Annotated in this window: 47 protein-coding genes and 1 pseudogene (1 of these 48 only partly in view); 5 read left to right on the forward strand and 43 right to left on the reverse strand. The window is 42.3% G+C overall.

Annotated features, from left to right (window positions below; genetic code table 11):
- From PHG87_02350 to PHG87_02360, 3 genes are all read left to right on the forward strand, one after another.
- On the forward strand, nucleotides 1–737 hold the 3' portion of the coding sequence (locus tag PHG87_02350; protein ID MDD5477037.1) for an LAGLIDADG family homing endonuclease. It extends 106 nt beyond the left edge of the window; 737 of the gene's 843 nt are visible here — the last part of the coding sequence; its start codon lies off the left edge, out of view; the stop codon is at nucleotides 735–737.
- 23 nt (nucleotides 738–760) lie between these two features.
- Entirely contained in the window at nucleotides 761–1,057 is a 297-nt protein-coding gene (locus PHG87_02355; GenBank protein MDD5477038.1) for a hypothetical protein, read from the forward strand.
- Between the two features lie 115 nt (nucleotides 1,058–1,172).
- Nucleotides 1,173–1,328 carry a hypothetical protein gene (locus PHG87_02360; GenBank protein ID MDD5477039.1) on the forward strand — a complete coding sequence of 52 codons (156 nt, stop codon included), beginning with the start codon at nucleotides 1,173–1,175 and terminating at the stop codon, nucleotides 1,326–1,328.
- A 405-nt stretch (nucleotides 1,329–1,733) separates the two neighbouring features.
- Here the strand turns inward: PHG87_02360 and lexA are convergent, their stop codons facing one another.
- From lexA to gpmA, 15 genes are all read right to left on the reverse strand, one after another.
- A complete protein-coding gene (lexA, locus tag PHG87_02365; GenBank protein MDD5477040.1) occupies nucleotides 1,734–2,336 on the reverse strand; it encodes a transcriptional repressor LexA in 603 nt (200 codons plus the stop codon).
- 120 nt (nucleotides 2,337–2,456) lie between these two features.
- Nucleotides 2,457–2,621, reverse strand: coding sequence for a DNA-directed RNA polymerase (locus PHG87_02370; GenBank protein MDD5477041.1), 165 nt, complete (start codon nucleotides 2,619–2,621; stop codon nucleotides 2,457–2,459).
- Nucleotides 2,622–2,806: 185 nt separating this feature from the next.
- A complete protein-coding gene (locus PHG87_02375; protein ID MDD5477042.1) occupies nucleotides 2,807–3,706 on the reverse strand; it encodes a bifunctional methionine sulfoxide reductase B/A protein in 900 nt (299 codons plus the stop codon).
- Nucleotides 3,707–3,833: 127 nt separating this feature from the next.
- Nucleotides 3,834–4,256: a hypothetical protein gene (locus PHG87_02380; GenBank protein MDD5477043.1), complete on the reverse strand. Its 423-nt coding sequence runs from the start codon at nucleotides 4,254–4,256 to the stop codon at nucleotides 3,834–3,836.
- On the reverse strand, nucleotides 4,253–4,885 hold the full coding sequence (locus PHG87_02385) for a bifunctional 4-hydroxy-2-oxoglutarate aldolase/2-dehydro-3-deoxy-phosphogluconate aldolase (protein MDD5477044.1): 633 nt from the start codon (nucleotides 4,883–4,885) through the stop codon (nucleotides 4,253–4,255). The genes PHG87_02380 and PHG87_02385 overlap by 4 nt, the downstream gene beginning before the upstream one ends.
- 46 nt (nucleotides 4,886–4,931) lie before the next feature.
- Nucleotides 4,932–5,882 carry an aldolase catalytic domain-containing protein gene (locus PHG87_02390; GenBank protein ID MDD5477045.1) on the reverse strand — a complete coding sequence of 317 codons (951 nt, stop codon included), beginning with the start codon at nucleotides 5,880–5,882 and terminating at the stop codon, nucleotides 4,932–4,934.
- 11 nt (nucleotides 5,883–5,893) lie between these two features.
- A complete protein-coding gene (locus tag PHG87_02395; GenBank protein MDD5477046.1) occupies nucleotides 5,894–6,931 on the reverse strand; it encodes a TIGR00730 family Rossman fold protein in 1,038 nt (345 codons plus the stop codon).
- 24 nt (nucleotides 6,932–6,955) lie between these two features.
- Entirely contained in the window at nucleotides 6,956–7,351 is a 396-nt protein-coding gene (locus tag PHG87_02400) for a PilZ domain-containing protein (GenBank protein ID MDD5477047.1), read from the reverse strand.
- Between the two features lie 14 nt (nucleotides 7,352–7,365).
- On the reverse strand, nucleotides 7,366–8,433 hold the full coding sequence (locus tag PHG87_02405) for a DUF362 domain-containing protein (GenBank protein MDD5477048.1): 1,068 nt from the start codon (nucleotides 8,431–8,433) through the stop codon (nucleotides 7,366–7,368).
- Nucleotide 8,434: 1 nt separating this feature from the next.
- Nucleotides 8,435–9,010: a flavodoxin family protein gene (locus PHG87_02410; GenBank protein ID MDD5477049.1), complete on the reverse strand. Its 576-nt coding sequence runs from the start codon at nucleotides 9,008–9,010 to the stop codon at nucleotides 8,435–8,437.
- Complete coding sequence (locus PHG87_02415; GenBank protein ID MDD5477050.1) at nucleotides 9,007–10,635, reverse strand: ATP-binding cassette domain-containing protein; 1,629 nt, start codon at nucleotides 10,633–10,635, stop codon at nucleotides 9,007–9,009. The genes PHG87_02410 and PHG87_02415 overlap by 4 nt, the downstream gene beginning before the upstream one ends.
- A 3-nt stretch (nucleotides 10,636–10,638) precedes the next feature.
- Nucleotides 10,639–11,307 carry a GIY-YIG nuclease family protein gene (locus PHG87_02420; GenBank protein MDD5477051.1) on the reverse strand — a complete coding sequence of 223 codons (669 nt, stop codon included), beginning with the start codon at nucleotides 11,305–11,307 and terminating at the stop codon, nucleotides 10,639–10,641.
- Nucleotides 11,308–11,315: 8 nt separating this feature from the next.
- Nucleotides 11,316–11,747, reverse strand: a complete 432-nt coding sequence (locus PHG87_02425) for a YbhB/YbcL family Raf kinase inhibitor-like protein (protein MDD5477052.1) — start codon at nucleotides 11,745–11,747, stop codon at nucleotides 11,316–11,318.
- 115 nt (nucleotides 11,748–11,862) lie between these two features.
- A complete protein-coding gene (locus PHG87_02430) occupies nucleotides 11,863–12,042 on the reverse strand; it encodes a rubrerythrin family protein (GenBank protein ID MDD5477053.1) in 180 nt (59 codons plus the stop codon).
- Between the two features lie 36 nt (nucleotides 12,043–12,078).
- Nucleotides 12,079–12,825 (reverse strand): 2,3-diphosphoglycerate-dependent phosphoglycerate mutase, encoded by a 747-nt coding sequence (gpmA, locus tag PHG87_02435; protein ID MDD5477054.1) that lies wholly within the window; start codon nucleotides 12,823–12,825, stop codon nucleotides 12,079–12,081.
- 126 nt (nucleotides 12,826–12,951) lie between these two features.
- Between gpmA and PHG87_02440 the strand changes: the two genes are divergently transcribed.
- Nucleotides 12,952–13,266 (forward strand): TRL-like family protein, encoded by a 315-nt coding sequence (locus PHG87_02440; protein ID MDD5477055.1) that lies wholly within the window; start codon nucleotides 12,952–12,954, stop codon nucleotides 13,264–13,266.
- Between the two features lie 73 nt (nucleotides 13,267–13,339).
- Here PHG87_02440 and PHG87_02445 read toward each other — a convergent pair whose 3' ends face one another.
- The 8 genes from PHG87_02445 to PHG87_02480 all read right to left on the reverse strand — a co-directional run bounded on the left by PHG87_02445 (nucleotide 13,340) and on the right by PHG87_02480 (nucleotide 17,293).
- A complete protein-coding gene (locus PHG87_02445; GenBank protein ID MDD5477056.1) occupies nucleotides 13,340–13,888 on the reverse strand; it encodes a histidine kinase dimerization/phospho-acceptor domain-containing protein in 549 nt (182 codons plus the stop codon).
- On the reverse strand, nucleotides 13,863–14,345 hold the full coding sequence (locus PHG87_02450) for a DUF2062 domain-containing protein (protein ID MDD5477057.1): 483 nt from the start codon (nucleotides 14,343–14,345) through the stop codon (nucleotides 13,863–13,865). Before PHG87_02450 ends, PHG87_02445 begins: the two co-directional genes overlap by 26 nt.
- A 2-nt stretch (nucleotides 14,346–14,347) precedes the next feature.
- Complete coding sequence (locus PHG87_02455; GenBank protein ID MDD5477058.1) at nucleotides 14,348–15,307, reverse strand: radical SAM protein; 960 nt, start codon at nucleotides 15,305–15,307, stop codon at nucleotides 14,348–14,350.
- A gap of 6 nt (nucleotides 15,308–15,313) precedes the next feature.
- A complete protein-coding gene (locus tag PHG87_02460) occupies nucleotides 15,314–15,826 on the reverse strand; it encodes a DUF4416 family protein (protein ID MDD5477059.1) in 513 nt (170 codons plus the stop codon).
- A gap of 7 nt (nucleotides 15,827–15,833) precedes the next feature.
- A complete protein-coding gene (locus PHG87_02465) occupies nucleotides 15,834–16,181 on the reverse strand; it encodes a PilZ domain-containing protein (protein MDD5477060.1) in 348 nt (115 codons plus the stop codon).
- The gene (locus tag PHG87_02470; protein MDD5477061.1) at nucleotides 16,181–16,369 is read right to left on the reverse strand and encodes a hypothetical protein; all 189 of its coding nucleotides are present in this window, start codon (nucleotides 16,367–16,369) and stop codon (nucleotides 16,181–16,183) included. The genes PHG87_02465 and PHG87_02470 overlap by 1 nt, the downstream gene beginning before the upstream one ends.
- A gap of 22 nt (nucleotides 16,370–16,391) precedes the next feature.
- Nucleotides 16,392–16,733, reverse strand: a complete 342-nt coding sequence (locus tag PHG87_02475) for a PilZ domain-containing protein (GenBank protein MDD5477062.1) — start codon at nucleotides 16,731–16,733, stop codon at nucleotides 16,392–16,394.
- 122 nt (nucleotides 16,734–16,855) lie between these two features.
- Nucleotides 16,856–17,293: a hypothetical protein gene (locus tag PHG87_02480; GenBank protein MDD5477063.1), complete on the reverse strand. Its 438-nt coding sequence runs from the start codon at nucleotides 17,291–17,293 to the stop codon at nucleotides 16,856–16,858.
- Between the two features lie 252 nt (nucleotides 17,294–17,545).
- On the opposite strand from PHG87_02480, the gene PHG87_02485 reads away from it, so the two are divergent.
- Nucleotides 17,546–17,866 carry a hypothetical protein gene (locus PHG87_02485; protein MDD5477064.1) on the forward strand — a complete coding sequence of 107 codons (321 nt, stop codon included), beginning with the start codon at nucleotides 17,546–17,548 and terminating at the stop codon, nucleotides 17,864–17,866.
- Here PHG87_02485 and PHG87_02490 read toward each other — a convergent pair.
- The 20 genes and pseudogenes from PHG87_02490 to PHG87_02585 form a co-directional block, all read right to left on the reverse strand.
- Nucleotides 17,863–18,339, reverse strand: a complete 477-nt coding sequence (locus PHG87_02490) for a hypothetical protein (GenBank protein ID MDD5477065.1) — start codon at nucleotides 18,337–18,339, stop codon at nucleotides 17,863–17,865. The genes PHG87_02485 and PHG87_02490 overlap by 4 nt on opposite strands.
- 40 nt (nucleotides 18,340–18,379) lie before the next feature.
- Entirely contained in the window at nucleotides 18,380–18,937 is a 558-nt protein-coding gene (locus tag PHG87_02495) for a GspMb/PilO family protein (protein ID MDD5477066.1), read from the reverse strand.
- A gap of 6 nt (nucleotides 18,938–18,943) precedes the next feature.
- Nucleotides 18,944–20,416 (reverse strand): pilus assembly protein PilM, encoded by a 1,473-nt coding sequence (gene pilM, locus PHG87_02500; GenBank protein MDD5477067.1) that lies wholly within the window; start codon nucleotides 20,414–20,416, stop codon nucleotides 18,944–18,946.
- Between the two features lie 12 nt (nucleotides 20,417–20,428).
- On the reverse strand, nucleotides 20,429–21,433 hold the full coding sequence (locus PHG87_02505; GenBank protein ID MDD5477068.1) for a type II secretion system protein GspK: 1,005 nt from the start codon (nucleotides 21,431–21,433) through the stop codon (nucleotides 20,429–20,431).
- Between the two features lie 26 nt (nucleotides 21,434–21,459).
- A complete protein-coding gene (locus PHG87_02510) occupies nucleotides 21,460–22,047 on the reverse strand; it encodes a prepilin-type N-terminal cleavage/methylation domain-containing protein (protein ID MDD5477069.1) in 588 nt (195 codons plus the stop codon).
- Complete coding sequence (locus tag PHG87_02515) at nucleotides 22,022–22,411, reverse strand: prepilin-type N-terminal cleavage/methylation domain-containing protein (GenBank protein MDD5477070.1); 390 nt, start codon at nucleotides 22,409–22,411, stop codon at nucleotides 22,022–22,024. Before PHG87_02515 ends, PHG87_02510 begins: the two co-directional genes overlap by 26 nt.
- The gene (gene gspG, locus PHG87_02520) at nucleotides 22,389–22,757 is read right to left on the reverse strand and encodes a type II secretion system major pseudopilin GspG (protein ID MDD5477071.1); all 369 of its coding nucleotides are present in this window, start codon (nucleotides 22,755–22,757) and stop codon (nucleotides 22,389–22,391) included. Before gspG ends, PHG87_02515 begins: the two co-directional genes overlap by 23 nt.
- 54 nt (nucleotides 22,758–22,811) lie before the next feature.
- Nucleotides 22,812–23,132 (reverse strand): annotated as a pseudogene (locus PHG87_02525) (response regulator).
- A gap of 14 nt (nucleotides 23,133–23,146) precedes the next feature.
- Nucleotides 23,147–25,111, reverse strand: coding sequence for an ATP-binding protein (locus PHG87_02530; protein MDD5477072.1), 1,965 nt, complete (start codon nucleotides 25,109–25,111; stop codon nucleotides 23,147–23,149).
- Entirely contained in the window at nucleotides 25,084–25,872 is a 789-nt protein-coding gene (locus PHG87_02535) for a peptidase MA family metallohydrolase (protein ID MDD5477073.1), read from the reverse strand. The genes PHG87_02530 and PHG87_02535 overlap by 28 nt, the downstream gene beginning before the upstream one ends.
- Nucleotides 25,873–25,874: 2 nt before the next feature.
- A complete protein-coding gene (locus PHG87_02540) occupies nucleotides 25,875–27,140 on the reverse strand; it encodes a type II secretion system F family protein (protein MDD5477074.1) in 1,266 nt (421 codons plus the stop codon).
- Between the two features lie 39 nt (nucleotides 27,141–27,179).
- A complete protein-coding gene (locus PHG87_02545; GenBank protein MDD5477075.1) occupies nucleotides 27,180–29,333 on the reverse strand; it encodes an ATPase, T2SS/T4P/T4SS family in 2,154 nt (717 codons plus the stop codon).
- Between the two features lie 4 nt (nucleotides 29,334–29,337).
- Complete coding sequence (locus PHG87_02550; GenBank protein ID MDD5477076.1) at nucleotides 29,338–29,796, reverse strand: hypothetical protein; 459 nt, start codon at nucleotides 29,794–29,796, stop codon at nucleotides 29,338–29,340.
- A 7-nt stretch (nucleotides 29,797–29,803) separates the two neighbouring features.
- Complete coding sequence (gene atpD / locus PHG87_02555) at nucleotides 29,804–31,195, reverse strand: F0F1 ATP synthase subunit beta (protein ID MDD5477077.1); 1,392 nt, start codon at nucleotides 31,193–31,195, stop codon at nucleotides 29,804–29,806.
- Between the two features lie 12 nt (nucleotides 31,196–31,207).
- The gene (locus PHG87_02560) at nucleotides 31,208–32,041 is read right to left on the reverse strand and encodes a F0F1 ATP synthase subunit gamma (GenBank protein ID MDD5477078.1); all 834 of its coding nucleotides are present in this window, start codon (nucleotides 32,039–32,041) and stop codon (nucleotides 31,208–31,210) included.
- Nucleotides 32,038–33,507 (reverse strand): F0F1 ATP synthase subunit alpha, encoded by a 1,470-nt coding sequence (locus PHG87_02565; GenBank protein MDD5477079.1) that lies wholly within the window; start codon nucleotides 33,505–33,507, stop codon nucleotides 32,038–32,040. Before PHG87_02565 ends, PHG87_02560 begins: the two co-directional genes overlap by 4 nt.
- Nucleotides 33,508–33,542: 35 nt before the next feature.
- Nucleotides 33,543–34,262, reverse strand: a complete 720-nt coding sequence (locus tag PHG87_02570) for a F0F1 ATP synthase subunit delta (protein ID MDD5477080.1) — start codon at nucleotides 34,260–34,262, stop codon at nucleotides 33,543–33,545.
- Nucleotides 34,263–34,276: 14 nt separating this feature from the next.
- Nucleotides 34,277–34,495: an ATP synthase F0 subunit C gene (locus PHG87_02575; GenBank protein ID MDD5477081.1), complete on the reverse strand. Its 219-nt coding sequence runs from the start codon at nucleotides 34,493–34,495 to the stop codon at nucleotides 34,277–34,279.
- On the reverse strand, nucleotides 34,492–34,725 hold the full coding sequence (locus tag PHG87_02580; GenBank protein ID MDD5477082.1) for a hypothetical protein: 234 nt from the start codon (nucleotides 34,723–34,725) through the stop codon (nucleotides 34,492–34,494). The genes PHG87_02575 and PHG87_02580 overlap by 4 nt, the downstream gene beginning before the upstream one ends.
- Nucleotides 34,726–34,733: 8 nt before the next feature.
- Nucleotides 34,734–43,946: a hypothetical protein gene (locus tag PHG87_02585; protein ID MDD5477083.1), complete on the reverse strand. Its 9,213-nt coding sequence runs from the start codon at nucleotides 43,944–43,946 to the stop codon at nucleotides 34,734–34,736.
- Nucleotides 43,947–44,146: the final 200 nt, after the last annotated feature.

A 44,146-nucleotide genomic window follows, 5' to 3' on the forward strand; every position in this document is an offset into this window, starting at 1 on the left:
CAATATATAAAAAACTTAACACTCATGGTATAAAACAACGCTCTAAATCAGAGGCAAGAATTGAAGCGCAGAAACAAAATAAGGTTCCACAGCAATTTTATGATATAGATGAGGATTTTTTCAGTACTTGGTCACCTGAAATGGCGTACGTTTTTGGCTTAATTCTTACTGATGGATGTATTTCTGATAACGGAGTGATATCGCTTTGTATAAACGACAGAGAATTACTAGAAAAGGTTAAAAAAGCATTGCAATCCGAACATAAAATAACACTGTCTAAGCATCAAGAAGGCTTGCATTATTTTCATTTTGCCAGGGAAAAACTTGTGGCGGACTTAGCAAAACTTGGTGTTTTACCCAGAAAAAGTCTTACGGTCAAATTCCCAAAGATTCCAGAAAGCTTCCTAGTTGATTTCATAAGAGGAGTTTTTGATGGCGATGGAAGTGTTTTCTTTGATAAACGCCGAATAAACTGTCCATTAAGGTCTAAATTTGTTAGTGGCTCCTGTGATTTTATAGCCGGTTTACAACAAAAGTTAGAATCTTTGAATATGCCCGAAAGAACAATCTATAAACAAAAAACCAAAAATGGATGGAGTTATATGTTTATATATGATCATAAAGATAGCTTAAAGTTATTTGAAATTTTATATAAAAATATCCAAAATAAGCTATTTTTAGAACGCAAATATAGGCGGTTTTTAGAAGGTATAAAAGGCATTAAGGCAAAAACATAGGGAAATAAGCAAGGAGGTTTTTTATGAATACCCAAATAGAATTAGAATATTTAAAACAACTAACTCAAAAATACGGTAGCCGCTATATAAAGAGTTATTTTGGTTTTACTATGAGAGATTTTGCAAGAAGAATGGGCATTGCAGATAATACTTTTAGCCAAATATTAAAAGGCGTACGTAAAATGCAGGAGAAATATGAACAAGCATTCTTACAGGCTTTTAAAGATTTGCAGGTAGAGGAAAAATCAAAGGGTTTCAAAGAAACCCCAAATCAGGTACAAATGAAACAGCTCTATCAAAAAAAGAACAGCTTATTCTGAATACAGGACATCTTTGGGAACTGGATATAATATATCTTATGTTAACTTGTCTATCTTGGCTAAGTGTACTTAACCCTATATGAGACAATAAGTTATTAAGAGATGTTTTTAACCTGTGGAAAAGGTAATTCTTGTTTACTTAAACTTACCGCTTTATTTTATTCCTAACAATTCAGGCAAAATTTATGAATCATCTTCCCTGGATTTTTTGCTTTTAATTAAAGATTTTATTTATGAACCTGGCCGGGTTAAAACAGTAATTGCGGGATAAATTGACCTCTCTCCGAAGCGGTTATTAACGCGGTCTAGAGCCTAAATAAGGCCTTCCCTGCGGATTTCTTCCTAAGTAAACTATTAAGAGATGCCCATAGCAAGTGACCCCGATTGCCCGATTTCCGGGCCGTTTAGCCAAAGATACACCACATTGCGCTGACTAAATTTTGCTGCCTGAGCCTTGTAGCCACCATTTCAGACAACAGCCTGATCCAAGCTGGATAACCTGGGGGTTTATTTGAGCTCTAGGTAAAGTATATGGATGGCTGATTGACTTGGGTTTTCACTGGACTTACCGGAACTTTCCTCAAACTTACCACAGTTACCATAACTCTCATTAAAAAAATGCAGTAATGTTAAAGTTTGCACAGATTCTCTCGTGGAATTATCATCTGATCCATATTTAATATTTCCTGATTACGGTGATGAGCTTGCCGATTACCTCAAACTCTTCAAAGATTGGCGCGTAATTTGGATTAGCCGCTTCTAAATGAAACTTACCGGCTTTACTGCGCAGCCTTTTTAAAGTCACCTCATTATTGTCTAAAAGTGCGGCAACTATATCATTATTGTCGGCATGGGGGCGTTTCTTGATAATGGCAATATCGCTATCTAGTATCCCGGCATCAATCATGCTGTCGCCTTTAACCTTTAAAGCGAAAACATCATCAAAACCCAGGCGGCCAAGAAATAAATCATCAGCATCAACATAACCCTGAATTTCTTCATAAGCTAAATCCGGCTTACCGGCCATGATCGTACCGATTATGGGAATTTTAAAAGACGCGCGCTGCGTTAACCCGATTGCCCGTGATTTATTATTCATCCGCCTCACCAAACCTTTCTGTATTAGGGCCTTTAAATAGTCCCTGACTGTCCCGGTAGATTTAAACCCCAGCTCCTCTCCTATTTCTCTAATTGTAGGAGGGAGCCTCTCCCCTATCCGTTTGCGGATAAAATTAAGCACCTTTTCCTGCTTTGGCGTCAAATACGGCTTCTTTTCCATGGCTATAGATATACCACACATTTGTGTGGTTTGTCAAGAAAAATTAAAGGGGCGCCTCTAAAATAAAGGGGACGGTTCTATTCCTTGGTTAAAAAATAGAACCGTCCCCTTTATTCTTATTTAACGGCTTTGCCCCTTGCTCTTTTGATAACACTCTCTGCATAATATCGGTTTGCCGCCCTCTCTGGGTTTAAAAGGCACTTCGCATTCTTTTTTGCACTCTGCGCAAATTGCCTTGTGCATTTCCCGGGGCCCGCCAAATCCACCACCTTGTTGATACGCCATGTTTCCTCCTTTTAGTTACTTAAATAATTATATAACTTTCTAAAATAATCTCAAGTATTTTTAGTAAGGGGCTGGATAATCAAATCCAGCCCCTTTTTTAACCTATACAAATAAACTTATTTCTTTTTCTTCTTTGCCTTTTTCTTCGGTTTCTTGCAGCTTCCGCAGCTCATACCCACCTCCTTTCATCTTTTAGGTATATGGCAAGCCGGCTTTAAACCGTGTTTTATATAATAATCCTGATGATAGCCTTCAGCTTTATAGAAATCTCCGGCTGCGATAATTTCGGTGGTAATCGGCTTTTTGTATCTGCCGGATTTCTCCAGCTTCTCCTTGGAAGCCAAGGCCGATTTTTTCTGCTCAGGCGTGTAATAAAATATCACTGAACGATACTGGCTGCCGATATCCGGGCCCTGTTGGTTTGGCGTGGTAGGATCATGGATATCCCAGAAAATATCCAGCAGCTTCTCATAAGCAACAACCTGAGGGTTAAACTCTAGCTCTACCGTTTCCGCATGCCCGGTCTTATCCGTACAGACATCTGCATAACTGGGATTTTTCAGTTTTCCACCAGCGTAACCAGCTGTAGTTTTAACCACGCCTTTTATTCCTGTAAATGCTGCCTGGACGCCCCAGAAACATCCGGCGGCAAAAGCAGCTTTTTCGAGTTCTTCTTTTTTCGGCAGATTAATTTTGGCAAATTTAAGCGCTGCCGCATTAATACAATAACGTTTGCCGGTTGGCGGCGGGCCATCGTCAAAAACATGGCCCAGATGCGCGTCGCAACGGGCGCAAAGCACTTCCACCCTGGATGCCCCCAAAGTATTATCGATTCGTGTTTTGATATTTAATTCAGAAACCGGTTCCCAGAAACTCGGCCAGCCGGTGCCGGATTCAAATTTGGTAGTAACTAAAAATAAATCCGTGCCGCAACAAATGCATTTATATACACCCTGCTCATTCTTCTTGGGCAGAACGCAGTGGCCGCTAAAAGGTACTTCCGTTACTTTAAGCCTGGTAACCCTGTATTGTTCAGGAGTAAGGATCTTCTTCCATTGGGCATCGGTTTTATAGACCCGCTCCACTTCCTCAACTTGGCCGTTGCAAGATTAAAGATTTTAACCTTTTCTGGTTCTTTTGAAGAAACTTCCATCTGCCCTCCAAGTAACAATATAAATCCAACTAACATCACAATTATACTGCTATACTTATTCATCTTTTGACTTTACGCGGCGCCACCATTTTTGCATCCTTTAAAACATCATACATAAAACTGATCATGGATATTTCCGTTTTGGGTATTTCTTCATTTATTTTATTTACGCCATAATCCAGAGCCCTGACAGTACGGAAACTATCGGTTACGGTTATAACCACCGCTTCGTTTCTTTCTAATTCCTTGATCCCTTCAAGAACAAACATAAGTTTCTGGTATTCGGTCAGCTGATTCCAGTTTTTATTAGTAAGTTTATAGCCATCCCATTTTGCCTGGGCCTTAGGAAAAAAACAAATATGCGGGGTCTGGTTATACCGGTAAATATTGCCTGAATTTTTAATACCCGGACCGGATGTTGAAGCGCAGCCGTTTAACAGGAATACTGCGGTTAAAACAGAAATCACCGATCCTATTTTCATTTTTGATCTCCTTTCCAGGAATCGATAAATCTCTTAACCTCCCGGCCAATTGCGGAGAAATTTTTGGCGGCCAACCATTCTTTTCTAAAAACACTGGCGCCAAAAGAAACCGCACTAGCCCCACTGGCAAAGTAGTCCTTCAGGTCATCCGCAGTTACTCCGGAGCAGGCCAAAAGTTCTATTTGATTAAAAGGCCCTTTGATCTCCCGAAAATACTCCGGCCCAAAAAATTTTGCCGGAAACACTTTGACCATCGTTGCCCCTGCCTCCCAGGCATAATAGATCTCCTGAGGGCTAAGGGCTCCGGGAAATACCGGAATTTTATTTTTCACGCAATATTTCACAACATCATTGACTAAAACCGGCATCACGATAAAAGTCGCTCCACTCTTGAGAGCAATTTTTAAATCTTGCAAAGTAAGCACTGTGCCTGCGCCTAAAATCAAACGGCCTCGAGATACTTGCTTTGCCTTTTTAATTAAATCCGAAACTCCAGAAGTATTCATGGTAATTTCTAAAGTTTCAAGCCCAGCCTCAATTACCGTTTCAACTAAAGGCTCAATCTGACTTACTTCGACACCCCGAAGAATCCCAAGAATAGGTTTTTCCTTAAATTTTATTATATCCATATAGAAACTTATTTAAGGGTGTCCCCTTTCAGGACGTCCCCCTTATTTATTCTTCAACCTCCCCGACTAAATTCTCGTAAAACTCACGGTAATTTTCTTTTTTATCGCTCCCCCGCAGGGCAATTGCCGTGCGCGGATGCTCATTAAGGATCCCGGTAATCGCGTAAGGGATAAAGTATCCCCATTCTATCTTTTTCTGCAAAGGGATAAACTCCTTGGAAATCACATCCAGGATCGGCCGGATATCATATTTAGGGTTCTTCAGAAATCCCAGGATCAACTCAGTGGGACAATTGCCCGCTGCCCTGCCTAAACCAAAGATGCTCGTATCCACGTAATTGGCCTCATGAATAATAGCCTCGATGGTATTGGCAAAGGCAAGCTGCTGATTATTATGCGCGTGCATCCCGACTTCCTTGCTTTTCAAAATACCTTTTGCTTTCTTGATCAGAAATTCCGTGGTTTCCTGATACAATGAGCCGAAGCTGTCCACGATATTGATTATCTTGGCCTTACATTCTTTTTCAAGCTGCTGCAGGCATTCGGTAAGTTCATTATCCAGCGCCCGGGATATGGCCATAATATTTACCGCGGTTTCATAACCTTTATCCGCAAAGTGATTTGCCAGAAGGATCGCCTTATCCACATCCTTGACATAAGTAGCCACCCTGACCATATCAACCGGGCTGTCTTGCTTAGGTAAAATATCGTCGATATCCACCCTGTCCACATCCACCATCACCGAGATCTTGGTCCGGGAAGCAATCCCCTCAACTACTTTCTTGATATCCTGATCCTCGCAAAATTTCCATTTACCAAACTCTTTGGGATTAAAAATCCGTTTGGAATTCTTATAGCCAATCTCCATATAATCTATACCCGCCTCAGAGAGCGCCTTATAAACTTCGCGCACAAAACGCAGGTCAAAATCATGATTATTCATTAATCCGCCGTCCCTGATCGTGCAGTCCAAAACCTTAATCTTTTCCCTAAACATCAGCTCCTCCTTTAATCCCTGTTAATAACACCAACCATCTGGCAAAGCCGGCCGTAATCGCGCAGATTAAAGTTCATGATCAGCCGGGGCAACTGCGGATACTCCCCCTTTTGGATCTCCTCTTCGGTGGGAGGAGAAAAACAAATTTCGCCGCTTGCCAGAATATCTTTAAATTCCCGGTTGATCAGATCCAAAGTTTTATCGGAAATTTTTTTATTCAGCCGCATTACCGTCAAACCGGCAACATACCTGATCGAGTGGTAGATCCGATAAAAATCTTCGATATATTTGATTGCTTCATCGATGCTTTTAGCCATGTAAAAAAGGTTAAAATCCTCTTTTTTCACAAAGTCATTTTTAAACAGCTGGTTATTTATGAAACGCTTCCAATCAACCCAATAGGTAGAGCCTTTAGGTTCCATTAAAACTATCGGCCGGGGCTTGGATTTTCCGGTTTGAATGAGCGTAAGCATTTCAAAGCCTTCGTCATTTGTGCCAAACCCGCCCGGAAATAAAGCGGTGGCGTCGGTTTCTTTGACAAAAACCAGCTTTCTGGTAAAAAAATATTTAAAATTAATCAACCTCTCTTTTTCATCGATATAAGGATTGGGCTTTTGCTCAAAAGGCAGGCGGATGTTTAAGGCGAAATCTTTTCCAGCCAATGCCCCCTTATTGCCGGCCTCCATAATCCCGGGGCCGCCTCCGGTTACCACCATATAGCCTTTTTCAGTTAGCTTCCTTGAAAATTCTTCAGCCATCTTATATTCAGCTGATGCTTTTTTAGATCTAGCTGAACCAAAGATAATTACTTTTTTAATATTTCTATAGGGAGAAAACACCCTAAAGGAATAGCGTAATTCTTTAAGCACGTTATTTACAAGCTTAAGGTCACCCTTATCATCAGACTCCCTGCCTAATTTAACCGCGGTGGTGATTATTTCCCTTAACAAATGCGCGCTTTCCGCAGAGCTGATTTTTTTAACCAGCTCATCGATTAAATTATCTATGGCTTTGTCGCCAATTTCATAATCTTTTGCTATCCTGGCCATAACCAACCCTTCTTTACCCGATACTTATTTTTTATCCTTCTGGACAAAATCCCTTATCGCGGCTTTATCTTCCTCTGAAATTTTATCAAAACGAATCCCGATCCTATGGCTTTCATCAGGCATAACCGAATTCGACATGACCTGCGCGATAACCTCAATACGCCTCAAACGCTTTTCGCCAACCAAACGCAAATTCATGAGATTAAATTTTACCCGAAGAAGCGTTCCTAACGGTATGTCGTACTTAGTAATAATCGCCGCGCCCAGATCGCTTAAGTCCCGCATTAAAGCGCCGGTTTCATCGGGTAACCCCAAAGTAATGCGTAATTCAAACGGCTTCTCTATGCTATAGCTAAGCGTAAAAGCAGCCTCAGTACGAGCGGACTTGCGGTGATTTTGGCCATTCTTGCCATTTTCCATACCCGCCCCCCCCTCTACAATTCGATTAACTCATAATCAAGGCTGCCCAGCCCTATTTCCTGGGCGTATTTAAGCTGCTTCATCCCGTCTTGCTCAGGATGCGTTGCTTTAAAGATATCCGTGCCGCTTGCTTTATTCACCAAATCAAAACTTGCTTTGTCGATACTTACCGGGTCAAGCGATGCCAATATCCCGACATCAGGGGCAATCCGCGGATTTTCCATTCCCCAGTAATCACATTCCTTATTAATTTTTACGGCAAAATTTATGAAACCGGATTTATTTTCTTTTCCTTTGAGCACTGCCAGGATATATTCTGCCATCTTCTCCTGCACCTTATCCCCCGCCTTAAAATCGATGAACATCGCCATAGTCGGACATACCGCCAGGCAGCTGGCGCAGCCAATGCACTTTGAACTATCTACCACGGATTTTTTATTCTCAAGGTGAATCGCCTTTACCGGACAAACTATTTGGCACTCACCGCAGCCGATACATCTTTCTGTATGGACAACCGGCGCCACATCGCAATGCTGGGCAAGTTTCCCCTGCCTGGAAGCGCACCCCATACCGATATTTTTTAGCGCTCCGCCAAAACCGGTTAGAATATGCCCCTTGAAATGGCTGACCGCGACAATTGCCTCCGCATCGATAAAAATGCGCATTAGGCTGGCGCTTTTGATAAATTTTTGATTAATCGGTATGGCAACCACATTTTCTTTTTTTGTATCATCCGGTATGATCACATCCGCGCCGGTGACCACCTTGGTAAATCCGTGCTCATAAGCTAACTTCAGATGATCGCTGGAATTCAGGCGTTTTCCCCGATACAGAGTGTTGGCATCCGCTAAGAAAGTGTTTGCCCCGCATCTTATAATTGCATCGCAGACCGGACGTAAATGCTCTGGCCTCACAAAACCCGTATTTCCTTCTTCCCCGAAATGAAGCTTGACTGCAACTTGATCATTTTTATGGATAAAATCTAAAACCTTGCTCTCTTCAATCAATCTTTTGAGCTTTTGGTTAACCGACTGAAGATCATTAGAGTCATTTACCGGGATAAAATATACCTTGCTTTTCATTTTATGCGCAAACCTTCTGCATAAGCCAAGCCATGTTCTTGCCCAATATGCTCATCGTATTCAAACCTTCTTCGTCTTTTTCTACTTCTCCGATTTGGCGGCCAATCCCGATATTCCAATATAATGAACCCACAATGATCATCTCCCCTATTGTAAAAAAATGATTGATCGTATCAAAAACATGGATTGCCCCGCCGCGCCTTACCGCAACAACTGCGGCGCCGATCTTACGCATGAACATATTATCATTGGCTCTGGCTACCATACCCGCGCGTTCAATTAAGGCTTTGGCATTGGCCGTGCAATCGGCAAAATAAGTCGGTGAGCCAATAATGATCCCGTCTGCCGCAATCATCTTGGCGATATACGCATTAACCGGATCATTATTCACGGCGCACTTTTTATTTTTTTTCGTAAAACACACCCCGCAACCGGCGCACCCCTGAATTTTCTCACCGGCCAACTGGATGAGCTCAGTTTCAATTCCTTTATTTTCCAATTCCTTAAAAACTTTCTTGATAAGAATCGCAGTATTGCCGTCTTTGCGGGCGCTGGTGTTAAAAGCAACCACTTTCATAGATTTACCCCCTTATATAACTGGTGGCGCTGCTCTTTAATTTGCTCATTGGCCAGATATTCATCAAAGGTGGTGCTGATGCGATCAATGTATCCTCTGGGAGTGATCTCAATAATACGGTTGGCTACAGTCTGGATTAATTCGTGGTCATGCGAAGAAAATAAAATTGTCCCGGGAAATTTGTTCAGGCCCCGGTTTAAAGAAGTGATTGATTCTAAGTCCAGGTGGTTAGTCGGCTCATCTAAAATAAGGACGTTTGGCTGGATAACCATCATCCGCGTAAACATACAGCGGGCCTTTTCCCCTCCGGATAAAACATTCACCGGCTTAAGCGCTTCTTCCCCTGAAAAAAGCATACGGCCTAAAAAAGATCGGATATACTCCTCTTCGGTATTGAGTGAATATGTTTTAAGCCAATCAGGAATATTTAATGGTGAATTAAAAAATTTAGAATTGTCCTTTGGAAAATAAGCCCGGCGGGTGGAAACCCCCCATTTAAAAGTTCCGCCATCAGCCGGAGTTTCATTCATCAGGATTTCAAAAAGCATGGTCTTAGCAAGGTCATCGGGCCCGACAAAAGCGACTTTATCCCCCTTGTGGATAGTAATATTAAGCCGCTCAAACATAGTCTCCCCGTCTGAGCGCTTAAACAGGTTATTTATACTTAAAAGGTCATTACCGGCTTCCCGCTCCGGCTCAAAATTAATATACGGGTATTTACGCGAGGAAGGCTGGATATCTTCAACGGTAAGTTTTTCCAGGATCTTTTTACGGCTGGTTGCCTGGCGCGATTTAGCGGCGTTATTGGCAAAACGCATGATAAAATTCTTTAAGTCTTTGCGTTTTTCTTCTATTTTTTTATTGGTTTCGCTGCGCTGGCGGGCGGCAAGCTGGCTGGCTTCTGACCAAAAAGAATAATTACCGGCGTAAAGATGGATTTTAGAAAAATCAATATCGGCAATATGCGTACAGACTTTATCCAAAAAATGCCGGTCGTGCGAAACAACGATAGCGATATTTTGGAAATCACAAAGGAATTCCTCAAGCCACATACTCGATTCCACATCTAAATGGTTAGTCGGTTCATCCAGAAGCAGGATATCCGGGGTGCCGAATAATGCCTGCGCTAATAAAACGCGAAATTTCAGCCCGGCTTCCAACTGGCTCATCTGCGCCGCGTGCAAAGATTCTTCGATACCCAAATCACTTAAAAGCTTGGCCGCGTCAGACTCGGCATTCCAGCCTCCCAATTCGTTAAACTCTTCCTCCAGCTTCGAAGCATGCATGCCATCTTCATCGGTAAACGGGGCCTTGGAATAAATAGCCTCCTTCTCAGCCATAATTTCATAGAGCCTTTTATGGCCCATAATAACCGTAGTCAAAACTGTATATTGGTCAAAAGCAAACTGGTCCTGCTTTAAGACTGAAATCCGCTTTCCCGGAGATACGTTAACTTCCCCGCTGGTCGAATCAATCTCGCCTGAGAGAATTTTTAAAAAAGTGGATTTACCCGAACCATTGGCGCCGATTAAACCATAGCAATTACCGGGGGAGAAAACGATATTTACGTTTGAGAAGAGTTTGCGCTGGCCAAATTGCAGTGATACGTTATTTACGGAAATCATGGGTTAAAAATAATATATGCCTTTCCAATAATCCATATATTCGGCTTCGGATATTTTGCCATCCTTATTCTTGTCCATTTGCTTAAAGTATTCGCTAAATTGCAAACTGGATTCATCCTTGGTAATTTTACCGTCTTTATCTTTATCGGCATTTTTAAGCATTTTTGTATTATCAACTGCCAGTTCTTTTGAGTCAATAACCCCATTTTTATCTTTGTCTAATTTCTCAAATTTTCCGGCTTGATACGCCTGCATTTCTTTTGAGCTAATGAACCCGTCTTTATTCGTATCCATTTTCTGAAACTCCGGCTTAATTACCGCAAGCATATCCGCCTGTCCGGCAAAAGCATTAACGCCGCTGAATAAAATTATACAGAAAAATAAAGTAACGGCCCTGGATGAATTCAGCATCATTTTCTCCTTTCGTTTTTTCGATCTAGACAATTCTACTTTTTTCTTTGGCGGCAGGCGCTTGATCGCAGCTTCCCGTTTTAAAGCAGCAGACCTGCTTGCGGCTTTTTCAGCGTGCACCAATTTTACCGGAGCTCTGCCCCTGGTAAACCTGCAGCCGCATCCAGCATTATGCTCTTTTATCCTGCGGGCTAAATCTGTGGTGATGCCGGTATATAACAAAGCGCCCTTACACTTGATGATATAAATATACCAGGGCATAAATTAAGCTACTTCTTTTGATATAAGCCGACTAACTGGGCCTGATCCAAAATATGGCCGGTCATAGCAAACTCTAAATTCGTTTTACTTATTCCGGCCTTTAAATTCAACAGTGTATCTAAGGCGTATATTTTAAAAAAATAACGGTGGACTCCGGCGGGCGGACAGGGGCTGACATAACCTGACTTACCCAAAGAATTAACACCCTGTTTTCCAAAAACACTGTTTTCTTCTACGCGGCTAGTAACCGGTGCGTCATAGACCACCCAGTGCACAAAATCACCGCCCGGAGCATCGGGGTCATCGACAATTAAGGCCAGGCTCTTGGTTTCTTTGGGCAACCCTTCAATAGATAGGGGCGGATTTACACCCTTACCTTGACAAGTGAATTTTACAGGAATAAAGGCATTATGTTCAAATGCCGGACTGGATATGCGCATATTAGCACCCTCCTCTGCCTTAGATTCGATATTTAAGGCTAATGATATTAATCCTAACAACAATATAATAAATGGTATTTTGATTCTCAAATTATGCACCATCTTATGGATTAAATTAATAAAGAGTCAACTCTCTAATCTTCTTTTCAATCAGTACTTTATGCTTCTCTTCTTCGGTTAGTAAAAACGAGAGCAGTTCTTTTAAGCCGGGATGGTCCACCAACATCTTTTGGTAGGTTTCAATCGAGTTGTTTTCTCTGGATAACGCAATTTTAAGCGCTTCAAGATCGATCATTTAGCCCTCCTTTAAGCGTTAAGAGATTTTAACCCTCTATTTTGCCTTACCCTGATTCGCTACTGCCTCCATAGCTTTCTTTACTTCTTCTGGATCACCTAAATAATAACTTTTGATCGGCTTTAGATTATCATTCAACTCATAGACCAAAGGCAAACCGGTGGGAATATTTAAATTTACAATTTTTTCATCAGAGATATGATCAAGGTATTTCACTAAAGCCCGCAGTGAATTTCCGTGCGCGGCAATGATCACCCGCTTTCCGGCTTTTACGCTGGGGGCGATTGTTTTATACCAATACGGCAGGAACCTGGCAACGGTGTCCTTTAAACATTCGGTAAGCGGCAGCTCTTTAGGCTTAAGTTCTTTATAACGCCGGTCGTTACCCGGATAACGCGGGTCATTTTTTTCTAATGCCATCGGAGGGACATCATAGCTTCTTCTCCAAATCAAAACCTGCTCTTCTCCATATTTTGCGGCAGTTTCTGATTTATTCAAACCCTGCAGCGCCCCGTAATGCCTTTCATTGAGCCGCCAGGAATTATATACCGGTATCCACATTAAATCCATTTCATCAAGAGTTATCCAAAGCGTGCGGATTGCCCTCTTTAATACCGAAGTATAAGCTACATCAAACACAAAACCCTCTTTTTTAAGCACCTCTCCGGCCTTCCCGGCTTCCTGCAATCCTTTTTCCGATAAATCAACATCAGTCCAGCCGGTAAAACGGTTCTCTTTATTCCAGGCGCTTTCACCGTGCCTGAGTAAAACTATTTTTTTCATCAAGCCCCCCCTCTTAATCATTAATTTAGGATATTATTTTAACTCTTAAAAAGCTTTTTAGCAAGTGCAAATAAATCTTGTATTATCGAATAATTTTGCTAAAATACAAATTGAAAGGAGGTTTCTATGAAAAAAATAAGTTTTATTGTTTTAGTATTGTTTCTGGCGGTAATGCTTAACGGTTGCGCCACACCATATCCTATGGGGGCATTCTACACCGAAATTAAAGCTCCTGTAGCTGCCGGTGACGGAACAATGTCTTACAGCAAAGTCGGAACATCTAAAGCTACCTCTATATTAGGATTAGTTGCTACAGGCGACTGCAGTATTAAAACCGCTGCGGCAAACGGCGGGATCAAAAATATTAAATATGTTGACTATGACGCCAGGAATATCTTGGGCATCTACGGCGAATACACCACTACTGTTTACGGAGATTAATAGCCGTCAGGGTAGCTGATAAAATAATAATGCCGGTATCTAAAAAAGATGCCGGCATTATTATTTTAATAAATTACGCGGATTTTTCTAAGTCAATCGTGCGGGTATCGCCGTGGATTGCCATTGATTCAACCTTGCTTAGCTTCGACATCCTCTCCATAACGTCGCGGATTTTTTGAAAATTATTATGCATAGTCTCAATCCTATTGCGGGTCTTTTCGTTTAGTTCAATATGTTTAAGTTCGAGTTCAAGCAACTCAAGGTTTCCGCTAATAGCCAAAAGCGGATTATTCACCTGGTCCCCTAAAGCAAGCGCGGTTTCGGTAATTGCCGCCAGGCGGCTCTTTTCAATCAATTCCTGCTGCATAAGCAGGATCTTACGGTTATCGTCGATTAATTTAAAAATTACCGACATCAGCATCCTTCTGCCGACGACAATCCCCATAATAAAAACGCCGATGGTCGCCAACACAATATAGCCGGCCTCTGCGGCTAAAAGATTAAAATTAGCAAACTTATCCACGATCAAATAGATAAATACCAAGAGAGGAATAATACCGACAAGGCTTAATGCGCGGTTAAAATCTTTTTTGATATTATAGGTGAATTGTCTTACTTCCATATAAATTCCTCCTGATTATTAAGAGGGTTATTAGGTAACAAAGCGCCCCTAAAACTAAACCGATAACCAGATAGCCGGTGATAACCGGCAGAAGCACCTCAAAAAATGAAAGTTTAAAAAATTTAAACCAGGTAAAATCCTGCACCAGGCCTTGCGCTTTCTGCTGCACCTGCCGCCAATCCATTTTAAGTATAACAGAACCGGCTTTTATTGCCAAGATAAAAGTTACCAGGCTTAACCAGGTATTGGTAAGTAAACTGCCGAATAATGCCGCGGCGCGGTTGGCCCGAAAAATAAAAGCCAAAAATACCGCGGCAACCGGACCGGTTCCGGGCATCAGGCCGCTAAATACGCCAAGGCCGGCGCCCAAAGCAATTTTTTGCGCGGAATCATTGATCTTAAAAAGCCTGGAAAAAATAAAATTGATGATTTTCTTAAATCCGGATTCTTCGGCCATATTTAAATAGGTTTAATATTTACTCCGGCAAATCTCTCCTGGCCGTAGGACTCCTGGATCCAACCGTTAAGCAAATGGTATTTTTCCAATATCCGCCTGGCTTCTGCATACTCCCCAGCTTTGAGGCGACGATTGACTTTAGGATTGCCGGATGCTTTATGATAAGGCAAATACTGGCTCATTAAGCTTATATAAACGTTTTCGGATAATTCTTCGGCGATAAATTCCATTACCTTCTCGGTTGCGCAAATCCGGTTGGGCAATACCAAGTGCCGGATAATTAAGCCCTTCCTGATTAGTCCGTCTTCGCTAAACCCAGCCGGCTCCACCTGCCTGTACATTTCCTTAAGCGCTGCCTGATTAAATTCCACGTAATCGTCAGCTTGTGATAATTCCTTGGCAATCAGGTTATCCCCATAGCGGCTATCGGCAAGATAAATATCAACGATGCCCTCGAGTAATTTAATAATTTCGGCTAATTCATAACCACTGGTGTTGTAAACCAGCGGAATCTTTAATCCTTGGGGGATAGCTAATTCTAAACTTTTAAGTATCTGCGGTAAAACATGGGTTGGGGTAACCAGATTAATATTATGGCAGCCTAAACCCTGTAACTCCAGCATAATTTGCGCCAATTGCTCAAAAGTATATTCTTTACCGGCCCCCAGCTGGCTAAACTCATAATTCTGACAATACAGGCAGGCCAGATTACAATGACTAAAAAATATCGTCCCGCTTCCTTTTGTGCCGGAAACCGGCGGCTCTTCGCCATAATGGGGCATAAAACTGTAAATCTTAGGAAGTTGAGCGGTTTTACAAAAACCGATTTTATTCTCTAACCGGTTGACCTTACAACGGCGCGGGCAAATCTGGCAGGATTTAAGAGAAGTAAACAACTGTTGAGATATCTTCTTTAATCTGCCGCTTTTATAAGCGCTAAGATATGCTGGATACTCTGGCAATTTATTTTACGGTGTATAGAGTTTCCTGATCTGGTTGAAAATATCGATATACTCTTTACTGCGGTAATCCGGATAAGTCCAGTCATTGCCGGAAAATGAATTGTCCCTGAAAGAAAGGGTCACCTCGGCAAAAATACCTTTACGTAAGAATATCCTGTGGGCGTAATCCTTGGTGGAAGCAAGTACCAGCTTAGCCGAATCTAGATATCCCGGATCAAGATTTAGCTGCCGCGATTTGGAAATGGATAATTTTCCCTCAAGCCTGTTGGTATAAAGTTTGATGCGGTATAAATCCTGCATCGGGATCAGCTTATGAAAGCTGATGAACCTCCTTTTTAACCCTGCGCCCATCTCTGCTTCATAATAATCGGTGTAGTTAAAATCAATCTGTCCTGATTCAAAATCGATTTTCCCGAATTTTCTTGCTAATTTATTCCTAGCTTTGATAAAAACAGCTTCATCTTTGTAGATGAAGCCGATAATTAACTTAACCGGATTATATTTTCTGATTTTTCCCAATGATTTTTTAAGGCAAGAGCTTGCTTATATAGCGGGCGATCTTTTTACGCTGTTCATCGCGCATTTCGTTAAAAAATATGGCCAGGTTAAATCCGCCGTTGGCTTCATCCTCAGTCCTTACCACCACCCCCCGGCATTCAACAATCGTGCCTTTACCGGGCTGGTCCTTATCAGGCAGGCTCAACTTTACGGAAATCTTGGTAAACGGCGGCATATATTTATCCAAGTGGCAATAAGCGCCCACGCAGCTGATATTACGCGTTGAGGTGGAAAAATGATAACCGTCTACCGCCAGATTAAGCGGTAACTTCTGGTCTAATCGCGGATGTAACCTGCGTTCCTTGATACTTTTCATTATTTTTTCTCTTCTGCCTTTGATTTTTTAATAAATTCCCGCCAGCATTTCTTGCTGCAGTAGTATTTACCGTTTCGGTAATACCTTTTCAGCTTCTTAACCACTTTATTACAAGCCAGGCAATTAACGCGTTTATCCGCCTTGGGCTTTGCTTCTGCTTCTTTTACTTTGGGTGCTTCCGGTGCCATGACTTATCTTCCTTTCATTTAGTTAAATTTGCCCAAGTTGCATATTGATAAAATCTTTAAGGTATATTTGTTCGTGCAGATTAAACTCGACAAACTCTATACCCATTTGATTGCGATTAGAATGCGACAGGGGCGTTGACCAGGCTATTTTACCAACAGGCCTGAGTACGCGGTTTAAAACATTAATTTCAAGCATTACCGCGGTAGAAGTGGGAACAAACCTGTCGTTAGTAAACCTTAAACCGCCGCAGCTTATGTCATTAGTGAGAGCGCTATTAAAATCCGGCTTGCCTCTGATCTGATACTGTATCTTTGAATGAAAATCTATCCGGGGAAAACAACGATTTTCTTTCTGTCTTGCCAAAAACACCATAAAAAAATATAACACATATTCGTAAATATGTCAATACTTTACAAAAGGTGCAATAAAAAGGCCTCCTTTTAAATCTCAAAAAGAGGCCTTTTATTAATATCTAAAAAAATAAATTAGTTCTGGTTTTCGATTGAGACTAGGCTCAGCTCATCCCCAACCTGCTTGGCAGTAACGGTTACCTGTAACTTGCTGTCAGCTACTTTAAGAAACTCTGCAACTTTGGCGTTGGAATTTTTATCGAATTTGTAAAGCTTGCCGTCTGCAAAAATAGAATAACCACTCTCAATGCATCCGGGTTTTAAAGCACACTCCTTGGTATGTGTCTTGACAAATTCAGCCAGAGTGTCTTTATTAGCGCCTGCGCACATATTGTCGATAACATCGCCCTTTAACGTCAAAACTTCAGGAGTAACGGCAACTGTAGTCGCAGTAGCGGTTGTCGCAGCTGTAGCCTCAGTAGCAGTTGTAGCAGCAGGCACAGCGGTATCCTCAGCAAAAGCTAAAGAGCTTACAAAACAAAAAGCAATAAGCACAAAAAATATCTTTTTCATTTTATTCACCTCCTTTCATTTAATTAAATTTTGAAACAAAAAATGGAAACAATTTCTATAATCATAACAAGGTGATTGCCGCCTGTCAATAAATAAAATGCCGCCATCAAAAAAGTAAAATTATTGACAGGCAATCAATTGTGGTATAATTAATTGTCACCCCGCACTATAAGGCGCCCGGCGCAATAGGTATGCGCTTAGCATGCGCTTGTGCGCTAGCGCGGGTGTGCCCTTGTGGGCTAGGAGGCCGAAATGAATAAAATCTGCATTATTCTGCTGTTTATCGCCTTAAATCTCTTAGTTACCAATACTCCTGCCAAAGCAAACAATGATAATTCAAATCAACAAAAACCTCCTAGCGGCATGGAAATTATAACTGTCGGAGATGGTCAACAGTTAATTCTCCCTAAAGGGACAAAGATGCGTAAAATAGGCGCCCAATTAATTATTGAGGACAATGCCGAATACGTATCGGAACGAATTTGGGATTTAGAGAAGCGCATAAAGAGATTGGAATCAGCCAATGAAGAACTTAAAAAACAGATACAGGAATTGAAAAATCCAGCCCCCTAAGGTGCTTTACCTGCTTTTGTCGCCTTTTTTAACACAGAAACCCTGCTTAACTCAGAATCTATATTTTTGTTCAATTCGCTAAAATCGCTCCTTAATCTTTCTTTACAAACTTTCGTCTTAGGCTCAAGCGTTTGTGTTACTGCATCCAAACTCTTAATATTCAATTCGCTTGTGCTCTTGATTATCTTGAGCCAATTAATCAGATAATTGACAGCATCTTCATTGGGGATTTTTACACTGTTAAAAATCCCTACCATATAAAAATAAGCATCCAGCTGCATCATCGTCATAACAGAAGAATCCCACATACTGCTCATCAAGACTATATCTTTTGACTGTAGGAACAAGGCTTTTATCTGTTTTGATTCCAAGGATATTTTATTACGCATTTCAAAAAGACCATTCTCCAAAGCATAGCTGCGAACACTAAAAAATATAAATAAAATCAACAAAATTGAAATTTTCTTTTTCATCACTTCCTCCTCGCCATTCTGCCCCTTTATAAAATCAAAACTAAAGAGTAATTATTTTAGAGATAACCATACTGCAGATTGCTACACTGGATTCTTTAGCCTTTGGGCTGATCTGGCATTTTTCAATGGTTAAAAGCTCCTTAGAGTTTTCTATATTATACATGAAGCGGATTAATTGCTCCATCTGTGCTTCGCAGTTTAAATTTATCAAATATTTTTTTGATGCCCCTGTTTCTTTCATACTTGCAGGCTTCATGTCAACTAAATAAACCGAAGCTTTATCAGCGTAATTTTCAATCTCTTTCATTAAAGAAGCCGCCTGGTCTTCGCCGGATTCAGGAGTATTTAAGAAAGAGCTATATCTGGCATTTTCAGCTAAAATCCTATCCTTCTGAGCTAATATGCGTAAATTCTTCTTAACCTCCGATTCTTTCAATCGAATCTCTTTATCCAGGGATTTCATCCTAGAAAATACCGGAGATATTATTAAACGGTCCAAAACCACTAAAGAGATAAAGAAAATCACAACATAAAGAATAAATTTTTCTTTTTTAGGTAAACGCGTAAAAGCTGCATAAAGGGACGGGGCCTTAAACATCCTATTTTATCTAGCCTCCTTATTCAACAAAGCAGTTATTTCAAAATCTGTCAGATCCTTATAACCATCTTTTCTTTTTGTAGTATATTTAGTTTTAACATCTTGAAAATATTTTAATTTTTTCATGCTGTCAACGAATGAAAAAACTATGGACATCGACTCTGCGGTGCCCCTGACGGAAAATTTATCCTGCTCATCAAAACGAATATCATTTAGTTCTAAATCCAAGGGGCTGATATTGTGTAATTCGGTTAATGCCTCCAAGAAGAAACCGCGGCTGGATAGATAATTCCTTACTGTTTTTACCTTTAAAGATTCCTTTTCTAATTTTTGCGACTCTTGATCTAGTGTTTGATATTTATTACTTAACTCCTTAAGATATACGCTCTTAAAATAAATCTTGCTTAGCAATATAAAGAATAATAAAATAAAAATCGTAAGCGTAAAGACCCCTATCTTTATCAGGTCATTGCCTCTTTCCTCAAGCGACCTCTTTATTTTTATCTCCTCAGGGATAAAGCTGACCCGCATCTCTTCCAAGCTAAATAAAGGGGCAATTACATTTAGGAATGACGAATATCTGGTCTTAAACGCTGCCTTCAAGGGCTCATCCGGAATTATCAAATTACTCAAATAGGCTACTATCTTGACGGATAAATGCAAGTTATTATTTAAAATAGTCTCTACGTCTTTTAATTCTTCTATGGCGCCGGTCAAAAAGAGCGTTTTAGGATAACTCTCGATCTCCTCGGCCTGATAGGCCTCTAAAGACCTCTTTATTTCTTCTATAAATTTCACCACAAACTTTTCCTTTTCATCCAAAAGGCTGCGGGCGCCGATAGGAATGCTCCTTATGAATAAAACTTTACTTTTAAAAACAATGGAAAAATCTGTGCAGCTTTCATCGATATGGAGAATGCCTACCGGTGCGTTTTCAGTTTCAATTTTTAATATTCTAGAGATAGACCGGGCAAGCCCCTCAGGGGCAAGAAACACATTTGTTAATTTAAGCCCGGCTTTTTCCAGTATTTCAAATTGCCTTTTTATGACATTGCGCGCAACAATCACCAAAAGAATCTTGGTATAAGTATGTTTATAAGTGCATATATCAATATAATCACTGATTATTTCTTCCCGGGAATACGGAGTATGCCGGGGCGCCTGTAAATCTATGATCTTCTTTATGACACCGTGGTCGATAGATGGTATCTCGATATTTTTAGTCAAGATCAAATGTGACGCAACGGTATTGACAATATTGGCATCTTTTACCGTTAAATTATTAAAACAAGCACGGATGACTTTAGAAATTTCGGCATCAGGCAGGCCGGTAATATCGCAGCTTTTGATATTAACTATCTTTCTTTTATTAGCAAGGCCTCTGGCGTGGACAAGCTTTAAAGTATTGGAACTAAAATCTATCCCGACAAAATCCCGTTTGCCGTTATCAGCCAAAAATTTTAATCTTCCGATATTCATTCCCAACATACCTTAAGACTCCCGCCAATATAGTATATTTCCGTTACGGTTAATCACGCAAATCAATTCCACGGTATCTACTCTGTTGTTTAATTTAGCAGACGCCTTGATCATAAAATTTTTAGAATTTGCAACCAAGTATTGGTCAACTACCGCACTAAGCTCTGCCAGCTCAGAAACACTCAGATGATAAGACTGGCTAAGTTTTGGGATTATATTAGCAGTTGTATCGAAAATTTTATCGTCGGCAGTAGCCATAACCCCATCTTCACCTGCCCTAAAAGACATAATATCACCTGCAATATTATCATCTAAGCCTAAAGCCAGAAGCACCGGCCTTGAAGCAGTATTGATATTAACCCTGCCGCTGCTATAAATAGTAACATAATCCTTGATTTTTTCAAAGATATCCTTGTTCATCCCTTTAACCAGAAGAATTTCATCCAGAACTTCAAAATCCTGGTTCCTTGCTTCATAAGGATATTGCATGCTTCTGTAATCAAAATTCTCGGCACTGCCCAAAGGTATTGATAATTGGCTATCGCTGTCCCTCCAGTCAATTATGCAAGCCGCCAGCTCCTGAGCGCCTGTTTCATCCAGACCAGCGACAATCTGAAAAAGATGCTTAAGCACCGGCATCCCTGCTTTATTAATATTTATTTTTCTTTCTTCATCAACCAGCCCATACCGGGTTTGGCAAATTCCTGATTTCTCGTCTATATAACCATATGAAATATCGACCTCGCCATCGCCTATAGCCATCCCTTTAAAGGCGCCAAGATTATTGCTCCAGGTATCCCCTAAAGCATCATAAGGCTTCTCTTCTTCTTTTTTCAATTCCACGATTGCTTTCATTACCGCAGCCTGGGCAATAAAATGTAATTTGCTTTTTTCATCCAGCCTTTGGGCTAAGGTTAATTTCTGCCTGACTTGATATCCTAAAACCACGCTAAAAATAGTTAACAGGCAAACCGTCCACAAAGAGATAAACAATATGCTGCCGCCTTTAGTCTGCACGCTGGCCTTTTAAATAATCCATTAAATTAATTGCTAACCGGAATACTGACCGTTTTAACAAACTCACTGCTTTGCCTGCCCTGGCCTAAACTCAACTCTACCCTTACCGCCAAAGGCAACCCATCTTTTGACCACTCATCAAGCCAAAGATACTCTTTTATCCCTTGGTCATAGAAATAATATTGGAATCTCAATGATTCCACATTCCTTACTAATTGTTGAGTTAGGCCTGCGCTGCCCTCGTAAATTTGGCTATAATCCAAAGAAGATCTGCTTATTATCCTTGACTCCGGATCATAAAGATAGATAACTTTGCCTACCGTATTCTTCTGCATTCTCTGGCTATCTACAAGAGTAATGAATTCAACCTGTTTTTCTTTCCCTGAGAAATTGTACCCGCTGAATTTAAAAGCATTTCTTAAATCTAAAACAAACTTCTCAAAGAAAATATCCAAATCCTCTTCAACTGCCTGCTCATTTATTTTCTGCCAAATTTTTATACCATTGTTAAAAGTGGCATATATTGCCAGGGATACAACGGCTAAAAGCGCCGTAACAATAAGCAATTCAACCAGGGTAAAAGCTTCTTTATTCCTTCTTCTTATACTCTGCATATGCGCTTCTTGATAGCCCCGCTTTTCTTTGGCCTTGTTGCCAATAAAGATCCAGGTCGATTTTGTATAAACCACCATCGATCAAGCTGTAATTTAGGCCCCAGCTAAAAGTCTTACCCGACTTTTGAAATTCACCTGTTGTTTGCAGCTGGGCCAAAGCGCCAAACTTATTCAAACCATCCTGCGCCTGCCAAAGCTGTTCATCCATCCACGGAATAAGGTTGAGATAATTGGTGTAACGGTTAAAGGCATCTAAGGAAGTAAAAAATGCCCCATATATCAGAACAGTCCCCAGAGACAAAACCACTGTGGTAACCATTACCTCTATAAGGGTAAACCCTTTATTCCCAATTTTTAACGTCATCCTCGGTTCCTTCTTGGCCATCCCTTCCCAATGAATACAGATCATAATCGGCCCGATGGTTACCCGGTGATTTATATTTATACTCTCTTCCCCAGGGGTCCAGGGGCTGCTTCTCTAAATAAGGGCCGTTCCATTTTCGGCTGGAAGCCGGCTTATTCAACAAAGCATTTAAACCTTCTTCGGTGGTAGGAAAAATACCATTATCTAACTCGTAAAGTTTTAAAGCAGTGGCAATATTGGCGCGGATATCGGCTTCGGCGGTAGCCACGCGTGCCTGCTCGGTCCTTCCGGTAAGCCGAGGCATTACCATTGCGACCAAGGCTCCAATGATTATAACCACCAGCATCAGTTCAATCAGAGTAAAACCCTTAGGCGCCGTTACTTTTTCAATAGCCGATATGACCGTATCTATTTCTACCGGTTTAGTGATATAATCCAGTACCCCTAACTCATAAGCCTTAAGCTTATCTGCGTCCTTACTCAAAGCAGAAAGAATTATTATGGGGGTTTTACTGCCCACAGGATCACTGTTGAGCAGCTGGCAGGCATCCATACCTCCTATATCCGGCATAAGCAAATCAAGCAATAAACAATCGGGCTTATATTTATCTACTTGCGCGACAATATCTTTAGCGTTGGATAAAGCAATCACTTCATAACCTTTACCTTCCAGGTTCAGTTGCAATATTCTCAAGAAATCTACCTCATCGTCAACCAGCATTATCTTCTTTTTCTTCATGTTGTCCTTTCCTCCCCTATCTTAAAACTAAGAACCGCCTTAGTAAACTTGCCTTCCTGGCTAACTATATCAATGACCCCTCTATGCATCAGCATAATATTACGCGTAACTGACAGGCCTAAACCCAGTCCTTTATTGGGGCCTTTGGTGGTAAAAAAGGGCAGAAAAAGCTTATCCGTATTCTCTTTAGAAATACCTGTCCCTGTATCTTCTATTTCTACAATCAGGGCCTCTTCCCCTAAGGCAAACATATCGCTTTTTCTCTTGCCCACTCCATTTTTTATTTCATCGAGTTTTTTTGAATAAACGCGGATAAAGATCTTGCCGCCACCCGGCATTGCTTCAATGGCATTTAATAAGATATTCACCAGCGCCTGTTCAATTTTTTGCCGGTCAACAAAGATTTTAGGTAAATCTGCCTGGAATTGCCTGCTGATTTCAATATTACCCAGCTTAATTTTATGCTCAACCAGGACCAAAGAACTTTCTAATATAGATTCTATACTCTCATTTTGCTTGGATAACTCTGTTTTTCGGGAAAAACTAAATATTCCATCAATAATATTGTCGCTTCTTTTGACATTATCCTTAATCATATTCAAGGTATCAGAAATATTCCGAGGGCAAGGCTTAAGCTTGCCTTCTAAAAAATTCACCCCCTGCAAAATTACAGCTAAAGGATTCCTTATTTCATGGGCCACACCGCTGGCCAAAACACCTACCGCGGCTAATTTTTCCGAATCCATCAACTCTGTCTGGACCTTATGTAATTCTACATAGGCCCTCTTTAGCTCCTCCGCCTTTTGCTGGCGTTCGGTAACATCCCGGCTAATGTGGACAAATTCATTAATCTGGTTTTTTTCATCCACAAGAGGATAAACGCTTACTTCAAAAAATCTTGGGTGGTTATTATTATCAAGATGGGTGTGAATTAAACTTACAACTTTCTTTTCTTTTAAAGCTTCCGCAACCGGACAGGCATCAAGCGGGGCTTCACAAGGAGATTCTCTTCTATGAACAACCCGGTAACATTTATCCCCCAGGATCTCACCATGGCGCCTCATTAAAGCCTTATTTGCCCAGAGGATGTTAAACTCCTTATCCACTAACATTATGCCTTCCTCTATCCCTTCGGTAATTTTTTCTCTCTGTTCGAGGAAATTTTGCAGCCCTTCGGAAGTCTCCCAATTAAAAATATTCAACGCCCCGATCACTGCCCAAGCAGAAATTATCGCGCACAAACAACGCAATACCTGCACCGGGATATGCATTAATGATAAAAAAGAATCGTTGTTAAGCCAATTTGCCGGAAAGAAATCCGCCTTAGGCACAACTAATCCGCTTAAAAAGCCGTAAACTAAAAAAACTACGCCTGCTGCTTGAAAATATTTCTTTAACTTAAGCGGCGCCTGCAGCTCTTTTTTATAATATGACAGGAATCCCAAACCAGCCAGGATTGCGCCCGGAAAACCTAAAAGATACCTTGCCCAAATCCCGCCGATTTTCCAAATATCGCTTGAACCAAAACTTAAAACAGAGATGATTATCACCAAAGCCGGCCATACCCATATACTATTTAATACCCGATTATGTTTTTTTTGCCTGCTGTTTAAATAAAAAAAACGCCTGCCAAACTCAAACAGGAAAATATAAGAAATAACCAGGATAAACCAGCGCAATATATCCACCGCAGGATGACGCCCTTTGATTATTACCCACATATCCAACAATTCATTTACGCCATGAGTAATACCAAAACCGGCCAGCGCCCATATGATATCAACAATCTTAAACCGGCTTTCACCGCGTAACTGAATTAAAACCGTAATGCCCATTATCAGAAACGCCAGGCCATAGACGAAAAACACGATATCTAAATTTAGCTGAAACCACTGAAGCATCGAATCCATACCTTCCCTCAAGCTTAAATAATTCATTGTTTCCCTAAATACTGCCTCCATTCATTATCTAAATCTTTGAGGCTGCCAATATTTGTTGGATAAGCAAAACTTAAAGCCGCCTCTAATGTTTTACCGTCGCGCAGTTGCCGGCAAAACTCAGCAAACCTCTCTGAACCGTATCTCTCGATTAAAAACCCGACCAAAGAAACCGACTGAAGATAATAGGTGCGGATATAAACTGAATTTTTATCTTTTATATTGCGGATATCTAATTTCATCATATCTTCTATGGATAATAAACTATCTTCCTTATATAATTCTTTGGCCGTTAATTTCATATCTTTTCTTTTTATCTCCTCTTCCCATTGGGCCACACCCTCATCCAGCCAAAGAGGCACCTCACCCACAAATCCGACAAAATCCCTGAAAATTAGGTGCGCCACCTCATGGGGAAGGATTGATTTCAAAAAACCCTTGCTTCCGGAAAAACTTGCTATTTTTTTATTTTTGTATTCAGCCGCTCCCTCTGACCATTCAGGCTGGCCTGTGGCCTTAACATAAGAAGCATGGTCGGGATAAATATAGATCTTTACCCGCTTATCCCACAACCAGAAATCGTTATACCTGGGATAACCTAAATCAGAGGCAATCCTCTGGTAATAGACTTCGGCGCTAGCTAATACCTCTTTGGCAAATTTTTGCTCTTGAGTAAAATACGCAATAAAGTGTTCTCCTTTTAACTCCTGCCATTCCTGGGCAAGGCTGGAAGGCAGAAACATAAAAATAAACGCAATAGCTAAGAAATATATACGTTTAGCCATTCTTATCGAGCGATCACGTTAATTTCAAATACCGGAAGAAGCATGGCGACTACAATAAAACCCACAATCAGGCCCATTCCCAAAATCATCAGGGGTTCTATAAGGCTGCTCATGACCTTTATAGCCTCATCCGTATCGTGTTCATAGGTGTCTGCTATTTCGGCTAAAGCCTCATCAAGCCTGCCTGATTCTTCGCCGATGCTAATAAGATTGCTCATAAAAGGAGGAAATACTTTTGAATTTTTCAGGCTCCTGCCGAAAAAACCGCCCTGCTCCAATTCTTTATAACTTTGCCTTAATTGTTTTTTAATAATTTCGTTTTCTAATACGGGAACAGCTACATCAATGGCCCTTAATATGGATATGCCGTTTTTAATAAGCAGCTCCAATGTGCGGCTAAAACGGGCTAACTCCGCCTTAAGGATGAGTTTGCCGAATACCGGCAGATGCAGCTTAAATAGGCTAAAAGATAACTTTCCCGCCTCTGTTTTGACCTGTCTCCTAATAAGTAAAATAATTATTGCCAAAGCTAAAATTATCCAAAACCACCAGTGGCCAAGGCCCTGGCTTATAGAAATCAAAATACGGGTAGGCAACGGTAACTTTTCCCCTAAATTAACAAATATCCCCATCAGGCGCGGCATGACAAAAGTAAGCATAAAAACTATTGTTCCCGCTCCTACGATTGCCATAAGTATAGGATAAGCTAAACTCATCCGGATACGTGAAATGATTTCTTCTTGTTTAGCCCGATAATCAGCTATCCTTAAAAGAGCCGCCGGCAAAGTACCGCTTTCTTCTCCGCTGCGCACCAAGGCAACATAAAGAGATGAAAATATCCGCGGATAATTACTTAAGGCGGAAGAAAAAGTAGAACCGTCTTTTACCGCATTACAAATACTCTTCAACGAAACTTTTAAATAAAGATTCTCGGATTGCTCAGAGATTATGTTAATCGCACTTAAGATAGGCACACCTGACTTTAAGAGGCTGGCTAACTGGCGGCTAAATACAGTGATTTGGCCTGACTTTATCTTAGCGCCTGGTTTACTAAAAAAATAAATTTTAGATTCGGCCATGCGGCTGGCTTGGCGATTTATATTAGGCGCGGCTTGATGGTCAATACGCCTGGGGTCCTCTTCTATGGAAATAGGTAAATACCCCTTCAAGCTCAACTTCTCAATCGCTTCTTCCTTAGAGACAGCATCGATCCTGCCTTCAACCGTCTCTCCGGTGTTTTTTTTCGCGTGATATATATATTTAATCATTTAAAATTACCCCTTCTTGATTACTATGGCTGGCAACCCTTAACTTAATTCCTGCTCAACAAATTTATTCAGCCTCCCCCTTTGCGCGCCGGTTATATCCAAAAAACAAACCGCGATGTTGTATTTTCTTTCCCGGTCCATCTCTTCAACTCTTGTCACCCTGGCCAGACACTCTATAGGATCTTCGCCCCCTCCGGGCAGCTCTAAAATTAACTCTAAAATTGAACCGATAGCTAATATTTCATCCGAGAAAAAAAGCAAACCTCCGGCAGAAATATTGCTGGTGACGCTAAGCTCTTCGGGAGTAAATCCCCGCCTGGCCAACTCATCTTGCGATTTAAGAACTCTATAGCGCAGGTTAACTTTACTGTTTAAACGCTGATAGGCCCTTTTCCCGTTTTCTTTTGGAGAATGGGCGCTTTCCGGCGTAAAACCCCCTAAGAAAACTTGAGTTTTGCTTTCTAAATCATTTAGCTGCTCTTGAGCAGAAGTTGTTTTCATGACCTCCTCAGGAGTAGTTAAGCCGGCAACTGTTTTTTGCCAGCCATCCTGGCGTAAAGTACGCATACCCTTTGCCAGGGCTACTTTAGTAATCTGGCTGGAAGTAGCCTTTTTTAAAATTAAATCTTTTATCCCTCCATCCATAATCAAAATCTCGTATATTGCCGTCCTGCCGAAAAAACCGGTAAAATTACAGCTGGGACACCCCTTGCCCCTGAATATTTTTACTGCATCTTTTGATTCTAATCCTAAATCTTTAGCAATCATCTCTTTCAATTGCGCAGGAGTTGCTTTATCCTCATATTTACAATCCGGACAAATTAATCTTATAAGGCGCTGGGCAATAAATGCTTCGACGCTGGAAGCCAAAAGATAGGGTTCAACACCGATATCAATTAACCGGTTAATGCCGCTAACTGCGTCATTGGTATGAAGGGTAGAAAATACCATATGCCCGGTTAAGGCGACACGAATGGCAATCTGGGCGGTCTCCAGGTCCCTTACTTCCCCTAACATTATTACATCAGGATCATGCCTTAAGATACTGCGTAACCCCCGGGCAAAATCAAGGCCAATCTCCGGCATAACCTGAATCTGGGTGATATTAGGCATCTCATATTCAATAGGATCCTCAATAGTAATGATCTTGCGTTCTTTTGTATTGATCCTGCTCAAACATGTATATAAAGTAGTTGTCTTTCCGCTTCCGGTAGGGCCGGTAATAAAAATTATACCATGGGGTTTTAAAATCAAACTCTCAAAGATCTGCAAATCTTTTTTTGGCAGGCCCAATTTTTCCAAACTAAAAAGCATCTTGGTAGGAAGAATCCTTATTACTACGCTTTCGCCAAACGGCGTGGGCATTGTAGAAATCCGCAAATCAAGCATCTGCTCCCCAACCTTAACTATCGCCCGGCCATCCTGGGGGAGACGGCGTTCCACGATATTTAAATTCGACATAATTTTGATACGTGAAATAATAGCATTCAAGAAATTCTTTATTTCAGCGGCAACTTTAGTTTCATAAAGCAAACCATCAATTCGATAGCGTAAATTTACCCCCTCCCGATGAGGCTCGATATGGATGTCCGTAGCGCGCTTTTTATACCCTTCTAAGATTACCTGGTTAACTAATCTTATTACCGAGGCATCTCCGGCCAATTTTTCGATATCTTCAACTTTTTCTTGGGCAGGCTCCTGAAAAAGGCCTTTAACCTCAGAACCTCGCGAAATCTCTTTCATTGTATCGGCGGCAAAACCATAATATTTTTTTAAGGAATCTAATATATCGCCATGGCAGGAAAGGACTGTCTCGATATCAAAACCCAAATGCGTCCTTATCTCATCCTGAATTTTTATATCTAAGGGGCTGGATACGGCAATGGTCAATAGCCTGTCTTTTAAACTCACAGGCACAAATTTATAATATGAAGCGATCTTTAGCGGGACCTTATCGAAAATAGATTTATCGATAGAAACCTCTTTTAAGTTTATTAGACAAGTAAATTTTAATTTCTCGGCAAAAACATCTAGAATATCTTTCTCTAAAGATGCTTGGCGTTTAACTAAAACTTGCTGTAGGCTTTCACCGCTTTTTTCTATCTCTTTAAAAAGAGGCTCCAGGGCTTCCCTGGAGATTAGCCCTCTTTCGATTAAGCCTTCGGATAAAATAGTATCTATTTTTTTCGGCATATTCTTAAAATAGCTTGGCAATATTTTCGTTTAAATATTGCCGGTACCCCTTAATAACCTCAAGCATATCCCCTTGAGAAACCAGGGCCAATTTTACCTCCAAGCCTCTTGCCTCTTCTTCTATCTTCTTCAATGCCCAGGCGTCTAAAGGGTTGGTTATCGCAAAAGTCACCGACCATTTATCTTTTTTCAGCGGAAAGCATTTATAATCCAAAATCGAAGATGAACCAAAACTCTTAATCAACGCCCAATCGGTATAACTATGCCTCAAGTTAACGATGGGGATATTAAATTGTTCGGATAACGTTTTTAATAGATCCAACTCTTTGATCTGATTTTTGTCCAATAAGATTTTACCGAGAAACTCCTTTGTTCTTGACTGCTCATCTAAGGCCTCCTCTAACTGTTTGAGAGTAATCAAGCCTTTTTCGATTAGAATCTGACCTAGTTTCTTATTAAGCATAGACATCTTAGGTTAAAGCGCCGATCAAATAGAATTCCCCTTCCGGCTTTGAATCGAATTTCCCCGCGATTATCCTTTCACAACCGGTAAGGGTCTGTTCGCTGGTTACATATTGGCCCTTCTTGCCTGTATAGGCTTCAGCCACAAAAAACGGCTGGGTAAGAAAATTCTGCAGCTTCCTGGCCCGTTCATAAATAATCCTATCGGCGCTTGAGAGCTCATCGACTCCTACGACCAAAACAATCCGCCTTAGTTCCTCATACCTCTGGAAGATCCTGATTACCTCCTGGGCAACCTCAAAATGTCTCCTGCCCACGATATCGATATCCAAGTTGGCGCAAGAAGATTGTAAAGGGTCGATTGCCGGATATAATCCCAGTTGTATTCGTTCGCGGGAAAGCACCAGGATCGAATCCAAAAAACTAAAGATAGCCACTACTGCCGGATCGGTCAAATCATCCGCTGGAACATACACTGCTTCAAAAGCAGTTATTGAACCTCCCGCATCCGTTGACGAACGGATCCTCTCATGGAAGTCGCTTGCCTCAGAAATTAAAGTAGGCTGGTATCCTGTCTCCGAAGGGACCCTGCCTAAAAGAGTAGAGATCTCAGCGCCGGCCTGGATAAACCTGAAGATATTGTCTACAAAGAGAAGGACATCCTGATTTTTGCGCTGGACGGATTCTGCCATGGTGATACCGGTCATGGCCACGCCAAAACGGGCTCCGGGAGGCTCATTCATCTGGCCAAAGACCATCATTGTTTTTGATAATACATCATGTTTTAAAAGTTCATAATATAATTCATTTCCTTCACGGATACGTTCCCCCACGCCTACAAACACGCAGCTGCCCTGGTATTTTTTTACGATGTGCTGAATAATCTCTAAAGTAAGGATACTTTTCCCCAAGGCCGCCCCGCCCAGGATCCCGGTCTTGCTCCCCTTAACCACGGGAAAAAGCAAATCAACGATTTTAATCCCGGTTTCCATAACCTCAAAACTTTTTTTGACCGTTGACTTGACTTTAATCAGACTGCCCATATCCTTTTTTCTTATGCCAAACTTCTCCGGCGACTGCGGCTTGTCTTTATTATCTATAGGATCGCCCAGGATATTTATAATGCGCCCAAAAAGCGCTTCACCGGAGGGGATCTGAATTGCTTTGCCTGTTGGATGAGCCTGCGCATTGCGCTGGATATTTATCGTAGAATTGATGGCAATGCAACGGGCAATGTTGCCCGGCAGATGTTCGGCGACCTCCAAAACAACCGCTTCTTTATCTATGTTCTGGGCATTGATAATGGTAAAAATGTTAGGCACCTCTAAAGCAGTAGAAAATTTTACATCCACTACCGGCCCCTGCACCGAAACTATCCTGCCTGTATTATTATCGTTCATCGCTATTTTGGTTTAAGTATATAATAACCTTGCGCTAAAAAGTTCGCGCATGCTCCTGTCAATAAACTCATGCCTTACGCGAAAATATTGAAGCTTTAAATTTTTTTCTATATCTTTTAACTTCTGCGAACTCTCTTCAAGGTGTACGAAACGCGCCGCGAATTCCGACAGGCGGCTTAAACCAAAGATATCATAAAATTTCTGCCCTATCCAGACAGATATTAGGTATTGGACGATATCGGCCAGGCTGGACTCTAAAATTAAATCGCCGGCGGGGACATTTGATTTTTGAGGCGGTACAAACGGCAAAAACGTCAGTGTTTCCACCCGTTGCACAGTAAATGAAATAGGGTGCGGATAAACCACTTTAAGAGAACCAAATACGCCTTCTGCAACCTTGGCTAAGCAATAGTCTCTTAATTGCATCGCCTGAAGATAACGCTGCTCATCATTGATGCCGTCAAAAGAAACAAAAGAAAATTTGGTCTCCCTAAGATAATTTTTGCCGCAGGCGCCAATCACGATAAGCTTACCGGGGGTCTTCTCCAATTCCAAAAGAGCCTGATTTATGACCTTTAAATTAAGCCCGCCCAAAAGGCCGCTGTCGGAAGTAACCACGACTACGCCTAAAAGGCCTTTTTGAGGGCTTAAAAATGGGCAATTAACATTATCGATATTGATAAGTTTAAAAAAATCCTCTGCGGTCAAAATAATTTTTTCGAATAATTTGAGTTTTTGTTCATGTATTTTGAATTGAGCCACCGCGATATTCTTCAGGGCTTCAATCAAAGAAGCATGCCCCTGATTAAATTCTATATCTTTTTTTATGTTTGAAAGGGTCCTCATTTAACGGTATTATCCCCCCTTACCAACGCTTTAAAATATTCCTTAAGGCAGGTATCTAACTTTTCCTTGATTTCAGCGGTTAATTCCTGTTTAGCGCGTACATCTTTACAAAAATCAGGGTAGCATTTATTGATAAACGGGAAAACTTCCTGCCTGAACTGCTTTAACTGGGTGTCGGATAGATTATCCAGGATCCCGCGGTTTAAGGCGTAAAGGTAAATTATCTGCTCTTCTATAACAGTTGGCTTATTCTTATCTTGAACGATTAATTGGTTCATCGCGCCCCCGCGCGCCAGCTTGCTTTCCGCTTCTTTAGAAAGCCCGCTGGTGCGTAACTGGGTCATCTGTAAAAGTTCTTTATACTGAAGGTAATCCAGGCGCAAAGTTTTACCTAACTCCCTCATTGCCGGCCATTGCGCTTTATTGCCGATACGCGATACCGAAAGCCCGAAATCGATCGCCGGTTTAAAACCCCTGTTAAAGAGGCTGGTAGAAAAATACAATTGCCCGTCGGTCATAGAAATAAGGTTTGTAGAAATGTAGCCGGTAACATCCCCCTGGAGTATATCTACGATAGGCAGAAAAGTCATCGAACCACCGCCCAATTCTTTTTTCAGGTAACCGGCGCGCTCCATCAGTTGGGAATGGATATAAAATATATCTCCCGGATACGCCTCTCTTCCCGGGGCGCGCTCCAGGAGCAAAGATATCTGCCTGTATATCCAGGCATGCTTGGTTAAATCATCCAAAACCACCAGCACATCACGGCCGTTCTGCATAAAATATTCCCCCAACATGCAGGCAGTGTAAGGAGCAAGATACTGTTCTCCCGGGGACAAAGAGGCTACGCCGGTAACTATACAAGTGTAGCCAAAACAATCATGCTCCTTTAAGGTATCCACTATTTTTACAAGAGCTGAAAAAGGTTTTCCTATACAGCAATAAATACAGATAACACCCTTGCCCTTTTGATTTAGTATCGCATCTATTGCCACCGTCGTCTTGCCCGTAAGCCGGTCTCCGATAAAGAGCTGGCGCTGCCCTTTGGCAATAGGAATAATCGCATCTATAACCAAAGTCCCTGTTTCCAATGATTCCTTAACCGGAGCCCGTTCCATAACTCCGGGGGCAACTTTAAATACCGGGTAAGTTTCTCCTGATGCTATCGGCCCCTGCTCATCCTGTTCCTGACAGAGCCCGTTAACCATCCGCCCGACAAAAGCCTCCCCCACCGGTAAATTTAAAGATTTACCCTTATTATAAACCTCGTCCCCGGCGCGGATCGAAGTTGCATCGCCTAAGACCAGGATCTGGACTTTATCTTCGGTAAACCCCATAACCAGGCCCCAGATGCCATTAGCAAACTCCACAATCTGGCCGTTCACGCAAGAAGGAAGCCCTGAGGCCATAATAATAAATTTACGCACCGATTTGACTTTGCCGACTTCCCTTACTTCAAACTTCAAAGCTGTCTCCCATCTTATTATTCATAAGCTGCGGATTATTTTGCAACCTTGGCCTGCTCCTCAATCTTGTTCTTCAGGCTTCCGTCCAGAACCAGGCTTCCTATACTAATGATCAAGCCGGCAACTACCCGGCTTTCAGTCTCCTCTTTTAATTGGGCATCATAACCCAACACATCGTTTATTTTCCTGGATAAACTCTTACGCTGCTCATCAGTTAAGGAGAATGCGGAAGTAATCTTGACCTCACTGATATCGCTTGGGAATTGCAGATGTTTTAACTGGCTAAACCCGTCTTCCAGCAGCTCTTTTACCCAGTAAAGATGCACCTCCTGCCTGAATTTCTCAGGCAAGGTCACCTGCATTAATTCGCAGGCTTTATTTATCGCTTCTTTTTCAATCCTGGTTTCCAGTTCGGAAATAAGCGCCTGGCGGGACTTGTCTGCCTGCTGGATGATCGTATCGCTTTGAGAGCGCGCCTGGTTTAAAATCAGATCCCTTTGGCTTTCCAGGTCTTTAATGTTTTGCGTTCTTAGCCTCTCTGCTTCCTGTTGAGCATCCCTGATAATATTCTGTGATTTTTCTTTTGCTTCCTCAAGCTGTTGATTAAGTTTTTGTTCTTTCTGGGAATAATCATGGCTTAATTCCTCAAGGTGTTTTGTGGCATCGGTAACATTTTTAGTCAATACGCGGCGCAACAAAAATATCAACCCGCCAAAAATAAGAAGCTGAAACAAGATTAAAGAAACAATAAGCATGTCTGGCCTTTCGTTTAAGAGGAACTAAAAAGTTGAAAAACGATCAACATGGCGATAATCGCCAAAGACTGGGCAAAAACCAAGGCGATGATCATCGCAGTAAAAATCTTGGGAGCGCTGGAGGGGTTTCTGCCTAAGGCGCTGATACTGGAAAAAGTACCGGCAGCAAAAACCGCGCAAGGCCCCAAAATACACAGGCAAAAAATTAAAACCAGCGACAGGTTACGGCTCATTTTTCTTCTACAATTATAGTTACTTTATTCTGATCTACTTTGGCAATCCCCCTTTTTACGGGAAAACTCTGCTCATCGATAAATAATTTTCCGGAAATTAAACGGCTAAGGATCCGTTTATGAAAAGGCAAAATTTCAAATACACCCGCTTCACCCGGCAAGATAACACTTTTAGCCTGCCCTTCAAAAATAACCTCCCTTGGGCTTAAGAGAATCACATCAAAAAACATTTATTCTTTCATTGTTGGCTGGTTTCTTTACTCTCCTGCTCTTCCTTTAAATCAGATTCCGGAAAGGCGGATTCTTTAGCGGACAAAAGCTCTTCGCGGGTCAGCCGTGCCTGGCGGTGCCAGGTAAAGAAAAGTACAGCCGTTAAGAGGCCGATAAAGATAATAATGACAAAGACCAATATCCAGGTCATTGTCTTAGTGGGTTCATCCGCCTTTATCCTGGTTTTAGACAACATTTCAGGAGAAGCGGGGCCTCCGGCAGTAACCAGGATCTTCTCCATCCGGCCGATATCTTCTTTAATCTGATCTAAGGTAAGCAGGTTCTGACGATAAACGCCTATATGTTGTTCACGATTGATTGAATCGTCTTTTTGAGAAACAGCTATCTCATTTAAGCGCGGGTAGATAGTATCGGCTATCTCTTTTCCCTTTTCATAATACGGGGTTTTCTGTAATTTATCCATAATATTGTCCACGCGCTTTCTTAGGCTATCGAGTTGTTTATCCTGAACGACCCAGATATCTTCAACCTCTACTTCATAAACTTTAACTTCTCCGGGCAAAAGTTCAAATTCCGGTTTATGCATATAGTAAATAGACTTTTCAGAGTTATATTCCAAATCCAACCCGCCGGTATCCATAATATCCTTAGGCCTTACTTCCGAGGGTAAATTATATTTAACTTCTACCCTCTGTGTCTTGATTTTAGAAGGGTTCATCGCCACAATGCGGAATTTTACGCTACCCGGTTGAAGAGAGGTGGAAATAATCGGGGCATCTACACCGCCGAATTTTGCCTCAAAGAGTTGCATTAAAATATCAATAACTGAATTAATTGCCTCGGTTTTACTGCGCATATCTTTAACAGTTGGAGATTTACTGATGGCTTGTTCCAATAATATGCTCAAGTCATAACCTTCATCGCCAGCTAATTTTTTTACCCTGTCCGAGATTTCATTCAAAGAGCTGGTTAAACGTTCGGAAGGCCCCTCTTTTGCTATAGCTTCAGGCAACTTATCTATCGATTCTTTAAGGCTCTTCAAGGTAAGAGGAATATTCGTATTATCTCCGGAAACCAAAACTGCCTCCACCGTCTTAATCGCATCCAATGCCTTCTTGGCTGCCCGTTCCGCCTCCGGAGCAGCTGCAGCTAAACCGGCTACCGTAGTAATCCCCATACTCTCCACCATTCCTGAACCGGAAACCATGCCACCGGTACTCTGCTCGGTAATCACATAAGTATAAGCCTTACCTGCAGTAAACCGGCCATCTGCTTTAAACTCATAGGTATAAAGCCCCTGGCCGTTAGTGTCCTTTAAGATTATATTATTTACGATGGTTTTATTATCCCAACTATAGATAACTAATATAGGGAATAATCCTGGCTGGCCTTGGCAAGATAAAGTAATCATATCGTCGCTTAATGCCGGATCGGGAGAAACGGAGGCCTTCCAGGAGAATTTTTTCGCAGTTGCTTCAAGGGTCTTGCCGGCGGAAACCGCCTGATCTGCGCCTGATTGCAATTTGGTAATCGCATCATTGGTTTTGGTTTCAAAGCTGCTCAAGCTCGTCTGTATCGAAGCCTTCATTTCATCGGTTTTCTGAGTAATAATATTGGTCTGCTCAGTCATCTTGGTATTGATAGTCGTTGTTTGTTGAGCCAAGGTTGCCTGTAACTCTGTATTCACCTGAGATAAAGGCTTATCCAGAACAGAATTAATCGTTGTCTGCATGTCTTCGAGCCGCTTTGCGGCGGTAATTTCAAATGAGCCGGGTGTCTTGAATTTTGCGCCTGAAGCATTAGTGATTTGGGTAATAATAGTATAAACTTTACCCGCTGCCAAACCGGAAGGCGTCCAATTCAGGTTAAAAAAACCAGCTGCACTGGGCGTAGTTGAAGTTAATGTTTTAATCAAAACACCAGCATCATAAATATCAACATTAACGGAAACAGCTCCGGGAACCACACTTCCATCTCTTTCCAGCCATGAGCTTACATCCAGCCTATCGCTTGTGGAATTATACGCAAATTCCGAATACGCGCGCCATATGTGTATAACTGTTGTTTCCATATATAAGGTAAATGTCTGGTCGGAATTAGCTACGTAATTTTGGGCTTTATCGCCGTAGCCGGAGCAGGACCAGGTGGCAGTCCATAACCCATATTTGGTTTGATGCGTCACAGGCGAAGTCTGCCCGGCTGTCTGCCAGTTCAGCGTAGTTAAACTAGCCGTATCTTTTTCAACCACGGAAAGATTGGTCAATTGCTCATTGGTGAGAAGGTCTTTTAGGATCCAGGTTATCGTATAATAATCTATTTTAAAATCGGCAGCCGATACCGCGTTGACGGTATCATCGGTTGCATCCAGGACCCTGACCCTCACCGTGGTTGAACGGTCGTCGGGAATCGTCCAGTTATATGCATTTGTGTTGGGAGTCGAAGCGACAATGGTATTTATATTTGAAACAAAATTATCCTTAGAATACTGCAGTTTTACATTGGCTACGGTTCCGGTTGTAGTCCAGGTTATCGCGTGGATCTCATTGGTAACCCAGCGTTCCGCGCCGTTAGGGCTGGTTAAAACAAAATTACCTCTTATCTTAAAATTAGCAGCGGAGATGCTGAATACTGTATTGTCATTTGGGTCTTCAATTTTTACCCGCGCTGTCTGAGAAACTGTATCGGGAACTGTCCAGGCGTAAGAATAATTACCGCCGCCGCCAACACCATTTGGCACAGAAGCACTAATAACATTAGGAAAGGTCGCTCCTGAATCCGTAGAATAACTCAATTTAACAAAAGGAATAGTCCCGCCCCAGCTCCAGTTTATGCTTTGCGCGCTTCCTACAATCCAGGCTTCTCCTCCAATAGGAGAAGTAAGGGTAAAATAACCCTGAATACGGAAATTGGCATTAGAGATACCATAAACCGTTGCATCCGCCGTGTTGGTTATACGTATACGGGCAGAAGCCGTAGGAGTATCGGGTATAAGCCAAGCGTAAGTATTGGTATTTGCAACCGAAGCAATAATCGTGTTGGGATAAGTTGCGCCGGCGTCGGTAGAGTATTCCAATTTTACGGTTGGAATTGTTCCGGTCGTACTCCAGGTTATATTATTGCTCTGGTTAATCCGCCATAACTCTCCGCCATTAGGAGAAGTTATTGCTAATGCTCCGCGGATTTTAAAATTAAGGTCGGAAGCGTCAAAGGCATCCGTATCAGTAGTGCTCATTACCCTTACTCTAACGGCCGTAGAAATAGCGTCGGGTAGTATCCAGGAATATGTACCTGTATTAAGAGTAGATGCCGTTATCACTCCGGGATAAGTTAAGCCCCCATCCGTCGAATAATCAAGTTTCACATTGGCAACGGTTCCGACAGTGCTCCAGGTTATATTTTGGGAAGTTCCCACGGTCCAGACCTCGCCGCCGTTGGGGGAGATAACCGTAAATTTAGCCCTTATTTTAGCATTGGCGTCTGAAACATCATTTGCAGTAGCATCGGCCAAATCCGAAATTCTCATTTTAAACTGGGCGCTGATTGTATCCGGCACAATCCAGGCATAAGAGCCGGTATTGGCCGTAGCTGCTATTATATTAGGATAGGTCGCTCCTCCATTGGTAGAATATTCCAACTTTACATTAGGCACTGTCCCTGCCCAGGTCCAGGTTATATTCTGCGCGCTGCCCACATCCCATTTTTCTGCGCCGTTAGGCACAGTTACCGTAAACCTGGCGGTAATCCTAAAATCGACACTAGAATCCTTATATGCGCCTATATCATTGGGGTCGGATACACGGACCCTTACAGTATTGGAAATTGCATCCGGTATGGTCCAGGCGTAACTTCCCGTAGCCGGAGCAGAAGCGGCAATTAATTGTTTATCGGTTAAGAAACCATCGCGTGAATACTCTAATTTCACTCCCGCTAATGTTCCCACCGTAGTCCAGGTGATATTCTGGACGGTCCCTACCAGCCACTGCTGGCCGCCGTTAGGAGAAGTTAAAGTAAAAGTGGTGCGGATTCTAAAATTGGCGTTGGAAGCAGCGTAGGATGTAGCATCCATCGCATTACTCACCCTCACCCTTACAGAACCGGAAACGTTATCCGGAACCGTCCAGGCATAAGTCCCTAAATTAGCGGTGGAAGTGGTAATCGTATATGGAAACGTTACTCCACCATCTCCAGAGTAATCCAACTTTACAAAACCTACGGTTCCCTGAGTGGACCAAGAAATAGTTTGACTGCTTCCTACCAGCCAAATCTCTCCGCCGTTAGGAGAAATAATACTAAAACCGGCCTGAATCTTAAAATTGGCGGCGGAAATACTGTTTACTGTGGCATCATTAACATCAGAAACACGCGCCTTCACCGTCGTAGAGATATTATCCGGTATGGTCCAGGAATAACTGCCGGTATTAGCCGTCGAGGCGATAATAGGGGCATAAAGAGTTCCACCGTCGGTAGAAAATTCTAATTTTACAAAAGGGATTGAACCCACCCTATTCCAAGTAATCGTCCTCACCGAGCCCACAGTCCATTGTTCCCCGCCGTTAGGGGCGGTAATCGTCAAAGAACCCTGAATCTTAAAGTTTGTGCTGGAAGCAGCCATGGCAGTAGCATCGTTCACATCAGAAACCCTTACTCTTGCCGCAGTAGTAATGACGTCGGGCACTGTCCAGGCATAAGTGCCGCTGTTTAACAGCGAAGCAATAATGACATTTGGATAAGTAGTGCCGGAATCGGTAGAATATTCCAATTTTACATTGGCTACTGTTCCAAAAGTGGTCCAGGTGATATTCTGCGTACTTCCCACTACCCAGGCCTGGCCGCCGCTGGGGTTAGTTAAGGTAAAACCGGCTCTTATTTTAAAGTTTCCGGCAGAAGCGCCAAAAGCATCAACATCCGAAGCATCGGAAACTTTTACCCTTACAGTAGTAGAGATGGCATCCGGAACCACCCAGGCATAGGAATTAGTATTAGGCGTAGTAGCAGTAATTATATTCGGATAAGTAGTGCCGCCGTTAGTAGAATATTCTAGCTTGGCATTAGCCACTGTTCCGGCTGTGGTCCAGGTAATATTCTGGCTGGAACCGACCACGAAAACTTCTCCTCCAACGGGAAAAGTAACGTTAAAGCCGCCCATTATCTTAAAGTTAAGATCAGAAACATCAAAACTTCCGGGATCCGCGGCATTAGAAACACGCACTTTACAAGCGGAAGAAATATTATTAGGAATTGTCCAGTTATAAGAACCAAGATTAGGGGTAGAAGCAACAATCACGTTTCCTACAGGATATGTTGCGCCACCGTCGGTGGAATACTCTAATTTGACATTAGCGATAGTACCAAAAGTAGTCCAGGTAATCGTCCGGGATGTGCCTACCGACCATTTTTCACCGCCATTAGGGCTGGTTAAGGTAAAGCCGCCGCGGATAATAAAGTTATTATTGGAATCATCGAATACCGTAGTATCCACGGTATTGGTAATTTTCACCTTTACCGTGGTGGAAATAGCATCCGGGATCGTCCAGCTATAGGTTCCTAAAGATGCAACTAAGGAAGCAGCAATCAGATTTCCTACAGGATAGGTGAGGCCGCCGTCGGTGGAATACTCTATCTTTACATTTGCTATACTTCCTACTTTGGTCCAGGTAATATTCTGCAGAGTTCCCACCACCCAGGCCTCGCCTCCGTTAGGAGCGCTAACGACAATGTTTCCTCTTATCTTAAAATTGGCAGCGGAGGCAGTTGTGGCATCGGGATCGGTAACATCGGTAATCTTTACTCTTAAAGTAGTGCCGATATTATCAGGGATAGTCCAGGAATACGAGCCTGTATTCGGCGTAGTAAGGACAATCGAGTTGGGATAGGTTGAGCCGCCATCAATGGAATATTCCAATTTTACATTAGCGATCGAACCCAGAGTAGTCCAGCTAATGTTACGCGTCTCCCCCACTATCCAGACCTCTCCGCCATTAGGGCTGCTGAGAGTAAATGCCCCGTGAATTTTAAAATTCGCATTCGAAGCTTTTGAAACAGTGGAATCGGAAACATCGGATATTTTTACCCGACAGGCTGTGCTGGGGGTATTTGGCACTGTCCAGCTATAACTAAGGCTGGCTGCCGGCGTAGTAGCTATAATCACATAAGGATAGCTGGCCCCTCCATCAATAGAATATTCCAATTTCGCGTTAAGAATAGAACCGGTCTTTGTCCAGGTGATTGGTTGGATTGCCCCAATTGCCCACGATTCGCCGCCGTTAGGAGAAGTAACGCTAAAGGATCCGGCAATCTTAAAGTTTACCAGGGATACCGCAAAAACAGAGGGATCGGAAACATCCGAAATTTTCACTCTTACAGTAGAAGACATATTGTCCGGTATTGTCCAGGTGTAACTGCCTAAACCGGCGGGGATAGAGGCAGTAATAAGATTTCCTGCAGGATAAGTAACGCCTCCATCGGTAGAATACTCTAACTTGGCATTGGCGATGGAGCCGGTCTTTGTCCAAGTGATATTCTGGGCAGCGCCGACAATCCAAATTTCACCGCCGGCAGGCGAAGTTACGGTAAATGAACCGGCAATCTTAAAGTTCGCAGTAGATGCCGTAAAAACAGTGGCATCGGAAACATTGGTAATTTTTACCCTTACTTGTGTTCCAATCGTATCGGGGACGGTCCAGGCGTAAGAACCGGCAGCCGCCGGAGTTGAAAGAGTAATCAAATTAAGATAACTTAATCCGCCGTCGGTTGAATACTCCAGTTTTACATTGGCAATGGAACCGGTGCGGCTCCAGGTGATATTCTTTACAGACGCCACTGCCCAGACCTCGCCGCCGACGGGGGAAGTAATCGCTAATGAACCCTTTATTTCAAAATTGGCAGCCGAAGAAGAACTAACAGTGCTGTCTAACACATTAGTAATCCTAACCCGTAAAGAAACTCCTATGGCATCGGCAACGGTCCAGGCGTAAGCGCCAAGCGTAGCATCGGTCGAAGCAACAATAACATTGGGATAAGTCAAGCCCCCGTCGGTTGAGTATTCTAACTTTGCATTGGCGATGGAGCCGGTCTTTGTCCAAGTGATATTACGGCTCTCACCTACTTTCCAAACTTCGCCGCCATTAGGTATTGTTATAGTCAACGATCCTTTAACCGTGAAATTGGCAGCAGAGGCCGAAAACACTCCGGCATCCGCTGCATCGGAAATCTTGACTCTTAAAGCAATACCAATAACATCCGGTATTGTCCAGGCATAAGTTAAGCCGGTGGCAGGGGTTGAAGCAATAATTGTATTGGGATAAGTTAAACCTCCGTCGGTGGAGTATTCCAGTTTTGCATTGGCGATAGAACCGGTCTTGGTCCAAGTGATATTGCGGCTTTGCCCAACAATCCAGACCTCAGCGCCGACAGGCGAAGTCAGGGTGAATGAACCGCGGATCCTAAAGTTTGCGGCCGAAGCACTAAAGACCGTACTATCTGCAGTATTGGTAACTTTTACGCGCACTGTAGTAGAAGGCACATCCGGGATTAACCAGGAATAAGGCGTGCCAATAGTGGCATCTACGGAAGCAACAATGAGGTTAGGATAAGTCAAGCCGCCGTCGGTTGAGTATTCTAACTTAACATTGGCGATGGTGCCTGTTTTTGTCCAGGTGATATTTTGCGATGTTCCTATTGCCCAGGATTCTCCTCCAACAGGCGCAGTTAAAGTCAAAGAACCGGAAATCTTAAAATTAGCAGCCGAAGCGGCAAATACTGCGGTATCTGCTATATTTGTAATCTTAACTCTGACAGTATTAGAAATAGCATCGGGAATAGTCCAGGAATAACTCCCTGCCGCCGCAGGCGTAGATAAAACAATGGTGCTTGGGTAAGTTACACCGCCGTCAGTGGAATACTCTATCTTTACATTAGCGATTGAACCGGACTTTGTCCAGGTGATAGGCTGAATACTTCCTACCTTCCAGACCTCGCCGCCGACGGGTGAAGTAATCGCCAATGAACCCTTTATTTCAAAATTGGCGGCCGAAGCCTTAAAAACCGCGGCATCCGCAACATTTGTGATTTTTACACGTAAATTTATGCCGATAGCATCCGGCACGGTCCAGGCATAGATCCCTAAAGTCGCATCAGTCGAAGCAATAATAAGGTTAGGATAAGTTAAGCCTGCGTCGGTGGAATACTCCAATTTCACATTGGCAATGGTGCCTGTCTTTGTCCAGGTAATATTACGGCTCTCCCCTACTTTCCAGACTTCCCCGCCGTTGGGAGCAGTTACGGCCAATGAACCTCTTATGGTAAAGTTAGCGGCAGAAACACTAATAACTGTAGCATTTGAAGTATCGGTAATTCTTACTTTAAGGGTGGTGCCGATGGCATCCGGTATTATCCAGGCGTAACTTAAAGTATTAGCGGGCGTAGAGGCAACGATTAAAACAGTCTGCAGTTCGTCTAAAAAGCCATTTTTGGAATATTCCAGCTTTACATTAGCAATCGAACCGGTCTTTGTCCAGGTAATGTTGTTCGTATTATTTACTATCCAAACTTCGCCGCCGGCAGGAGCGATAACTGTTAGAGAACCCTTAATGGTAAAATTAGCGGCCGAAGTCTTTAAGACCGTGGAATCCGAAACATTACTGATGCGGATTTTCACCGTATTGCTGATTGCATCGGGGACTGTCCAGGTATATGCGCCCGTATTAGGCGTAGAGGCAACGATTAAAACAGTCTGCAGTTCATCGAAGAAGCCATTAGTGGAATATTCCAGCTTTACATTAGCAATCGTTCCGACAGTCGTCCAGGTAATATTCTGGACATTCCCTACCACCCATTGTTCCCCCCCATTAGGCGCAGTAATTGCCAAAGCCCCGCGTATCTTAAAGTTATTACTGGAAACACCAAAAGCTTGAGCATTATTAACATCGCTTACTTTAACTTTCAGTGTAGCAGAAATAACATCCGGTATAGTCCAGGCATAGCTTCCCGCATTAAGCGTAGAAACAACAATGGTATTAGGATAAGTTACTCCTCCGTCGGTAGAATATTCAAGCTTTACATTAGCCACGCTTCCGGCAGTAGTCCAAGTAATGTTCCTGGATTCACCTACTGTCCAGACTTCGCCGCCGGCAGGAGCGGTAATGGTAAATCCACCGCGAATAGCGAAATTAGCAGCCGAAGCGGCAAATACCGTGGCATCAGTGGCATCTGAAATTTTCAATTTACAAGTCGTAGAAACTGCATCCGGTATTGTCCAGGAATAACTTAAGCTAGCGGCAGGGGTTGAGGCAACAATTATATTGGGATAGCTAGTTCCACCGTTGGTCGAATACTCCAGTTTCGCATTGACAACCGAACCAACTTTGCTCCAGGTAACAGTTTGGATTGTTCCTACTGTCCATTGCTCTGTGCCGTTGGGAG

This window comes from Candidatus Omnitrophota bacterium, from assembly GCA_028716245.1.
GTDB lineage: Bacteria > Omnitrophota > Gorgyraeia > Gygaellales > Profunditerraquicolaceae > UBA6249.

Bases quoted from the DNA above. Each gene is read 5' to 3' on its own strand.
- PHG87_02355 (MDD5477038.1), top strand. From the start codon at position 761: ATGAATACCCAAATAGAATTAGAATATTTAAAACAACTAACTCAAAAA.
- lexA (MDD5477040.1), bottom strand. From the start codon at position 2,336: ATGGAAAAGAAGCCGTATTTGACGCCAAAGCAGGAAAAGGTGCTTAAT.
- PHG87_02370 (MDD5477041.1), bottom strand. From the start codon at position 2,621: ATGGCGTATCAACAAGGTGGTGGATTTGGCGGGCCCCGGGAAATGCAC.
- PHG87_02380 (MDD5477043.1), bottom strand. From the start codon at position 4,256: ATGAAAATAGGATCGGTGATTTCTGTTTTAACCGCAGTATTCCTGTTA.
- PHG87_02385 (MDD5477044.1), bottom strand. From the start codon at position 4,885: ATGGATATAATAAAATTTAAGGAAAAACCTATTCTTGGGATTCTTCGG.
- PHG87_02390 (MDD5477045.1), bottom strand. From the start codon at position 5,882: ATGTTTAGGGAAAAGATTAAGGTTTTGGACTGCACGATCAGGGACGGC.
- PHG87_02395 (MDD5477046.1), bottom strand. From the start codon at position 6,931: ATGGCCAGGATAGCAAAAGATTATGAAATTGGCGACAAAGCCATAGAT.
- PHG87_02400 (MDD5477047.1), bottom strand. From the start codon at position 7,351: ATGGAAAATGGCAAGAATGGCCAAAATCACCGCAAGTCCGCTCGTACT.
- PHG87_02405 (MDD5477048.1), bottom strand. From the start codon at position 8,433: ATGAAAAGCAAGGTATATTTTATCCCGGTAAATGACTCTAATGATCTT.
- PHG87_02410 (MDD5477049.1), bottom strand. From the start codon at position 9,010: ATGAAAGTGGTTGCTTTTAACACCAGCGCCCGCAAAGACGGCAATACT.
- PHG87_02415 (MDD5477050.1), bottom strand. From the start codon at position 10,635: ATGATTTCCGTAAATAACGTATCACTGCAATTTGGCCAGCGCAAACTC.
- PHG87_02420 (MDD5477051.1), bottom strand. From the start codon at position 11,307: ATGCCCTGGTATATTTATATCATCAAGTGTAAGGGCGCTTTGTTATAT.
- PHG87_02425 (MDD5477052.1), bottom strand. From the start codon at position 11,747: ATGCGCATATCCAGTCCGGCATTTGAACATAATGCCTTTATTCCTGTA.
- PHG87_02430 (MDD5477053.1), bottom strand. From the start codon at position 12,042: ATGATCGATCTTGAAGCGCTTAAAATTGCGTTATCCAGAGAAAACAAC.
- gpmA (MDD5477054.1), bottom strand. From the start codon at position 12,825: ATGAAAAAAATAGTTTTACTCAGGCACGGTGAAAGCGCCTGGAATAAA.
- PHG87_02440 (MDD5477055.1), top strand. From the start codon at position 12,952: ATGAAAAAAATAAGTTTTATTGTTTTAGTATTGTTTCTGGCGGTAATG.
- PHG87_02445 (MDD5477056.1), bottom strand. From the start codon at position 13,888: ATGGAAGTAAGACAATTCACCTATAATATCAAAAAAGATTTTAACCGC.
- PHG87_02450 (MDD5477057.1), bottom strand. From the start codon at position 14,345: ATGGCCGAAGAATCCGGATTTAAGAAAATCATCAATTTTATTTTTTCC.
- PHG87_02465 (MDD5477060.1), bottom strand. From the start codon at position 16,181: ATGAAAAGTATCAAGGAACGCAGGTTACATCCGCGATTAGACCAGAAG.
- PHG87_02470 (MDD5477061.1), bottom strand. From the start codon at position 16,369: ATGGCACCGGAAGCACCCAAAGTAAAAGAAGCAGAAGCAAAGCCCAAG.
- PHG87_02480 (MDD5477063.1), bottom strand. From the start codon at position 17,293: ATGAAAAAGATATTTTTTGTGCTTATTGCTTTTTGTTTTGTAAGCTCT.
- PHG87_02485 (MDD5477064.1), top strand. From the start codon at position 17,546: ATGAATAAAATCTGCATTATTCTGCTGTTTATCGCCTTAAATCTCTTA.
- PHG87_02490 (MDD5477065.1), bottom strand. From the start codon at position 18,339: ATGAAAAAGAAAATTTCAATTTTGTTGATTTTATTTATATTTTTTAGT.
- PHG87_02495 (MDD5477066.1), bottom strand. From the start codon at position 18,937: ATGTTTAAGGCCCCGTCCCTTTATGCAGCTTTTACGCGTTTACCTAAA.
- pilM (MDD5477067.1), bottom strand. From the start codon at position 20,416: ATGAATATCGGAAGATTAAAATTTTTGGCTGATAACGGCAAACGGGAT.
- PHG87_02510 (MDD5477069.1), bottom strand. From the start codon at position 22,047: ATGCAGAGTATAAGAAGAAGGAATAAAGAAGCTTTTACCCTGGTTGAA.
- PHG87_02515 (MDD5477070.1), bottom strand. From the start codon at position 22,411: ATGACGTTAAAAATTGGGAATAAAGGGTTTACCCTTATAGAGGTAATG.
- gspG (MDD5477071.1), bottom strand. From the start codon at position 22,757: ATGCTGGTGGTTATAATCATTGGAGCCTTGGTCGCAATGGTAATGCCT.
- PHG87_02530 (MDD5477072.1), bottom strand. From the start codon at position 25,111: ATGGAGGCAGTATTTAGGGAAACAATGAATTATTTAAGCTTGAGGGAA.
- PHG87_02535 (MDD5477073.1), bottom strand. From the start codon at position 25,872: ATGGCTAAACGTATATATTTCTTAGCTATTGCGTTTATTTTTATGTTT.
- PHG87_02540 (MDD5477074.1), bottom strand. From the start codon at position 27,140: ATGATTAAATATATATATCACGCGAAAAAAAACACCGGAGAGACGGTT.
- PHG87_02545 (MDD5477075.1), bottom strand. From the start codon at position 29,333: ATGCCGAAAAAAATAGATACTATTTTATCCGAAGGCTTAATCGAAAGA.
- PHG87_02550 (MDD5477076.1), bottom strand. From the start codon at position 29,796: ATGCTTAATAAGAAACTAGGTCAGATTCTAATCGAAAAAGGCTTGATT.
- atpD (MDD5477077.1), bottom strand. From the start codon at position 31,195: ATGAACGATAATAATACAGGCAGGATAGTTTCGGTGCAGGGGCCGGTA.
- PHG87_02560 (MDD5477078.1), bottom strand. From the start codon at position 32,041: ATGAGGACCCTTTCAAACATAAAAAAAGATATAGAATTTAATCAGGGG.
- PHG87_02570 (MDD5477080.1), bottom strand. From the start codon at position 34,262: ATGCTTATTGTTTCTTTAATCTTGTTTCAGCTTCTTATTTTTGGCGGG.
- PHG87_02575 (MDD5477081.1), bottom strand. From the start codon at position 34,495: ATGAGCCGTAACCTGTCGCTGGTTTTAATTTTTTGCCTGTGTATTTTG.
- PHG87_02580 (MDD5477082.1), bottom strand. From the start codon at position 34,725: ATGTTTTTTGATGTGATTCTCTTAAGCCCAAGGGAGGTTATTTTTGAA.